This window comes from uncultured Bacteroides sp., assembly GCF_958445495.1.
In the GTDB taxonomy this organism is placed as follows: domain Bacteria; phylum Bacteroidota; class Bacteroidia; order Bacteroidales; family Bacteroidaceae; genus Bacteroides.
Window position 1 is genome coordinate 57,672 of sequence record NZ_CAUCSQ010000013.1, and the last position, 49,632, is coordinate 107,303.

A 49,632-nucleotide genomic window follows, 5' to 3' on the forward strand; every position below is an offset into this window, starting at 1 on the left:
CTTTCAGGCTGTCTGAAATCTTCAAGATTTCATTCTTATTATGGGCCAAATTGGCAAACACGGCTACCAGCCAGTCTTTATTTTGAAAAAGATTGCTTCTCAACTGAATTTCCACACCTTTATTCATGACTTCTCCGATATTGTCTTTATAGGTGGTAAAACCCGTAGAACTCGGCAAGGTGACATTGTTCACAAGGTCTTTTGTCTTTTTGCGATAATAAGAAAAATCCATCTGGATTAGTCCGTCCAGCATATCCACATCCAAACCGATATCCCAGTTGCCTGTCTTTTCCCATCCCAGGTTACGGTTGCCCAACGCCATTAAAGAAGCCCCGACACCGGTTTTATACCAATTATCATTTACAATCTTATACATGGTCTGTGCCTCATAAGGCGAGAAATCGACTTTACCTGTGACTCCATAGGTGGTACGTATTTTCAAGCGGTTCAGCCACTCTATTCTTTTCAGGGCTTCATAATTGTGAATGTTCAACCCCACACCGCCGGAGAAGAAAGGAGCGAAACGCTTATCTGCACCAAACTCGGAATTGCCGTCAAAGCGTACGGAAACATCTGTCAGGTAAATATTATCATACGAATAGTTAAACGTACCTAACATACCGATTAGACGGCTCTTCGAATCGGAAGCGGAAGGCATGCCGTGAATGGAATGCGCATATCCCGCCGATGACAAATTGCCTGAAGGAAATCCACGATACGAGATAGACAGGCCTGTTCCTGTGCTCGATGTAGCGTTCACACCTGCAAGGAAGTTCAGACTGTTTTTTTTGATATTGCGATTGTAGGATAAGGTCATCGTCGCATCCCAGGTAAGGCTGTTGCTGGTTGTAACATCCAACTCTCCCGATATTACGTTATTCAACCCCAATATATCCGAGTTCTTTTTTGAACGCGGGTCCAGAAAGTCATTCGCTTCCGAATTTGATTTTGTAATGCTAAATTGCCCTTTCAATAACCAATGCGGAGTAATGTTCCATAAAACTTCAATATTATCTATCAATTCCCATGACTTATCCCGGCTGTAGTTTCCTAAAGTCGCTTCATACAGAGGGTTCTCGCTCCCACTTGTTCCATTCCAGGCATAAGTGGTCTCCAAATATCTGCCATATTCATCTTTATATTCGTCATACGGCAATTTGGAGGTATAATCGGAAAAACTGCCGTAAGGAGAATCTGCCGAATTGGTATAGGTATAAGAGAAATAGTTACGCAGTTGAAGAGACCCTAAACGATATGTCAACGAAAGCCCGGCTGCCATACGGTCACGGAAAGATTCTTTCATCACTCCAGCATCTTTGTTATAAGACAGGTCAACTCCCCAACGCAGGTCTTCCGTACCTCCATCCAGATAAAGGCTGTGTTTATGATTGAAAACAGTGCGTAACGGCTTTGATAACCAATAGGTATTCACCCCACGAACTACGTTGTTCAGTTTTTTGTTATAAATCTCGTCCAACGAGTTTTGCTCACTAATATAATTTTCACTTTCCGGATCTGCTTTAAACAGTCCGGCAGCGACTTCTGTCTGCAGTTTTTCACGTGCATCCATCAAATTATAGTCTGTAAGATCAGGATATTCAAGCGTACCTGTAAAATTATAATTGATGTTGATTTTACCGGGCTTCGGGGCGACAGTCGTAATAACTACTACACCGTTTGCGGCACGTGAACCGTACATTGCCGTTGCAGCGGCATCTTTCAATATAGTAATGCTTTCAATACGGCTTGGGTCCATATCGTACAATTTCTGTACACTGATTTCAAATCCATCCATAATGAAAGTAGGAAGATTCGGATTGTTCTGTAAGGATGACTTAGACAAACTTTCCGCATCCAGCTCCGTCGTTCCGATACCGGAACGTCCACGGATATACAGTTCCGGCACATTGTTCGGATTTGAACCCGCCAAGTTGTTTTCCGCAATACGGAAAGACGGGTCAAAGGCTTGCAAGGCTCCCAACACATTGGTCTTTGACACGGACATCAACTGGTCTGCCGAAACGGTTACCGAAGTTCCCGTAAAGCTGTTCTTGCTAATTTTCGCATAACCGGTCACCACGACTTCATCCAATTGCTTGGTATCCGGTTTCAGTTGAAACGTATGTGTCTTATCCAGATTCAACTTCGCTGTATTAATCTCCAACGGTTCCATCCCCACAAAAGAAATACGTATCGTCACATTTTTGTCCGAAAGTCCTAAGGAAAATTGTCCTTCCGCATCTGTCATTGTACCGATATTCTTGCCTTTTCCCAGAATCAGCACTGTCACACCGGGAAGCTCGGCTCCTTGTTCATCCACTACTCTAGCAGTCAAAGTACGGGTTTTCTCCTCTTGCTTTTTAATAACCACGATGCCATCTTTGGTAGCATAGGTAAATCCTCTCGGTGTCAATACCCTGTCCAATAACGGTCCCCAAGCTTCATTGGTCGCTTTCACGGTCACAGATGATACTCCACGAAACATTTGTGAATTATAAAGCATATTAATCCCGGCTTTTTCTTTTACCGTGTTTAAAAATGTCTCCATTGACACGTCTTTCAAATCAAGGGTCACTTTATTCCCGTCAGGCGGAAGTGCCCATGCGCTCAGAATCATGCTTAACACAAGCAAGCATGACATGCAGAATCTTTTTTTCTTCATAATTTTAATTAAAACTCAATATTACTCATTCTCATATATCAAAATATTTCTTCCGTTTATCTGATAGTAGATGTCGCCGGTAATCTCTAAAGCATCAAGAAAAGTATTGATTGTACTATATCGTTTCAGATTTCCACTATATGTCAGGTTACGTAAAGCAGGGGTTTCATAATATACACAGACATCATACCAACGTTCAAAAGCTTGCATAATCTCTTCCAGAGTTTTGTTGTGGAATACGTATTCACCTTTTACCCAACCGATACATTCCTCTACATCGACAAACCGTTTTTCCAACCTGCCGTCAGCAAACACCGCTTGCTCGCCGGGTGATAATGTAACGGTTTTTTGCGAGGGGGTCAGGCAACTTACCTTTCCATTTACCAGAGTTGCATAACATGCTTTCGCATCATTATAAGCGTTTACATTGAACTCTGTCCCATGTACCATAATCTCACCGAAATTCGTTTTGACAATAAAAGGATGTTCTTTGTCTTCTTTCACCCGGAAATACCCTTCTCCTTCCAAAAGGACAACTCTGCGCTTCTCTGCAAAACGAACGGGGTAAGTCAACTTGGAACCGGCATTCAAGTGAACCAGAGTGCCATCTGCAAGCACAACCGTATTTTCACCTCCACGCGGTATCACAAGTACATTTGACTGCACGGCACTCTCATCCGTATTTTCTTCTTCCTCTTGTACCACTACAGTAGGCTGGTAAGATAGGATTCCTTTTTGGTATTTCACATGAACACCGTCCACCACCACATCCACATCTTTCTTATGTACGTCGATTACACTGCCGTCAGGCAAGGTTAACTGCGCCTGTTGAATTCCGGGTTGAATCAGGGTTCTCCCCTTTCCTTCTTCCACCGAATAATTGCTCAACAGATAAAATGAAAGGCCGACAGCCAAGACGACAATAGCCGCGGCAACAGACCACCCAATCCGGAAAAATGAAGATTTCTGTTCTGGTTTCTTTATTCGTCCGATTCTCTGAAGGAAGGATTGATAAGCGCTCTCCGACGAATAATACCTATATTCCCCGAACGCCTCTTTCAAGGTTCTGCCATCTTGTAGTTGTTCATACACTTTTTGTAAGTCCGGGCATTCCGCCAACCGTTTTTCAAGTTCATACCGCTCCGCTTCATTCGCTTCTCCCTGAAGGAATTTCCTCATCAAAACAGCATCTTGATACAGATTTTCGAACTTATTCATCTTATTATTTATTTTTTAATTAAATTGCAATTTCACCCTAGCTTCATATTAATTATACATAAACCATTAAAAAGGGTGACAAAAAGACGAAGTTTTTTCATAACAAAAGTATTTAAAGTAAGATTTATCAAAAAAGAAGATGACATTATGATAGCAAAATGCAGTTCAATTATTCCTTCTTCATAAAAAGAACAACTCCTAAGCTATCAATAAAGGGAGAAATAAATATCAAATTGATTCGATTCCTTTTTTAGAAAAATAAACAGAGAATTATGGTATAAGTCGAATCTCCCAACTTTTCACGTAGAAACTTATAGCTACGGCTTTTTTGAGTTTTAACCGTATTAATGCTTATTTCCAAACGTTCTGCTATTTCTTCCCAAATATATCCCTCAATCCTCAATAGAATGATTCGGCGCTGTTCAGCAGGCAGCGCTTCAATATAAAAATATAACTGACGGATGATTTCCTCTTTTACCGTCAATGCATAAACCATATCTTCGTCTTGTGCATCATCTTCGGCAAGGGAACTTAATATACTATCATGGATTTGATTATTGCGAATGTATAATAAAGCGTTATTATAACAAGCGCGATAGAGGTAATTAGTTAGTTCTTTTATATCGGAGAAAGTACGCTTACCTTCCCAAACGGATATAAAAACTTCCTGTACCAAATCTTCCACTGCATCCGGAAGCGGCAATATCTTGGAGACATAAACACATAGAGCAGCATAAAAACGACCGTAGAAATCGCCCCATATCCTTTCATCCTTTCGGTTGACTCCTGCTACTATGACGTCAATCTTATCACTCATATTGTCACTTATTCATCAAATAAAGAAACAGAACTCGCAAAAAACGTTATAATCACTTACTATACCGATATTTACGAATGCAAATATATCGTTTTTTTCAGAAACCGCAGCCCTGCTCCCTACAAAAAAGAAAATAAATAAAGCCGTATGCTCAAGATTTGATTTTCCCGCCACTCCTCATACGATGATATCAATTCCGGCACATTAAACCAGGAACATTTTCATCCCTATAAAGTTCAAATGATATTCATTCACAATAAGGGAAAGAAAAAATGCTCAGTTACCATACGTTTTCTTCAGGAACCGATATAAAAGCAAAAAAAATGGAAAAACAGCCGCCCGTATAAAAAGTATTCCAGATATGCCCAAAGACAATACCGTAACCAAACCAATCCTTTACAGCCGATTATTTATTCAATACGGAAAAAGAACCTCATCCAGGCAAGTAAAATATTCGCTTTATTGAAAACAAAACCACATATCATATCACCTCTAACGAAATGAACAAAAAGAAATCTGCCGGGGAATAAAAAAGGATATAAAAAAAGAGCGAATCATTCCGCTCCATCTTAAAGAATCCCCATAAATGGGATTCTTCTTTTTCATCTTTCATTTACTTGTTTCCTGAAAACTAACTTTTTACTAATACCTAAATAAAACAATCTTTTTCCTAAAAACTAACCTTAAAATCTAAATACCTTCAATTTTATAAACTAATACCTTTTAATTATTACCTTTTTCTAATACCTAAAAAACTTAAGCAGTTTCACAACTACGCTGCAAAGTTATAGCTGTTTTGAAATATGACAATAGTTATTATGCTAAAAAACATATTTTAGCCTATTTTTTTGACTTACATCAAGAAAAGGAAAACAATTCTGGCTGCAAATCTGTATTTCAGCTTGAATTGTTTTCCTCACAGACTAAATCTGCCTTTTCACTTCTATTTCACCGAAAGACCCGTTGATTTTCAAACTTACAAAAAGAAAGTATATTTATAATTAAGCATTCAAAACGGAATATTTGACAAGGAAATAAACAAATAATAGAACATAAATATCAACATCATAAACAATTTGCAGATTACCAACCGGAAAATTCTGCAATTTTTTAAAACTATCCGAATTTCCGTCCGGATTTTCAGAAGCAAGAATAGTCAAGAGATACAACTCTCATAACTTTTCCGTAACTTTGCACCGTTTGATAATAAATAAGATAGGAATGGATTTTAAGTATGACGTTATCGTAATCGGTGCCGGCCATGCAGGTTGTGAAGCGGCAGCCGCAGCAGCAAATTTAGGTTCCAAAACTTGTCTCATCACAATGGATATGAACAAGATTGGGCAAATGAGTTGTAATCCTGCCGTAGGAGGAATTGCCAAAGGGCAGATAGTACGTGAGATAGATGCATTAGGCGGGCAAATGGGACTGATAACAGATGAAACGGCAATCCAGTTTCGAATCTTAAACCGGTCAAAAGGTCCTGCCATGTGGAGTCCCCGCGCCCAATGCGACCGCGCCAAATTTATCTGGGCATGGCGCGAAAAACTTGAAAACACTCCCAATCTTCACATCTGGCAAGATACCGTATGTAAACTTCTTGTGGAAAACGGAGAAGTAATCGGACTTGTTACCATCTGGGGAGTTACTTTTAAAGCAAAATGTATCATCTTAACAACAGGAACTTTCCTCAATGGACTAATGCACATAGGACGCCATCAATTACCGGGAGGAAGAATAGCGGAACCGGCATCTTACCAATTAACCGAATCCATCGCCCGACACGGGATTACTTACGGACGGATGAAAACCGGAACCCCGGTACGGATTGATGCGCGCAGCGTTCATTTCGATCAAATGGAGATACAGGACGGAGAATGCGATTTTCATAAATTCTCCTTCATGGATACGAGTGTGCGCCACTTGAAGCAACTTCAATGCTGGACATGTTATACCAACGAAGAAGTCCATCGAATTTTACGTGAAGGATTACCGGACTCTCCACTTTTCAACGGGCAAATCCAAAGTATCGGACCACGATACTGCCCTAGTATAGAAACCAAGATTGTAACCTTCCCCGACAAAGACCAGCACCAACTATTTCTGGAGCCGGAAGGAGAAACGACTCAAGAGTTATATCTTAATGGATTTTCGTCCTCATTACCTATGGATATACAGATTGCCGCTCTTAAAAAGATACCGGCTTTCAAAGATTTGGTTATATACCGCCCAGGATATGCAATCGAATATGATTATTTCGACCCAACACAATTGAAACATACGTTGGAATCGAAGATTATTAAGAATCTATTCTTTGCCGGACAGGTAAACGGCACTACCGGTTACGAGGAAGCTGGAGGACAAGGGATAGTTGCCGGCATCAACGCTCATATCAACTGCCACGGCGGAGAATCGTTCACTCTAGCACGTAACGAAGCATATATCGGCGTATTAATCGATGATTTAGTAACCAAAGGTGTTGACGAGCCTTATCGTATGTTTACCTCACGCGCCGAATACAGAATCTTGCTCCGCATGGACGATGCAGACATGAGACTCACAGAACGGGCATACAAACTAGGACTTGCCAAGGAAGAACGTTTCCAATTGATGAAAAGTAAAAAAGAAGCTATTGCCCAGATTATATCTTTCGCAAAGAATTATTCGATGAAACCGTCATTAATTAATGATACACTCGAAAAAATCGGAACAACTCCCCTACGCCAAGGCTGCAAATTGATAGAAATCCTAAATCGTCCGCAAGTTACAATAGAGAATATAATAGGCTACATTCCTGCTTTCCGGCGTGAATCGGAAAAAGTAACTTCTACAAGCCAGAATCGAAAAGAAGAAATTATTGAAGCTGCCGAGATATTAATAAAATATCAAGGTTACATCGACAGGGAACGGATGATAGCGGAAAAATTAGCACGTCTGGAAAGTATTAAAATAAAAGGTAAATTTGATTATGCTTCCATCCAATCATTGTCTACGGAAGCCCGCCAAAAGCTGATAAAAATAGACCCTGAGACCATTGCGCAAGCAAGTCGGATTCCCGGAGTATCGCCCAGCGACATCAATGTACTATTGGTACTTTCCGGTCGATAAGTAACGACGTTTCACGTGAAACAAAACATTTAAAGAAACGATATAATTCAATGATTATGAGCAAAGAAACATTAATCAAAAGCATTCGAGAAATTCCAGATTTTCCAATACCCGGTATTCTGTTTTACGATGTTACGACTCTATTCAAAGACCCGTGGTGTCTACAGGAATTATCAGACATCATGTTTGAAATGTATAAGGATAAAGGAATTACTAAAGTAGTAGGAATAGAATCAAGAGGTTTTATCATGGGACCTATCTTAGCCACCCGATTGAATGCCGGCTTCGTCCCCATCCGTAAACCCGGCAAACTTCCAGCAGAGACAATCGAAGAAAGCTATGATAAAGAATACGGGAAAGATACCGTACAAATACATAAAGATGCACTAGACGAAAATGACATTGTGCTTCTGCATGATGACTTGCTGGCTACAGGGGGAACCATGAAAGCGGCTTGTGAATTGGTAAAGAAATTAAAGCCGAAGAAAGTATATGTCAACTTTATCATTGAGTTGAAAGATCTGAATGGTAAATCCGTATTCGGAGATAATACAGAAGTGGCATCTGTATTGGAGCTATAAAACCCCGTTTTACAAATCAACTTTAACAAGAAGGTTTTAAAACGGATTCATAAGTCTGTTTCATAAATTCATTTATAACAGACATTTGTATTTCTGGCAGTATAAACGGCCCTTTTGTGATAAAGAAAGCAGGTTTCTCTATTCGGAAAACATATAAATCAATATTTATATGTAAGTTTGCAAAGGATATTGCACAAGCAAAGCTTGTCTTATTGACTTGTCACCTGTAGCAAAACGCCATGAAGAATTTATCTTTTACCGTTATAAAAAAGGAAGAGATTCTTCATGGTATTTTAGACAATGACCGGACAGATTTATGGAATTACAACAATATCTCTTTTTCATTTCAGCCATTTCATTCTAAAGATTATGAATACAGAAACGGGAAGTAAAACGAATGAATACTTAAAAGGAATTGTAGCCAACCTTCCGGAAAAGCCAGGTATCTACCAATATCTGAACACGGAAGGGACAATTATATATGTTGGAAAGGCTAAAAATCTAAAAAAAAGAGTATATTCCTATTTCAGTAAGGAACATGAGCCTGGAAAAACACGAGTATTAGTCAGTAAAATTGCCGATATACGGTATATCGTGGTTAATACGGAAGAAGATGCGTTGCTGCTGGAAAACAACCTGATAAAAAAATATAAACCGCGCTACAATGTCCTGTTGAAGGATGACAAGACTTATCCTTCCATCTGCGTACAGAACGAATATTTTCCAAGAGTATTCAAAACTCGAAAAATCATCAGAAACGGGTCTTCCTACTATGGTCCATACAGCCACATTCCTTCGATGTATGCCGTATTGGACCTAATAAAACATCTCTACCCTTTGCGTACCTGCCCTCTGAACCTCAGCCCGGAAAATATACGGGCAGGAAAATTCAATGTATGCCTGGAATATCATATAAAGAACTGTGCAGGTCCTTGCATCGGGCTCCAATCGCAGGAAGAATACTTAAGAAATATAGACGAAATCAAGGAAATCCTAAAAGGAAATACACAAGAAATCAGCCGTATGCTATTAGAAAAGATGCAAGGGTTGGCTGCTGAAATGAAATTTGAAGAAGCGCAAAAGATTAAAGAGAAGTATATCTTAATAGAGAACTACCGTTCAAAATCAGAGGTAGTAAGTGCAGTTTTGCATAATATCGATGTCTTTTCAATCGAAGAAGATGATACAAATTCCGCTTTCATCAACTATCTGCACATTACAAACGGAGCCATCAACCAAGCGTTCACATTCGAATACAAGAAGAAACTGAACGAATCTAAAGAGGAATTGCTGACACTCGGCATTATAGAAATGCGGGAACGCTACAAGAGCCGGTCAAGAGAGATTATCGTTCCTTTCGAGCTGGATATGGAGCTAAACAATGTCGTTTTCACCGTGCCCCAACGAGGAGATAAAAAGAAATTGCTAGAACTTTCCATCCTAAACGTAAAACAGTATAAGGCCGACCGCCTGAAACAAGCGGAAAAACTGAATCCGGAACAAAGAAACATGCGCCTGATGAAAGAGATACAGCAGGAACTCCATCTGGAAAAACCGCCTCTGCAAATCGAATGTTTTGATAACTCCAACATACAGGGTTCCGATGCCGTAGCAGCCTGTGTAGTATTCAAAAAGGCCAAGCCGTCGAAAAAAGATTACCGGAAATACAATATAAAAACAGTAGTGGGTCCTGATGATTATGCTTCCATGAAAGAGGTTGTCAGGAGGCGTTATCAACGCGCGATTGAAGAAGCCTCTCCTCTACCCGATCTGATTATCACTGACGGCGGAAAAGGACAAATGGAAGTCGTCAGAGAGGTGATTGAGGACGAATTACAACTGAATATACCCATTGCCGGATTGGCTAAAGACAACCGCCACCGCACATCAGAGCTGTTATTCGGTTTTCCTCCGCAAACTATCGGTATCAAACAACATAGTCCGCTGTTTCGCCTGTTAACACAGATACAAGATGAAGTACACCGTTTTGCCATCAGTTTCCACCGTGATAAGCGCAGTAAACGGCAGGTTGCGTCAGCATTGGATAATATCAAGGGAATTGGAGAAAAGACCAAAACTGCTCTTTTAAAAGAATTCAAGAGTGTAAAGCGAATCAGAGAAGCATCTGCGGAAAACATCGCAGCCGTTATCGGAGAAGCAAAAGCCAGAATCGTGAAAGAAGGGCTGGCTGACAACTAACAGATGACGGTACAAAAAGTCAAAGGCCGCTACCGGCGACAACAGTATCAAACCTGACACGAGCGAATAGCCATACCCGATGACACCTGCGGATTCTGCAAAACAGCAAACAAGTTTCAGGACGATACTTATAATATTTTCCGGTAAATTCATCGCTTTCTCTATTGATTTTTGTAAATTTGCCTTGCATAACCATAAATAAATTATATAATAACGAGATTATATAACAATGCGAGTAGTCATACAACGGGTAAGCCGTGCATCAGTTACCATCGGAGGGCATTATAAGTCTTCCATCGGAAAAGGAATGATGATACTGGTCGGCATTGAAGAAGCCGACGGACAAGAGGACATTGATTGGCTCTGTAAAAAGATTGTAAATTTGCGCATTTTCGATGATGAAAACGGCGTAATGAACAAGTCCGTTTTAGAAGACGGAGGCGAAATCCTGGTAGTCAGCCAATTCACTTTACATGCTTCTACCAAAAAAGGGAATCGGCCTTCCTACATCAAGGCTGCCAAACCGGAAATATCAGTTCCGCTTTACGAACGATTCTGCAAAGATTTGAGCAGTACATTAGGCAAAGAAATCGGTACCGGAACCTTCGGAGCAGACATGAAGGTAGAACTTTTGAACGATGGTCCTGTTACTATACTTATAGATACGAAAAATAAAGAATAACCTTTTAACCTCATATATACATTATGACTCTGGAAGAAGCTCAGAAACAGGTAGATAAATGGGTAAAGACATACGGTGTCCGCTACTTCAGCGAATTAACCAATATGGCTGTCCTGACGGAAGAGGTCGGGGAATTAGCACGTATCATGGCCCGTAAATACGGCGATCAATCTTTTAAAGAAGGCGAAAAGGATAACCTGGAAGAAGAAATAGCCGATGTCCTATGGGTACTCCTGTGCATTGCCAACCAGACAGGTGTAGATGTCACTAGCGCCCTTCAAAAAAGCATGGAGAAGAAAACGAAACGAGATAACAAAAGACATATCAATAACCCAAAATTGAATAATCATGAAGGAGAATAACTCACTGTCTAACAAGTATAACGCCGCATTGGCAAAGTACGATACCAATCTGAGTGATGCCGATATCCAAGCCCGCGTAGCCAGTCTGATTGAAAAGAAAGTACCGGAAAACAATACGGAAGAAGTCAAAAAATTCCTATTCAATTGCATTGACCTGACTACCCTGAACAGTACGGATAACGACGAAAGCGTAATGCGGTTCACAGAAAAGGTAAACCGGTTCGACGATGAATTTCCCGACTTGAAAAACGTAGCGGCTATCTGTGTATATCCGAATTTTGCCGCCATTGTCAAGAACACACTAGAAGTGGATGGTGTCAATATAGCCTGTGTATCAGGAGGATTCCCTTCATCCCAGACATTCATTGAAGTAAAAGTAGCAGAAACCGCACTGGCTATTGCAGAAGGCGCAGACGAAATAGATATGGTTATTTCAGCAGGCAAATTCTTGAACGGCGATTATGAGACTATGTGTGAAGAAATACAAGAACTAAAAGAAGTCTGTAAAGAACGCCACTTAAAGGTAATCCTCGAAACAGGTGCATTAAAGAGTGCTTCCAACATCAAGAAAGCCTCTATTCTATCCATGTATTCCGGTGCGGATTTCATTAAAACATCTACCGGAAAGCAACAACCCGCCGCTACTCCGGAAGCCGCTTATGTAATGTGCGAAGCTATCAAAGAGTACTATCAGAAGACAGGCAACAAGACCGGTTTCAAGCCGGCAGGAGGAATCAATACTGTCAATGACGCCATTATCTACTACACCATTGTAAAAGAAATATTAGGCGAAGAATGGTTGGACAACCGGCTATTCCGCCTCGGCACAAGCCGCCTGGCAAACCTGCTTCTCTCCGACATCAAAGGAGAGGAAATAAAGTTCTTCTAACAAGGCTCACAAGCAATCAAATATGCCTTACCGCACAGCTCCCGCATCTACGGGAACTGATGCGGTATTTTTTATTCAAGAAAAACAAAAATAGCTACACAAGCTTTCACAAAATAACTATCTTTGCCAGAAATATAGCTATATAAGTGTAGCTAAGCAATTGTATCAGAGAACGTTTCATTTATTACCAAATCCTGGAATTCGGCAAAATTCAAAGTTATGAATGGTAATAAGCAAACGGGACTCACGCACTTTCATGTATATACTGTTGTTATATATATCGAATGGAACGTGAGACTGTTGCTTGTATTTTCATAACGGCTTGCCGAAGCCTCAGGAAAGATATATGGCAACAGTTCTCACGCTTTTCGATGATTTTAACCAGAGTATAAAGATGGACATACAAACTCAAGTCTTACGATTCAACCACAACCCCCTAGCTCTTGTTCTCAGAACTAAAAGAAGACGGGGATTGCGTATCGGTTACATGGAAGCCATATTAAAAGGATTTTATCTTAATTCCATAGAAACAGGCGTCCATTCTCAGAAACTGGCAGACCTGTTATCGGAAGAGTTCCATTGTACAGATACGGAGTCCGTCACCGGATTACTACAATTCCTGTTGACTGAGGGAGACAGGATTCCCTATCAAACCATCCTCCCCTGCCTGCTCTCGGCAAACAATATCCGTGAATTCGACACCATCATCCACGAACGTTTCTTTGGAGTGGAACGTTTCATACAGCTAGGAAACAACTTATACAGATTTGTAAAATATACGGAAGAAAGAAGAGATCCGATTATATGGATAAATGATTTGGAAAGAGGAGTTGCCGCATGGGATATGGGCGTACTCATCAGCCTCTCCCGCGCCGCCCATGAAAGTGGATACATAAATAAAAAACAGGCTTGGGAATACATCGAACAAGCAGAAACAATATGTTCCGGAATTTTCCGTTCAACAGAAGAAATAGACAAAAGTTTCCTTCTGGGAAAAGCTATGCAATCGGAAAGAATAGAAGACTGGGACTACTTATTGGCATGCTATTCACTTCTAGGCAAACACCGGAAACGAATTCATTTCTCACGGTCAACAACATAATCCAGATAAGAACGGAGAGCTACACATACATCGGAATCCGGCAAAGCAGCCAAGAGTTCAAAAGCCTTCTGTTTATACACATTCATCATCCGGACAGCATATTCAATCCCACCCTTTTCTTTGGTAAATGCGATTAAATAGGCTATTTCATCGAAAGTAGCCGTCCCGTCTTTCACTTTAATCGCAATCTCCGTGGCCCGACTATTACCCGCTTCATTCAACACATGCAAGGCAGGTAATGTCAACTTGCCTTCAAGCATATCGTTCCCCGTCGGCTTACCGATTTCCTTATTATCGAAATAATCGAATATATCGTCTTTAATCTGAAAACAGATACCGATGTATTCACCCAATAACCGGGCAAAACGGACTTCTTCTTCATTCACTCCGACCGAATAAGCTGCCGCTTCCGTACAAGCAGCAAAAAGAGCGGCCGTTTTTTTACGAATCACATCAAAATAAATCGTCTCCGAAAAACTATGATTACTTACATTTGAAAGCTGGAGCAATTCGCCGTCAGCAAGGTCCTGCCCCAAAGAAGATACCAGCCGGATAATCTGAAGGCTATCTGTCAGCTCGGCATGTACAAGGCTCGTCGCCAACAAATAATCTCCTGTCAATACGGCAACCTTATTATTAAAAATGGCATTCACAGACAATTGCCCTCGACGCTCGGTACTTTCATCCACCACGTCATCGTGCACCAAACTGGCATTATGAAGGAGTTCCAGGGAAACTGCCGCATGAAGGGTGGCAGGGCATACCGCCCCGTAAAGACGAGCCACCAACAAGACGAGAATAGGACGCATCATCTTCCCACTACGTTGGCGTATATGGGTTACTACGCTATCAAGCAGTGAATTCGAACTGGAAAGAGAACTGTCATAAAGTTTTTTAAAAGCCTCCAATTCCGTTTCAATCGGTGTTCTAATAATAGAAATGCTGTCCATTCATGCACAATTTGAGCACAAAAGTAATAATAAAACGCTTAATACGGTATTTTTTTGTACTTTTACCATGAAAAATTAATAAAATCTATGGAGTCAGACAATAAATTATTTCTTTTAGACGCTTACGCATTAATATACCGGGCTTACTATGCCTTTATCAAGAATCCCAGAATCAATTCCAAAGGGTTCAACACTTCAGCTATCTTAGGGTTCGTCAACACTCTTGAAGAAGTGCTGAAAAAAGAAAATCCGACACATATAGGGGTCGCCTTCGACCCTTCCGGACCGACTTTCCGGCACGAAGCATTCGAGCAGTATAAAGCGCAACGTGAAGAGACTCCGGAAGTAATCCGTCTTTCCGTACCTATCATAAAAGATATTATCCGGGCTTATCGCATCCCTATTCTAGAAGTTGCCGGCTATGAAGCCGATGATGTGATAGGCACTCTCGCCACCGAAGCGGGACGCAGGGGAATCACTACTTACATGATGACTCCCGATAAGGATTACGGGCAACTGGTAAGCGAAAAGGTATTTATGTACCGTCCCAAACACACAGGAGGATTTGAGATTATGGGTATTGAAGAAGTAAAAGCCAAATTCGATATTGAGTCTCCTGTACAAGTAATAGACATGCTCGGTTTGATGGGTGACTCTTCCGACAATATCCCCGGTTGCCCCGGAGTAGGAGAAAAAACAGCCCAGAAGCTAATTGCCGAATTCGGAAGTATCGAAAATCTGTTGGCACACACCGACCGTCTTAAAGGAGCGCTGAAAACAAAAGTGGAAACAAACCGTGAACAGATTACTTTCTCGAAATTCCTTGCCACTATCAAAATCGACGTGCCCATCCAGCTTGAAATGGACCTGCTCGTCCGTGAACAGGCGGATGAAGAATCACTCCGGCAGATTTTCGAAGAACTGGAATTCCGGACGCTTATCGACCGTGTACTCAAAAAGGAGAATTCCGGCAACGGGACAGGAACTGCCAACAAAACTGCCACCGAAAAAAAAGACCTCCCTCCTCTCCCGCTTTTTTCCGGGGAAAGTGAAGCCGTACAAGGCGATTTATTTGCAAATTTTACGGACGATGGGCCGGGCGAAAACAAAAATTCAAATCTAGAGACGTTAGATTCGCTCCTTTATGACTACCAACTCATTGATACAGAAGAAAAAAGAACCGAAATTATTCAAAAGTTACTTACATCGAAAATTCTCTCGTTAGACACGGAGACTACCGGAACAGAACCGATGGATGCTGAATTGGTAGGAATGAGTTTTTCCATCGCCGAAAATCAAGCTTTTTACGTACCGGTCCCGGCCAATCGGGATGAAGCCTCAAAAATCGTTCATGAATTTCGTCCGGTATTCGAAAATGAGACAACGTTAAAAATCGGACAGAATATCAAATACGACATGATTATCCTCCAAAATTACGGCGTAACAGTTAAAGGCCCGCTTTTCGATACGATGATTGCCCACTATGTTCTCCAACCGGAACTCCGCCACGGAATGGATTATCTTGCCGAAATCTATTTGCACTACCGTACCATCCATATCGATGAATTGATAGGGCCGAAAGGAAAAAATCAGAAAAACATGCGAGACCTGGACCCGAAAGACGTTTATCTCTACGCTTGTGAGGATGCGGATGTAACGTTGAAACTAAAAAATATCCTGGAAAAAGAATTAAAGGAAAATGATGCCGAACGCCTGTTCTACGATATAGAGATGCCGCTCGTCCCGGTACTGGTCAACATAGAACGGAACGGTGTCCTGCTGGATACGGAGGCATTAAAACAATCTTCCGCCCATTTTACGGCACAGATGGAAAACATTGAAAAAGAAATTTACCAACTGGCAGGAGAAACTTTTAATATCGCTTCACCCAAACAAGTCGGAGAAGTATTATTCGACAAACTGAAAATCGTAGAAAAAGCGAAAAAAACCAAAACCGGACAGTATGTCACTTCGGAAGAAGTACTTGAAAGTCTCCGCCACAAACATCCCGTAGTAGAAAAAATCCTGGAACACCGGGGATTGAAAAAGCTACTGGGAACTTACATCGATGCACTCCCCCAACTTATCAACCCGCGTACGGGGCGGGTACACACTTCTTTCAACCAGACCGTCACTGCAACCGGACGCCTAAGTTCAAGCAATCCGAACTTACAAAACATCCCTATCCGTGACGAAAACGGAAAAGAAATCCGCAAAGCATTCATCCCCGATGAAGGATGCCTTTTCTTCTCCGCCGACTATTCACAAATCGAACTGCGCATTATGGCACACCTGAGTGAAGATAAAAACATGATTGACGCATTCCTCAGCAACCATGATATCCATGCCGCCACGGCCTCCAAAATTTATAAAACCGAATTAAAAGAAGTAGATGCAGACATGCGCCGTAAAGCCAAAACAGCAAACTTCGGCATCATCTACGGTATATCCGTATTCGGCCTTGCCGAACGGATGAATGTAGAGCGGAAAGAAGCAAAAGAGCTTATCGACGGTTATTTTGCAACTTATCCGGGAGTAAAGGCATACATGGACAAAAGTATCCAAGTAGCACAGGAAAAAGGCTATGTAGAAACGATTTTCCACCGGAAACGTTTCCTGCCCGATATCAATTCACGAAATGCCGTTGTACGCGGATATGCAGAACGGAATGCCATCAATGCGCCGATACAGGGAAGTGCGGCAGATATCATTAAAGTGGCTATGGCACGCATCTATCAACGTTTCCAGGCAGAAGGGATACAAGCCAAAATGATTTTACAGGTACATGACGAATTGAATTTCAGCGTCCCCATCGACGAAAAAGAACGTGTAGAAGAAATCGTAATCGAAGAAATGGAACATGCATATCGTATGCATGTCCCCTTGAAAGCAGATTGCGGATGGGGGAAAAATTGGCTTGAAGCTCACTAACATTATTTAACTCACTATCCAGAAAGCAAGAAAAAAGTTTTCTTTTTAAACGAAATGATTCATTCTATATCCGGCGGACTGACTGCCGGATATTTTTTTATCACTAACATTACCAAAAAGCAAGGCAATACAACGGCTTGTACCTGACATTTTGATAATATCCATTATTAAATATGCATAAATATAAAATTAATATGTAATTTTGCGGAGTAAAAACAAGATACCAGCAGATAAACGAAAGTACAATTAAAAAAACAAATAACCATGAAAACAAAAGTAACTCTAAAGATATTCGCCCTAACTGCCATTCTTCTCTTTGTATCTTTCACTGTTTCCGCACGTAATTCCTACGATGGACAATTGATTTACAATCCGATAGAAAAAGATGGGGTAACAATAGGCCAGACCGTCTATAAAATGAATGGAAACGCACTTGCCAATTATATGAAATACAACTATAAATATGACGACAGCAAACGCATGACCGAAAGCGAAACCCTGAAATGGGACAGTCGGAAAGACGAATGGATAAAGGACATACGCATCACCTATACTTATGAAGGTAAAACCGTCACCACCACTTATTATAAATGGAATTCTAAGAAACATGCCTATGTACTGGTTCCTGAAATGACCATTACAATAGACAAAACAACCATGTAACAAAACTCTCTCTCATTCTAATATTCTAACAAAAGAAAAGCGCTGCCCCTGATGAAGAAGTAGCGCTTTCATTTTACAGGATGATATACATATTACAAGACAAAAAAGCGTTCCTGCAGCTCCTTGAGAAAACTCCTGGAAATTATCAAATCAGCCTTATCATGGAAAGGAGGATACATCTGGCAACATTTTCCATCAATCATAGCAAGATAATTAACATTTACAATAGCAGACTGGCTAATTTGCACAAAAGCCTGTGAATAACTAATAATATCCTCAGCTTTCGTATTTCGTTTCAGGTTCAGCCGAGTCTGATTAAACAAAACGACCTGCCACTGCCGCTTCTCTTTGAGATACTCAAAAAAACCGATTTCTTCCAGCCGCAACAGTTTAAAACCTGTCACCGTACTAATCATAAACATACCCTGCTGGGGCATCAACGCAGTGATAGAAGAAGCAAAAGAAGGAGGTGAAAGCAATGCTGTGGTGACAGTTTTCCGATAACGTTCTATGATTACCTTCAAATCTTCCGCTTCAAAAGGTTTCAACAAAAAGTCAAATGCCGACTCCCGTAAAGCTTGAAGCAGATATTTATCATAGGACGTGTAAAACACCACTTTCATATCCCACAATATCTCATTCCTCAGCTCGCTCAGCAAGTTAAGCCCCAATATATCCGGTAGCTCTACGTCAAGAAACAGCAAATCCGGACGTAACTCCATAATCATTCTTTTCCCTTTTGCACCATTACCCGCAACCCCTCTTACCTCAAACTCACGATAAGATTCCAATTCCTGCCGCAGAGTATCGATTGCAGAGCGTTCGTCATCAACAATGACTACCTTATACTTAGCTTCTGTCTCCATCATAAATCATAAGAAAAACGAAACGGGACATACACCGACACGAACGTACCGGTTTGCCCATCGTTTCTGTTAGCTATATCAAAACGTATCTTATCACTTTTATTTTTCGTATTCAACAGTTGAATAGTCCGATAAAGAACCTTCAACCCGGTACCCGTCCCCCGTGCTGTCGAAGTAGCTTGCGGAAAATAGCCGTATCCATTGTCCCGGACCGTGATACAGACCCCATTTTCTTCTCGGAAAACACGCACCGTCAACTCCTTTTCTCCATCCCTTCCCGCCAATCCGTGCTTGATTGCATTTTCCACGGGGATTTGTACAATCATGGAAGGAACCATAACCCGTCCTGTATCCACTCCGTCCTCTACCGTGACCGTTACAGTGAATCCTTCGCCGACCCGTTCTCTTTCAAGGTTGATATATGAACACACAAAGTCCAGTTCATCCTGCAAGGAAACACTCAGCTTTTCCGTCAGTTCAAGGCTCCGCCGCAAATACTTCACCAATTCCATCAAATGGTTCTTAGCCTCCTCCGAACCTCTAAACTGATTGATTTCACGCCCCAGTACATTGAAAGTGAAATGAGGAGAAATCCTGCTCCTTAAATTTTCCATACGGACACGGTTAATCTGCCTGAAGAATCGTTCACGGAGAAATTCCCTTTTTTTCCGCATATACCAAATGACACCTCCTGTCCCGGCAAGGAGCAACACACAGACAAGCACCCAGATATATACACTCAACTTCAACGCCTTCATCTCTCCCGCCTGTCGCTGAATCTGCATCTCCTTACGCAGCACAATAGTATCCTGCCGGTAACGCATATCCAGTTCCGCCACACGTGTCCGTACCCGCTCGCTGCGAATCGAATCATTCAAATGCCAATCCCGCTTCAAGTACTCATAGGCACGGCGGTAATCACCGGTGCGTTCAAAATAATGCTGGAGATACTGGTTACGTATAGTCAGCATATTAGCATCGAGATGCCCCACAGGGATAGTCTTTTCTATCATCTTGTGTGCATGAGACAGATCTCCTTTCTTCAAGGCCAGTTCAATCATTTGAGTTTCGATATAATACACAGCGGAATTATGCCGTATTTTAGAAAAGAAACGATAACTATCATCCAGGCAAATCTGTGCGGAATCCAAATTATCGGTCAGCAAATACAACTCTCCCAGATTCACCTTGACAAAGTTTTGTTCAAATACCATTTGGGGATGGGCAGACACCAATGCATTGGCCCGACGCATATAATCCAGAGCTTTCCAATAGTCTTTCCGGTAATAATAATGGTTTCCGCGGTTATTGAGATAGGTCCACCGTTCACCCACATTCATTTCATCAAAAAATTTTCCAGCCATTTCATAATAACGGTTAGACAAATCAAAGTCACGTAAATCCATATAAGTTTGCCCCAATCCGTAATAAATAGGAAACTTAGTATGTTCCGACAATTTCAACGAATCACAGAGGAACAAAGCACGCCGGTAATACGAAGCAGTATGTATCAAATCCCCGCGATGCAAATAAGCGTCTGCCGTATTGATACAAATATCGGGGAGAAGATGCAACTTCTTTCCCTTCAAGCGGTATGCATAAGCTTTCCCGTAATCAATGATTGCAGAATCAGGATGATTCAACTGCATCCATATATTTCCTTCCACGTTATAAACATCCGAAAGCACGTCGTTCCATTCCGGATATCCGAGGACATTACGGGAAAATTCTTTCACTTTACGGTTATAATAAAGAATCGAATCGAAATCGGAAGAGACAAAAAAAGTCTTCCCATACATTGCGAGCAGACGGTAATAGACTTGTGAATCCTGTGCCTGTACCAATGCATCACGTAACAACGAACGGGAATAAAGCACATTGGAAAATAGAGAATCTTGTACGCGGACTTCCACAGAATCAACAAATTCCTGCCCATAAAAAGCCGTGTGACGATGTTTGTCGGCACATCCGCAATACAATAACAGCAAAAAAACAAGTAAACCAAATAGCTTCATAGTAGTCTCCCAATTCATCAGCCCCTTATTCTTGTATGTTTTGAATGTGACAAAAATACATTTATTTATCCTGAATCCCAACGAATTTTATTATTTTTTTAATACCTTTGTCCCCATATAAATATGAGCAAATGACCTAATGAGTCCACTGAACTTCACCCACATTTTGACACAGGCAGTCGATGAGCTATCGGAAAGCGAATCTTACAAAGGGCTGTTTCATCAACATAAAGATGGCGAACCGCTGCCATCCGCTAAAGTCTTATACGAAATTATCGAGCTTTCGCGCTCTATCCTCTTTCCCGGATATTACGGTAATTCAACCATCAACAGCCGGACAATTAACTACCACATCGGCGTAAACATTGAAAAATTATTCAACCTGCTCTCCGAGCAGATTCTCGCCGGGTTATGTTTCGGAATCGGCGTGGAAGGAAGATGCAACACGTGTTCCGATTCCGAAAGGGAAAAAGCCGCCCGCCTTGCCGCCAAATTCATCAGCAAGCTGCCGGCTATGCGGAAAATTCTGGCAACCGATGTAGAGGCCGCTTATAACGGTGATCCGGCTGCCGAAAGCTACGGAGAAGTAATTTTCTGCTACCCGGCCATCAAAGCCATCAGCAACTACCGTATTGCACACGAACTGCTGGAACTGGGTGTTCCCCTGATTCCCCGTATCATTACGGAAATGGCACACAGCGAAACGGGCATCGACATTCATCCGGGCGCAAAAATAGGCAGCCATTTCACTATCGACCATGGAACAGGTGTCGTAATCGGTGCAACAAGTATCATCGGCAACAATGTCAAACTATACCAGGGAGTCACCCTGGGAGCAAAAAGTTTCCCGCTGGATGCCGACGGGAAACCTATCAAAGGCATTCCCCGCCACCCGATATTGGAAGACAATGTCATCGTTTACTCCAACGCTACCATCCTGGGAAGAATCACTATCGGGCATGATGCAACAGTAGGAGGTAACATCTGGGTAACGGAAAACGTGCCGGCAGGAGCCAAAATAGTACAAACCAAAGCAAAAAAATAAAACCAATAACTATATATGAGCGAACAATTCGAGATGATAGCCAAGACCTTCCAGGGATTGGAAGAAGTACTTGCAGAAGAACTGACGGCGTTAGGAGCCAACGATATCCAAATAGGCCGGCGAATGGTTGCATTCACAGGAGACAAACGCATGATGTATAAGGCCAACTTCTGCCTTCGCACTGCCATCCGTATCTTGAAACCAATCAAAACATTCACAGCCAAGGATGCCGACGAAGTTTACAACGAAATACAGGCAATTCCTTGGGAGGAATATCTCGATGTAAACAAGACATTCGCGGTAGATGCAGTAATATTCAGTGAAGAGTTCCGCCATTCGAAATTCGTGTCATACAAGGTAAAAGACGCGATTGCCGACTATTTCCGTGAAAAGACGGGAAAACGCCCGTCAGTGCGTATCAGCAAGCCGGACGTATTGCTGAATATCCACATCGCACAGACTACCTGCACACTATCTTTGGATTCTTCAGGCGAATCGCTCCACCGCCGCGGCTATCGCCAGGAAGCCGTGGAAGCCCCCTTGAATGAAGTTTTAGCCGCCGGTATGATTCTGATGACCGGATGGCGTGGAGAATGTGACCTGATTGACCCGATGTGCGGTTCGGGCACTATCCCCATCGAAGCGGCATTGATAGCAAGAAATATCGCTCCGGGAGTGTTCCGTAAAGAATTCGCATTTGAGAAATGGGTAGATTTCGATGCGGACATGTTTGACGAAATATATAATGACGACAGCCAGGAACGCACATTCGCCCATAAAATTTACGGATACGACAACAGTCCGAAAGCAAATGAAATCGCAACCCATAATATAAAGGCGGCAGGCGTCTCGAAAGATGTAGTGCTGAAACTGCAACCATTCCAGCAGTTCGAACAGCCGAAGGAAAAATCAATCATCATTACCAATCCGCCTTACGGAGAACGTATCTCCACCAGTGATTTGCTCGGACTATACCAGATGATTGGTGAGCGCCTGAAACACGCATTTGCAGGAAATGAAGCATGGGTACTCTCGTACCGGGAAGAATGTTTCGACCAAATCGGCCTGAAACCCAGCCAGAAGACACCCTTGTTCAATGGTGCCTTGGAATGCGAATTCCGTAAATACGAAATTTTCGACGGAAAATACAAAGAATTCAAAAGTCAGGAAGGAGAAAACGGAAAAGAAGGCGAAGAGGAGAAGCCTGACGGATTCAGGGAAAGAAAAGAATACAGGCCCCGGCGAGAAGGGAATTTCAGTCCCCGCAAAGAGAAAGAACACAAGCCTCGGCGGGAAGAGAGAACCTTCAACCGGGAAGGAAGCAAAGACAGGAAACAGCAGGGAGAATTCCGCAGCAGGAAAGAACCGGGCATATTGAGAGAGTTCAGAGGAAACCGGGAACCGAGAATTCCGAAAAAGAAAGAAGAATAAACGAACTCCCGGTTCCCCGATAGGGGTAAAAACTTCTCCGGACAAACGAAAGACAGAAAAACTAAAAACAAATAATTAAAGAAAAGAACAATGAGTAGAATTGGAAAAAGAGCCATCTTATTATTGTTGGCAATCCCAATCGTAATCAATGTTATGGCACAAGAAACTAAAAAGCTGACGCTGGAAGAGCTGATTCCCGGCGGCGAAAGCTACCTTTACGCAGAAAACCTGTACGGACTGCAATGGTGGGGAGATGAGTGCATCAAACCCGGCATAGACACCGTTTATTCGATTCGCCCTCAAACGGGAAAAGAAACGGTACTCGTCACCCGCGAACAAATCAACAAAGTACTTGCGGAAAACAACGCAGGAAAACTGCCACACCTGTATTCCGTCCGTTTCCTATGGGCGGACAAACCGCAAATGTTACTGAACACAGCAGGCAAATACATCGTATATGACTTCAAAGACAACCGGATTATCAGCACCCTGCAACCGAAAGCCAAAACAGCCAACGAAGATTATTGCGCAGCCAACGGAAAAATAGCCTATACGATAGGCAACAACCTATATGTCAACGAACAGGCAGTAACCGACGAACCGGAAGGCATCGTCTGTGGCCAGACCGTACACCGCAACGAATTCGGCATCAACAAAGGCACATTCTGGAGCCCGAAAGGAAACCTGCTGGCTTTCTACCGCATGGATGAAAGAATGGTGACACAGTACCCGCTCGTAGACATTACCGCACGTATAGGAGAAGTCAACAATGTCCGTTATCCGATGGCGGGAATGACAAGCCATCAGGTAACAGTAGGCATTTACAACCCCATGACCCAAAAAAGCATCTACCTGGACGCAGGCGACCCTACCGACCGTTATTTTACAAACATCAGTTGGGCGCCGGATGAAAAAAGCATCTACCTGATTGAAGTAAACCGGGACCAGAACCATGCTAAACTTTGCCAGTATGATACAGAAACAGGCAAACTGCTGCAAATCCTGTATGAAGAAACACACCCGAAATACGTAGAACCCCAGAATCCCATCCTTTTTCTGCCTTGGGACGCCGCCAAATTCGTTTATCAAAGCCAACGGGACGGTTACAATCACCTCTATCTTTTCGATACCCGCACGAAAACAGAGCCGGAAAGCCATCCTTCCGCCGCGGGAGGCACTTACCGCCAATATTGCAAGGTAAAACAACTAACCAAAGGAAATTGGCTGGTTAGCGAAATCCTAGGATTCAATGCAAAAAAGAAAGAAATCATCTTTACTGCCAGAGAAGGCTTAAAGAGCGGGCATTTTGCAGTCAACGCAAACAGTGGAAAAATGAACCGTCCGTTCAGCGAATGCAAAGAAAGTGAACACGGCGGAACGCTTAACGCTTCCGGAACATACCTCATTGACCGGTATTCCACCAAAGACCAACCGCGTGTCATCAACTTGACAGACACAAAGAATTTTAAAGAGAGCGCCAACCTGTTGACTGCAGAAAGCCCCTACAAAAATTACCGAATGCCAAGCATTGAAACGGGCACCATCAAAGCAGCCGACGGAACCACCAGCCTCCATTACCGCCTGATGAAACCGGCAGACTTCGACCCGAATAAAAAATATCCGGCCATTGTCTACGTTTACGGAGGCCCTCATGCCCAATGTGTCACCGGAGGATGGCTGAACGGCGCCCGCGGATGGGATACTTACATGGCAAACAAAGGCTACATCATGTTCACAATCGACAATCGCGGAAGCAGTAACCGCGGACTGGAATTTGAAAACGTCACCTTCCGGCATCTGGGTATTGAAGAAGGCAAAGACCAGGTGAAAGGCGTCGAATTTCTGAAATCGCTTCCCTATATAGACAGTGAACGAATCGGCGTACACGGATGGAGCTTCGGAGGACACATGACTACAGCCCTGTTGCTCCGTTATCCGGAAATATTCAAGGTCGGCGTAGCCGGAGGTCCCGTTATCGACTGGAAATACTACGAGGTAATGTACGGCGAACGTTACATGGATACGCCGGAAACCAATCCGGAAGGCTACAAAGAATGCGACCTGAAAAATCTGGCCGGACAACTGAAAGGACACCTGCTTATCATCCATGACGACCATGACGACACTTGCGTACCCCAACATACCCTATCGTTCATGAAAGCCTGTATAGATGCCCGCACCTATCCCGACCTGTTCATCTACCCGTGCCACAAGCACAATGTATCAGGCCGCGACCGCGTACACCTGCATGAGAAAATCACCCGGTATTTCGAGCAGAACCTATAAAAAACATCTTCATACAGGAAGTGAGAGACAACATAGAATAATTGTGCATGAATACGTAACAGTATAATTTATAACAGTATAAAGATGAAAATTTTATTGCTAGGCTCGGGCGGCCGCGAACATGCACTGGCATGGAAAATTGCCCAAAGTCCAAAAGTAGAAAAACTGTATATCGCTCCGGGAAATGCCGGAACGGCCGCCACAGGTGAAAATGTCAACATCAAGGCAACCGATTTCGATGCCATCGGCGCATTCGCCCTGAAAGAAAATATCGACATGATAGTAGTAGGTCCCGAAGACCCGCTGGTAAAAGGAATCTACGACTATTTCCAGAACCGCACGGAACTCAAACACATTGCCGTTATCGGTCCCTCCGCTCAAGGAGCGCAACTGGAAGGAAGCAAGGAGTTTGCGAAAGGATTCATGATGCGTCACCACATTCCGACAGCCCGTTATAAAAGCATCACTTCCGACAATCTTGAAGAGGGGCTTGCATTTCTGGAAACGCTGGAAGCCCCTTACGTATTGAAAGCCGACGGCCTCTGTGCCGGGAAAGGCGTACTAATCCTTCCTACCCTGGACGAAGCCAAAACAGAGTTGAAAGAGATGCTCGGCGGCATGTTCGGCTCAGCATCATCAACAGTCGTCATTGAAGAATTTCTAAGCGGCATCGAATGCTCCGTATTTGTCCTGACCGACGGAGAAAATTACAAAGTCCTTCCTGTAGCCAAAGACTACAAACGTATCGGAGAAGGAGACAAAGGGTTGAATACCGGCGGTATGGGCAGTGTGACCCCCGTCCCGTTTGCTGACGAAGCATTCATGGAAAAAGTCCGTACCCGTATCATCGAACCTACCATCAACGGATTGAAAAAAGAAAACATCGTATATAAAGGCTTCATCTTCCTGGGGCTAATCAGCGTGAAAGGAGAACCGATGGTAATCGAGTACAACGTCCGCATGGGTGACCCGGAAACCGAAAGCGTCATGCTCCGCATACAGAGCGACCTCGTAGAACTGCTAGAAGGCACAGCCGCAGGAAATCTGAATGAGAAGCTCCTGGTAACAGACCCACGTTCGGCAGGTTGTGTCATCCTCGTCAGCGGCGGCTATCCGGAAACCTACGAAAAAGGATTCCCCATCAACGGTTTGAAACAAGCAGCCGCAACGGAAAGCATCATCTTCCATGCCGGGACAGCCATGAAAGACGGACAGGTAGTCACAAACGGCGGGCGTGTCATTGCCGTCTGTTCTTACGGAGCCACTAAGGAAGAAGCATTGGCACAAAGCTACAAAGTAGCGGAGATGATCGACTTCGACAAGAAATACTTCCGCCGTGACATCGGTTTTGACCTATAAGAATTCCGGACAAGCATACCGCAAAGTAGAAAATAACCGCCGGCCGAGAACGAAGACAAATGAGAAATAAAGGATTGCAAAACCAAATAACGACAGGCAGATGGACCCTGCCTGTCATTATCCTTATCTGTACCCTTTGCTGGGTACTGACTTCTTTTCTGTTGCCCGGCCCCCCCGCGTCTTCCGCCGGAGAAAGCAGCCTTTCCCTTTGGCAGTCTACCCGCAGCCTACTACTCCCCCCGTGGACCGAACGGATTGTCAGCTACCTGATTTATGCCATTATCGGTTACATCCTGATAGAGTTGAACAACCGGTTCGCCATCATCCGCACGCGGGCCTCCATGCAGACAGCTATTTACTTTCTGCTTGTCACCGTCTGTCCGGCAATGCATCTGTTATATGCGGGAGATATCGCCTCTCTCGCTTTTCTTTTCTCGGTCTATTTCCTATTCAAGAGTTACCAACAGGCACAGGCAGCCGGCTACCTGTTCTATTCCTTCCTCTTTATCGGAGCGGGAAGCCTTCTTTTTCCACAGCTCACCTTCCTTTCGGTACTCTGGATATTCGAAGCCTACCGTTTCCAGTCACTCAAATTCCGTAGCTTCTGCGGCGCACTGTTAGGCTGGACATTACCCTACTGGTTTTTATTCGGGCATGCGTTCTTTTACGGACAAATGGAGTTGTTCTACCGTCCGTTCACCGAATTGGCCACCTTCGGCAAGATATTCGACATAGAAATCCTCCAACCCTGGGAGCTGGCCATCATCGGTTATCTGCTCGTACTGTTCATTGTCAGCGCCGCCCACTGTATCATTGCAGGATTCGAGGACAAAATACGTACCCGCGCCTACCTGCAATTCCTTATCGATCTGAATATCTTCCTTTTTCTGCTCATAGCCCTTCAACCGGCATATTGCACCAATCTATTGCCATTGCTCATAATCGGCAACAGCATCCTGGTCGGACACTTTTTCGTACTGACCGGCAGTAAGGCATCCAACCTGTTTTTCATCATCTCGCTGGCCGGTCTCATCCTCTTATTCGGTTTTAACATATGGACGCTTTTATAGATTCAACCGTACAGCTCCTCATCGAATGGGGATTGCCGGGATTATTCATCTCGGCCTTACTTGCAGGAAGCATAATACCTTTCAGCTCCGAACTCGTTTTGGTAGCGCTGATAAAGCTGGGACTTCCCCCCACCGCTTGCCTGTTATCCGCAGTTTTGGGAAATACGGTCGGCGGAATGACCTGCTATTATATGGGACGTCTGGGGAAAGTAAGCTGGATAGAAAAATATTTCAAAGTAAAAAAAGAGAAAGTAGACAAAATGATTGCCTTCCTGCAAGGGAAAGGAGCGCTTATGGCATTTTTCACGTTCCTTCCGGCCATCGGAGAAGTAATCGCCATTGCATTGGGATTCATGCGAAGCAATACACTGCTCACGGTAACCTCCATGTTCACCGGAAAACTGATACGCTACATCCTTCTCCTATATGTACTGGAAAATGCATGGAACATCGTAGCAGGATAGAATGTTTACACAACAAGTATGAAAGTTAATTATCAGAGATTGCATGATGAAAAGGATTATTGAAAAAACCGATGACGGAAGCGCCACTTTATTCGTACCAGAATTGAATGAACACTATCATTCAACCAAAGGAGCGCGTACAGAATCCCGGCACATTTTCATCAACATGGGCCTGAAAGCCTCCGCCCTCTCCCATCTCCACATCCTGGAAATCGGTTTCGGAACCGGACTGAATGCCTGGCTCACCTTTGAAGAGGCAGAAAAAAGTAAACGGAACGTCCATTACACCGGACTGGAACTCTACCCGCTAACCTGGGAAACAGTCGAACAACTGGAATACATTTCCGCCGATAAATCATTCACTATCGACGGCAAGCCACAACCGGCTACCGAACTATTCAAACGATTCCATACCTCACCATGGGAAGAAGAGACAACAATCACCCCGTACTTCATCCTGCGGAAAATACAGGCAGACGCCAATGAATGGGTGAAAAATACCGGCTATGCGCCGGACATCATCTACTTCGACGCATTCGCCCCGGAAAAGCAACCGGAAATGTGGTCGCAAGAACTATTCAACCGCCTTTACGTTTTATTAAACAACAACGGAATCCTGACTACCTACTGTGCCAAAGGCATCGTCCGGCGGATGTTGCAAACAGCGGGATTCATCGTAGAACGCCTTCCCGGACCACCGGGCGGAAAACGGGAAATCCTGCGGGCAAGAAAACCGGAATAAAAAACAAAAGAAAAACCGGAAAACAGAAAAATTAAAAATCAAAAGACAAGAACAAGAAATTAAGAACCCGAAGTAAAAACGAAATAAATCAGAAAACCCGAAATATAAAGAAGTCATGAAAAAACAACTGCAAAATATGAAGAAACTAATCCTGTTCAGCTCCTGCCTCCTATTGGCAGCCTGTACCGGACGTTTGTCCAAAAGCAATGAGCCCGAAAGAGAAAAGCCGGTCATTACCGTCACACTGGAACCCCAGCGTTACCTCACGGAAGCCATTGCCGGCGACAAATTCACGGTAATCAGCATGGTTCCCAAAGGTTCCAGCCCGGAAACCTACGACCCGGTCCCGCAACAACTCATATCCCTCGGAAACAGCAAGGCATATTTCCGCATCGGCTACATAGGATTCGAACAAACATGGATGGACAAGCTGATGAGCAACACCCCTCATATCCAAGTATTCGATACCTCCAAAGGCATAGACCTGATTCTGAACAGCAGCAGCCACAGCCGTGACGGTCATATCCATGCCGTAGAACCGCATATATGGAACTCGACAGACAACGCATTAATCCTTGCCGGCAACACCTACAAAGCACTTTGCACGCTCGACAAGGCCAACCAACCGTATTACAGACACCGTTACGACTCGCTCTGCCACCGCATTCAGCAAACAGACAGCCTGATTCGCCGCCAACTCTCGGCTCCGGATGCCGCCAAATCCTTTATGATTTACCACCCGGCGCTCTCCTATTTCGCACGCGATTACGGACTACACCAGATATCTATCGAAGAAGACGGCAAAGAACCCTCACCCGCCCACCTGAAAAGACTGATAGATTTGTGTAAAGAAGAAAATGTACAAGTCATCTTCGTACAACCGGAATTCGACAAACGCAATGCAGAAACCATCGCACAGCAGACCGGAACCAAAGTCGTCCCCATCAATCCGCTCAGTTACGATTGGGAAACGGAAATGCTGAATGTAGCGGAAGCCCTCGCTCCCGGCGAACCGGAAGAAGAGACAATCCGGCGATAACATAAAAAACAGAAGAAACAAAACTTGAAAAGTTCCGTTCCATGAATCCGATTATCGAAATAAAGAATCTTTCTGCCGGGTATGACGGCCGCAATGTCCTACACGATATCCATCTCTCCGTCTACGAACGGGATTTCCTAGGAATTATCGGTCCCAACGGAGGCGGAAAGACAACACTCGTCAAGTGTATCCTCGGCTTGTTGAAACCCACTGGAGGAGAAATTATCTACCACTGCAAGCCTTTACTCGGTTACTTACCCCAGTATAGCACTATCGACCGGAAATTTCCCATTTCCGTTGAAGAAGTTATCCTGTCCGGACTAAGTATCCAGAAACCGCTCACATCCCGGTTCACACCCGAAGAAAAGGCAAAAGGCAAACAAATTATCTCCCGTATGGGGCTCGAAGGGCTGGAACACCGGTCTATCGGCCGGCTAAGCGGCGGCCAGCTACAACGCGCCCTTCTCGGACGGGCCATCATCTCCGACCCCTCGGTCCTCATACTAGACGAACCCAGCACCTACATCGACAAACGTTTCGAAGCGCGTCTCTACGAACTACTGGCAGAAATCAACAAAGAATGCGCCATCATCCTTGTCAGCCATGACATCGGTACAGTGCTGCAACAAGTAAAATCCATCGCCTGCGTCAATGAAACCCTGGATTACCATCCGGATACAGGCATCACAACCGAATGGCTGGAAAAGAATTTCAACTGCCCTATCGAACTGCTGGGGCACGGAACATTACCGCACCGTATTCTGGGAGAACATCACCACCACTAAATCCCCCTTCCACCTGCCCTTTACCCGCAAATTCACCTCTCCCCCCGGTATTTTCAAATCTACCAACCGGCATGCCCCTCTGCACGGCCGCGGCAGACATCCGCCATGCCGGCCGCAAGTTCTTTACAAACCGTTCCCCGTCTTTCAGAAAAGAAATTATCCTTCCCGCAAAGCCAATTCCGCCTCTCCCATCGTCCGAAGAGTTTATAAATCATCTCTCCGTTACTTAATATTTCTTACTTTCTGCCTCATTATCCTTACAAATCACTATCTTTGCGACCGCATCATTTGTTTTTAACGAATAAACTACGATAGTGCTAATGAAACAGTACAGGACCGTAAACAACCTTATAGGTTGGCTTACATTCATTATTGCGGCAACGGTTTATTGCCTGACAATAGAGCCGACTGCAAGTTTCTGGGATTGCCCTGAGTTTATAACCACCGGCTACAAACTGGAAGTCGGCCATCCGCCCGGCGCCCCGTTCTTCATGCTGATGGCGAACCTGTTCACCCAATTTGCATCCGATGTCACCACTGTGGCAAAAATGGTAAACTACATGAGCGCCCTTATGAGCGGTGCATGTATCCTGTTCCTTTTCTGGAGCATCACCCACCTGGTTCGCAAACTGGTTATCACCGACGAAAACAACATCACCAAAGGACAGCTTATCACAATTATGGGCAGCGGACTGGTCGGAGCGCTGGCTTATACCTTCAGCGATACATTCTGGTTTTCTGCCGTAGAAGGTGAAGTATATGCTTTCTCCTCCCTGTTTACCGCCATCGTTTTCTGGCTGATTCTCAAGTGGGAAGACGTAGCCGACCAGCCTCACAGCGACCGGTGGATTATCCTGATTGCTTATTTGACAGGATTAAGTATCGGCGTCCACCTGCTGAATCTGCTTTGTTTGCCCGCTATCGTACTGGTATATTATTACAAAAAGACCCCGAACGCCACAGCGAAAGGTTCCTTGCTCGCCCTTTTCGGTTCGATGGTTCTTGTAGCGGCCGTACTCTATGGCATCGTTCCGGGCATTGTGAAAGTAGGCGGCTGGTTCGAGCTCCTATTTGTCAACGGGCTGGGAATGCCGTTCAATACAGGCGTAGTCGTCTATATCGGTTTACTGGCAGCAGCTCTTATCTGGGGAGTCTATGAAAGCTACACCCGGAAAAGCAAAATGCGTATGGCCGTATCCTTTATTCTTACCATAGCCCTGCTGGGAATTCCATTTTACGGACACGGTGCCAGCAGCATCCTCATCGGCATCATAGTCATTGCAATACTGGCTTTCTACCTGGCCCCGGCAATGCAAGCCCGGATGAAAGAAAAATGGCGTATTTCAGCACGCACAATGAATACGGCGCTCCTCTGTACGATGATGATTGTCATCGGTTATTCGTCGTATGCGCTTATCGTCATACGTTCCACCGCCAATACTCCGATGGACCAGAATTCCCCGGAAGACATCTTCACGCTGGGCGAATACCTCGGTCGCGAACAATACGGTACACGTCCCCTGTTCTACGGCCCTGCATTCTCCTCCAAAGTGGCGCTCGATGTCAAAGACGGCTATTGCATCCCCCGCCAGTCACAAACGGGAAGCAAATATATCCGCAAGGAAAAAACCTCCCCGGACGAGAAAGACTCATACATCGAACTCCCCGGACGCATTGAATACGAATACGCACAAAACATGCTGTTCCCGCGCATGTACAGTTCGTCACACGCCCCACTCTACAAACAATGGGTCGATATAAAGGGATATGACGTACCTTACGACCAGTGCGGAGAAATGATAATGGTAAATATGCCTACCCAGTGGGAGAATATCAAGTTCTTCTTCTCCTACCAACTGAACTTCATGTACTGGCGCTATTTCATGTGGAATTTCGCCGGACGCCAGAATGATATTCAGGGAAGCGGAGAGATAGAACACGGCAACTGGATTACCGGTATTCCTTTTATCGACAATCTGCTTGTCGGCAATCAGGAATTACTTCCGCAAGACCTTAAAGACAATAAAGGGCACAACGTATTTTATTGCCTCCCCTTGTTGCTCGGCCTCATCGGCCTCTTCTGGCAAGCCTACCACAGCCAGCGCGGCATCCAACAATTCTGGGTGGTATTCTTCCTGTTCTTTATGACGGGTATCGCCATCGTGCTCTATCTCAATCAGACACCTGCACAACCGCGCGAACGCGACTATGCGTATGCCGGTTCATTCTACGCCTTCGCCATCTGGATAGGTATGGGTGTAGCGGGTATTATCAAGTTATTGCAGAATTACTGCAAGATGCAGGAAACCCCTGCCGCCGCCCTGGCTTCCGTCCTCTGCCTGTTCGTCCCCATCCAGATGGCAGGACAGACCTGGGACGACCATGACCGTAGCGGACGTTTCGTAGCGCGCGACTTCGGGCAAAACTATCTGATGACCCTGCAAGAAAAGGGAAATCCGATTATTTACACCAACGGCGATAATGACACCTTCCCTCTGTGGTACAATCAGGAGACCGAAGGCTTCCGCACCGATGCACGTACCTGCAACCTAAGCTACCTGCAGACCGATTGGTACATCGACCAGATGAAGCGTCCGGCCTATGACTCTCCGTCCCTTCCCATCACATGGGACCGCGTGGAATACGTAGAAGGACAGAACGAGTACATCTCTATCCGTCCGGAAATGAAAAACCTTATCGACAGTTATTTCAAGCAAGCGAAAGAGCTGGCATCAAAAGGAGATACCACCGTCTTGTCACTCGTCCATTCCATCTTCGGAGAGAATCCTTATGAGTTGAAAGAAATCATTAACCGCTGGATGCTCGGCAAGAACGACCAGCTAAAGGAACTTCTCAAAAAGAGCGGGCAGAATATCGAACTTCCTCTCATTCCGACAGACAGCATCATAATGAAAATAGATGCGGAAGCCGTACGCCGTTCCGGCATGAAAATACCGGAGGCATTGAGAGACTCCATTCCCGAATATATGACAATCTCGCTAAAAGACGCCAACGGCAATCCGAAACGCGCCCTTTACAAAAATGAGCTGATGATGCTCGAAATGCTTGCCAACGCCAATTGGGAACGTCCTATCTATATGGCAATCACCGTAGGCAGCGAAAACCATCTCGGTATGGACAACCACTTCATCCAGGAAGGTCTCGCCTATCGTTTCACCCCATTTGACACGGATAAGCTGAACTGTAAAATCGACACGGAAAAGATGTACGACAACCTGATGAATAAGTTCAAGTTCGGCGGCATCGACAAGCCCGATATCTATATCGACGAAAATACAATGCGCATGTGTTATACACACCGCCGCATTTTCACGCAGCTTGTAGGCCAGCTTATCAAAGAAGGTAAAAAAGATAAGGCCCTTGCCGCCCTCGACTATGCCGAAAAGATGATTCCTTCCTACAATGTTCCGTACGACTGGGCAAACGGTGCTTTCCAGATGGCAGAAGCCTATTACCAATTGGAAGAAAATGAGAAAGCGAACAAGATTATCGACGAACTAGCCAACAAATCAATCGAATACATGGTTTGGTATCTCAGCCTGACGGACTACCAGCTTTCCATCGCCAGTGAGAACTTCATGTATAACGCCGGATTGCTGGATGCCGAAGTCCGTCTGATGGAAAAATATAAATCAACAGAACTGGCAACACACTACTCCGAACAGCTCGACCAACTGTATAACGAGTATGTCACGAGAATGAAAGGGAAATAACAGGAGGACATGCGCCGGGAAATAGGGGTAAAGTTTCCCGGCCCCTCCCCTACAAAACTTTGAAAAAGCATGTTTATAGAACAGCCACCTTGGTTTTTCCGGGCGTTGTATCCGCAAGCTATCTTCCGAATGAATCCGGATGAACGGGCCGTTTACCTGACTTTTGACGACGGTCCTATTCCCGAAGTCACTCCCTGGGTATTGGAGTTACTGGAAAAACACAATATCAAAGCTACCTTTTTCATGGTAGGAGACAATATCAGAAAACATCCGGACGAGTACCGAATGGTGGTAGAACACGGACACCGCATCGGCAACCATACGTTCAATCACATCCGCGGATTCGAGTATTCTAACCCCGATTACCTGGCAAACGCAAAAAAAGTAGACGAAATCATCCATTCCGACCTGTTCCGTCCTCCGCACGGGCACATGGGATTCCGCCAGTACTACACCCTGCGACATCATTACCGCATCATCATGTGGGACCTCGTGACCCGTGACTATAGTAAACGAATGCGTCCGGAACAGGTATTGGACAACGTAAAACGTTATGCGCGCAACGGCTCTATCATCACCTTCCACGACTCTCTGAAATCTTGGAACAACGGCAACCTTCAATATGCGCTTCCCCGTGCCATCGAATTCCTGAAAGCGGAAGGATATGAATTTAAAATGCTGTGAAAACCGTTGCGATACCCCATGCGTTGTCCGGTCACTTGCCCGGCGGAGATAACAGAGAGCTTTTTTCGGCTCAATTTCGCAAAATATATCTCCTGCCTTACCGTTGAATACCGAGAAAGGTTTTCGTCCGTCATAGGGCAAAAAACAGGCAAAATAATATCAAACTACGGTAAATGTCAACGGCTGGTCTGAAAAACGGTTCCGCAACTCCTTTAAAAATAAAAAACACTCCCTTCCTTCACCCGTTCGCCGGACATACAGGAAAAGAATTCGCCTCCCTCGAAAGAACAACAAAAAAGCATTATCCGGGAAGAGTGCCGCATAAAGAGCAAAAAGCCCGTAACTTATAAGAAATATCAGATTCAAGGAGAAACAACCCCGGCAGGTCCCCGTATAAAGAAAGAATAGCCGTTTTATCACAAAACAGCTATTCCGGTTTAATGTAAAGCCAAATCTTCCTTCAAGAGATTTATGACTTAACTTGTTTAAGCGCGCTCGCTTCTATATTCAAAACATATTCTTATTTACAAAACAAATCACTGGTTCCGACCCGTGTAACACTACTGTCATTGAGCCTCATCACAGAACCTCTCGTCATTCCCGTCTCCACTTTAGTCATAACCGGTTTCCTCATAAACGGACTGTCTACGTTAAAACCGAGCATACTGCCGTCTACCTGGGATTTAATATAGTACCTTGCGCCAATGACTTCATATTCCGCCCCGCCTTGAAGAGTTACCGTACCATTCATCCATTGCACGCTTCCGTCACGCTGCAACATGCCTATATAACAAATATATCCCTTACCGGTCACATAAGCCTCCCTTCCGCTCTCCACGACAAGTCCGTAAAACATCACATCATAGTTTATGTTATCGGTATTCGTGTACACTGCTATATTAGGTTGGGCCGTAATATAAATAAGCCCGCTGGCTTCATCAAAATTAGCCTGTATGGCATACTTGCTGTCAGTAGCGACGACAGACTTTCCCCAACCCGTCACTTTATAAGTCGAGTTATCGGTATCCCGCACGATAGAAAGGGCATATTCAAACGAAGTGTCCCCATCCATACCGACCAATGTCCAGTTCCCCAGATAATCAGTATAAACAGGCCCCCTTTGAACAACATCAATCGTAGCAGTCAGATTTTCCGAGACCAGTGTGACAGTTGCCGTACGTTCGGGATTCCCCGTATTATCTCCAGCCTTCAAAGTAACAGATTCGTCATCGAATGAAACAGTCAGCCATTCTTCATCGGATTCCGCCGTAAATGCCCGCGTACTGTTAACCTTGACAGTAACTTCATCCCCCGCATTATACATAAGCAGACTCCTTTTTTCAGGAACCAGCACAATCCCGTTCTGTACCACCAATATGGAAGATTCCAATTTGCCGCTCACCAGTTTCACTGTAGTGGATAAAGCATTGTCAGTATAATTATTCCGGGTGGTAAATACCACACTACTCCCCACGACCTCTGCATCCAGCCAGGTCACATCGTCATCAATCCGGACTTGAAAAGGCGCAAAATGATCGACAGCTACCGTTCGGGTAGTCGCATCAGCGTCCAGCAAAAGTTCCTTAACCTCAGGAACAGGCACTTTATTACTCGGTTGGGTGACAGGAAAAACAATCTCATCCTCTCCCCCTTTCACTGTAATTATAGCTGTACGTCCTTCGATACTCGTATTAGCCTCCAAAGTTAAAGTCACCACCTTTCCGGAAATGGCGGCTGTACACCAAGGCTGATCCGATTCAACCTCCTCCCCCTCCACGGATAAGTTGATAACCACATTTCCCCCGGCGGCCGTAATATCCGCCTCTCGCCCGGTAATGGAAAGTTTCGGGCCCGCATTGTCTTTTGAATCGTCCTCACAAGAAGCAATGCAAATGCAAAACAACAGTAAAAATATATCTATAATTTTTTTCATAACAGTCTTTTTTAAAACCTAATTATCATATCTCATATATCTCCGTCATTTCTTAGTCATATAAAAATAACCGGCAAACTGATACTCTCCCCATCCTTTATAAGCACCGACATAACTGGTTCCTTTCATCTCCCATAATATCAGCGAATTAGCTTCGTGGTCTCCCCAAACTCCATTGTCTACCCAACTAACTCTAAGATTCGGAGAGCCGGCCTGCTTACTGCTGACCATTCCAATCGTACTATTCGCAAACAATGTCCCTGTATTCGCATCCCATGCGCACAGCCACACGGCATTCCCGTTAGGAAGCGAGCTAACCGATTGGGAAAGAAGCTGGAGCGTCCCGGTATTTACATCATACTGCAAAGTCACGTCAAAATGAGAGTTAAAACCTTCCATCAAAATAACCTGGTTCTTTACCGACTCCACTAAATTGACCTCCACCGCATTTCCGGAATAAGAAAGCATCCATTTGCCCAGGAATTCCTCAAATCTGATATAACTGTCCGGCAACGGATTCGCTGTCAGCACCACATCCTCCGCATTTGCATCAACGCAAGTCATAGTTTTGGCCGTATTATCCCATACAAAGTTCTCCATCGTTTTTCCGATAACCGTAACCGGACTATACAGTTTCATCCCTTCCGGTGTAATCACAAACGGGGCGGCAATCTCCTTGCCTCCGTCCGGCGTGAAAACCAACTTATGGTCGGTAAGCTTGACCGTCAAGTCCTGCCCGCCGATATTCGTACGGTAACTGATAGTAAACATCTCCTGTCCAATCGATATAACCTTTTCCAGATATTCCTCTCCCGGAACATCAAGGCGTGTCATACGTATCAGATTCTTCGTCTTTTTCCCTTTCAAAAGCACCGTATTGTCAGTCGCCTCCTGAAAAACAAACTCATAATCGCCTTCAAATCCCTTGCCGATACCGGCTCCCCCGGCATTGTCCGGGTCAGAAAAATAGTGCAGAATCTGATTATAAGTATCAAAATTCAGCGTAGGACCCATATCAGACTTCAAGGAATACAGACTTGTCGCCGTCTCGGTAGGGCTTCCGGTAATTTCCGACGACATCGTGACTTTATCCTCATCAAATTTCATAATGATGACATATCCCCCATACTCCTGAATATCGGAAGGATAATATTCCATTACCCAGCCATTCGCAGAACCGCAAAGCAATTCGCGGTACTCTATCAATGCCCGATTAATCCGTTCCGACGCTGAAGCGTCGAATACATCGTCCACCTCTTGCACGCAAGACTGGCATAATCCCGCCAACAAACACAATACACCAATTATAATCTTATTTTTCATACGATTCATTTTTAATTGTTGAAACCTTTAATGAGTCAAATCCTCCAAATCCATATCTTGAAGTTCTTCACCGCGGCGATTAATAATCTCACGCAACTCATCAATATCGATATTATAATTCTCCTTCATATACTTCTTTACAATATCAATTTTCTGCAGGATAATGCTCCAACCCTCTTCTCCGGCACCTTCCTCCAATGCTTCCCATTCGGCATCCGTCCACGTCAGGTAACGCGCGGTAACTTCCGCTATATCCTCTCCCGGCTCGCTGCTCGCATAATTAGTGACAAATCCGAACGGAGCATATTCCGCCATCGTCTTCCTGTTAGACCATCCGGTCGGAGAATAATGCCCCTCACTAAGCGTATTGTACTCTACCGGATAATCAATACTTTGATGCAGGATATGGGCAAACTCATGATGCATAGTACCGAAATAATAATTGTTCAGTTCAGGGACATTAGTAGGGTCCAACCAGTTACCCAGATACAAAGTAACCTTCAATCCCCCTTCTGCAGTTCCTAACGTAAATGTCCCCTTATTCCAGGCAGCCGACCCGACCAGATGAATGACTTTCGGCGCATATTTACGGGTAAAATCGATTCCGCCGGCTTCGTCATAAGCCTCAAACCACATGTGCTTCACTATCTTGGCAAGCTTCACGCTCAAATGATAATCGGCCGGCACCAGATTATATGACAAGTCCGATTCTATATCCTCCATCCGGTACTTGAAATCGACATTATACGGATAAAGATAATTCCTGTCCAGCCAATAGTCAAACTCATTCTTCTCCATCTCCACGCCGTCGTCAAAGATACTCTTACTATCCAGCTCATCTTCCTGGCATGAAACGGTGCAGAAAGCCACCAGCAGGAACAACCAATAACAAGCATATTTACAGTGTATCATAATTCTTTGTTTTTATCGTTAATATCTATTTTACCAATCTCCCGTTATCTCGGATTAGGCGTCATCTCGCCGGGCGCCGCCAATACATCCACAGGTATCTGGACAGCCTTACGCAAGTCATAAGGTTTCAACGTCATCGTTTCACCGTGATAAACCGCATGTTGTATCTCAATGCCGAAACGCTTGATATCCTGCCAACGTATGCCTTCCCCAAGCCCCTCCACACGGCGGGCGTGAAGAACCGCCTGGAGCATATTGGTTTGCATTCCCGCTTCAATCCCGAATTTAGGATTCAAAGGCTTGCAGATAGTCGCAGTATTGCCGGCAGCATAAAAATCATTGATTTGTTGTGCGGAAGCAGCCGAAGCCCCCTTGATAACGTACCAATAAGAAAGGTCGGCAGCGGCAAGGTCATATTCGTGTTTCATTATATAAGCTTCAGCACGGCACAACAAAGCTTCGTCGGTGGTAAAGGCGGGAAGTACCACATGCGGTTGCCCGGTTTGCGCTATCTGGTCGGTAATTTCAAAGATTTCCACCATTTTGGGAATATACAACATCTGGTCATTACCGAATATCGTACTGTACACTTGCAAGCTCCCTCCGGGAAACTCAGACCAGAACAATTCCTGGGATGCAATCTGGCGCGTCGTCCCATAACGTTCATTGAGCGAGCGGCCGAACATCGACCTATTAGCGATAAGCAGCAGATTCGCCGGTTCGTCATCATTGATATAACCATACGTCCACTCTTTCGGAGTCGTAAACTTGGTATAACCGTTCAAATCCCTCAATACCGTAGCCGGATTAGAACCGACAGCTTCCGTAGCATACGCAATCACCTTATCGAAATCCTTGCCGTAATACAGATTGAAACGCGCAGCAAAAGCATAAGCCGCCTTCTTATTAAAATGATATATCTGGACATCATGCTCCGCCCCGTCAATAATAGGCAAAGCTTCTTCAATGTCGCTGTCAATCTTCTCATACACCTGTGCAAGCGTCCCCCGTTCATAAACGACACCCACCTGTTTTTCAGGAGACGTTATGTAAGGAATCCCCAAATCGGTATCGGCAGAGGTCTCGCTATACGCCATACAAAACGTATTCGCCAGTATGAAATGACAATATGCGCGGCACAGTAAAGCTTCCCCCTTATAACCAAGGCAATCCTCCGGCGTACCCAGTTTCTCAATATCCTCCAAAACCTGGTTGGCTGTGGCTATCGCTTTATAACAAGCATCCCACACCTCCTGCGGAGAATCCCAATCGGTTTCCACAGGGTCCTCCCAATAATACGCTTCTGCGACCAGATTCATCGGACTACCGTAAATATCACCGTTGTCCGTATAATTATCCGACATATATTCCGCTATAATCATAGGATGTAAAGTAGGATAAGCCGACACCAGCAAATCACGGACTTTAGTAGCATTCGTTATTTCAGTACGTTGGTCCGGCATCGTATCCAGAAAGCTGCACGACATTACGGCGCCTGTCAACACGATTAAAAGAAACAGTCTAATTAATCTTTTCATATTCATAATCTTTTTCTCCATTAGTTAAAAACCTGCTCTTAAAGTAAATGTAAACTGCTGGGGCACAGGTGCAGAAACACCTCCCGCACGGAAAAATTCCGGGTCCTGCCCGTTCAGTTTGGAATCCGCATAGATAAGGAACAGATTAGTTGCCTGAACCTTTAACGAAAGACTGCTAATCAATTTCAGATTAGCCAGCATTGACTTGGGAAAATCATAATTCAAAGAAATCTCTTTCATACGAATAAACCCGCCGTCTGCAATCCGCACCGTTGAATAATTGTAAGCGTTATAAGCCAAATTCAGATTACTATATTTCTTATCGTCACGTACGCTCGGTATAACAGGTATCGTAGCTATTTTTTCATCTCCCGGCATAACCCAACGATTCCTCAAATCTTTCGGATTCGCATCAAGGTCAGTATATTTTTTCTTGAATGTAGGGTCAAGACGCAATTTGTTTCCCGCCGAATAAGTAATAAATACGTTTAAACGGAAATTCTTATACGTGAACGTATTTCCAAAACTTCCGGTAATATTCGGATCTTCCGGTCCCTCATATTTCAGGAAATCAATATTCTCAATCTGCTGGAAATTAATATCCTTATAATTCTTTTTGGTAATCAACTGGTTGTCCGCCCAGCGAAACATCGGGAATCCGTCTTCATCCAAGCCCTCAAAAGGAATGGAGAAGAGTGCTCCCCAGGCATAGCCCTCCTTCTGCCCGCCGCTGTTCGAACGTACAAGGTCAAAAACATTCGTTCTGGACTTTAAGTCGGTAATTTCAGTCTTGCTGTAACCGAAGATAAAATCCGTAGTCCATTGAAAATTCTTAGTCACCACATTGCGCGTCGACAGAGAGACTTCCACCCCGTGAGACTCCATAGAAGCCATATTAGCCTTACGGCGTGTCTCGCCTCCTACCCCTTGAGTCAGAATATCGCCAATCAAATCGTAATTATTACGTTTATACCAGGCAAGCTCAAGATTAATCCGATTGTCGAGGAACCCCATATCCGCGCCGATATTCAATTCATGCTTTTTCTCATAAGTCAAATCACTGTTTTCCAGTTCCACAATCTGCAGGCCGGATTCCCCCTGCGAAGCAAAAGGCCGCCACGGAGTAAAACTATTGATATTGACCCTGGAGTTAGTGACATCCGTAGGACCGGCATCCCCCGTCAAGCTGTATGAGGCGCGGAATGTAAGGTGAGAGAGGACATTTCTCATCGATTCAAAAAAGTTCTCCTCGTGCACATTCCATGCGCCGCCGACATTCCACGTAGGCAACCAACGCGCCGAACGCGCTTTTCCCAACCGGTTGGTCCCTTCATAACGGATAGTCCCGTTCAAACTATAACGTCCCTTATAAGAGTAAGTTGCAGTTGCAAAATAAGCGAGCATGCGCCTCCGGGTATTGGTAAGCGAATAATAATCGGAATTCGACTCGCGCATTTTCTTAAAAGCATAATAATCAAAATAAGGAATTTCCCCGTTATCGTACTGCATTCCCCAACCTTGGAAAGAATTGTTCGAGCGGTCTTGCGCATTAGCTTCCATACCGGCATAAACATTAATCAGGTGAACCCCGTTAAAATCTTTATTCCAGGTCACATCAGCACGAAAATCATAACTATACATCCGATAATCCGTCTTATTATAAAATCCGCCTTTAGGCAGAACGCTAAACGGTAACGAATTCAATACGTCAGGGTCCGTATAAAGCCACGTATTAGCTTTCCGGATAGTTGCGTCATCCATAGCGCGATACGCTTCCGCCTGGTTGGAATTCTCACGAATCATATGTTCCTGCGATGAAGAATTATATTTCAAAGCTCCCATCACTCCCACTTCCAGACCGCGAAAAATCTTCCATTTCAATTCCCCTTGAAATTTAAGGTCCACCACATTCAATGCGATATTGTTAGATTCCAATTCATTAAAGATATTGAAGTCAGCATAATTACGCTTATAATATTCGGTAGGCGACAATGTACGCGACGTATTTAACGCATAAGAATAGGGATTAATGTCAAAACCGCGAGAAACATTTCCCGATACGGCATCCAATGTCTGTCCAATCGTCCCCGGCGCTTTCTGCTTGCGATAAGCTCCCGTCGCCCTTACAGCCAGCGATAATTTGTTGGAAATATTGTAAGTAGTATTCATGTTGGCCGTAAAACGTTGCACTTCCGTCTGCTTCATCCAACCCGGGTCAGTCATCGCACTCACTGAAATGTAAGAAGTAGACTTTTCCGTCCCGCCGGAGAAGCTGACAGAGTGATTCATCATCAAAGCATTGCTGAACAGAATATCAAACCAATCCGTATTACGGAATTCCGCCTCACGCAGATATGCGTTACGGGACGCCTTATTGTTGAGCAATGCATACATTCCCGTCACGGGGTCATACGTATTGAGCAATTCATACATCTTACCGTACACACCGCTATTAGCAGCCCTGTAAGTACTGGCAAAATTAAGCCACCCCTTATTTTGCAGCTCCTTATAAACCCCCATCTGGTCTTGAGAATTCATAATATTGAAGTTACGGTAATGCGGTTTCATACGAGTGGTAAATTCGCCGGTATAACTCAACCGGTTAGTCCCCACCTTTCCTTTTTTCGTAGTTACCACAATCACGCCCGCCATTGCGCGCGCGCCGTAAATAGACGTCGCCGAACCATCCTTCAAAATCTGGAAGCTTTCGATATCATCCGCATTCAGGCCGGCAATAGCGGAACTAATCAGCGTTGTCGCATCTCCCGAAGACAAATCATTGGCGCCTATATCAATCACATCGTCCATGATAACCCCGTCCACTACCCACAACGGTTTGGAATTACCGTAAATCGACGTTGCTCCGCGTACCCGGATTTTAGGCGCCGTACCAAACGTACCCGATACATTCTGTACAGACACACCTGCCGAACGTCCCTCCAAACCGCGGCTAATGTCTGCCAAACCGTCCAGCTTTACTTCTGCTGCCGTCAACCTGTCCGAAGCACCGGTAAAAAGCCGCTTATCAACTTTCGTCATACCTGTCACAACCACTTCCTCCAGCACCTCCGAATCCGATACCATCGACACCTTCATAATACCTGATTTGATGGCAACCTCCTGCGTCTTCATTCCGATGAAGCTAATTTTCAAAGTTCTAGCAGAACTTAATATTAAATGTCATTAGTTTTACATCTCCGAAAACAATTATAAACATTTATTCTTGCCCCCTAGCCAGTAGGATATTGCATGATATTCCCTTCCTGGCAACACCCTGAAACATTGAAATTATCGTAATATAATCCGAAGAACAGCAAGCCACCCGAATAAATATGACAGCTTTTTATTTTCGTTCACGCATTAAATAGAAATTAAGTTTTTAAAAGAATGCAAATTTTCAATATTATTAAACCGCATATCTTCATGAGCCGCGATAAACAGAGGTTTAAAATACTATCATATAACCCCGATAATATGACAATATATTATTTATACTTTGAAAAATCATCCATTCATTTACCTATTTCATCGCATAGCTTTCTATTTTAACTTGCAATTAATTTCCTATTTTTTTCTGTTTTTATTTTGTTTTTAATAAATAGTGCTTATTTTTGTAAAAAACAAATGGCTGCAAAATTAACAACTATTATATTAACCAAATATTAGGGAGCGTATGAAAAGAAGATTTGTGTTGTTATTGACCTGTTTATTGACAGGAATCAGTCTGGCAATTGCCCAAACACCTAAAAAAGTTACCGGTGTTGTCATTTCAGAAGAAGACAACCAACCTGTTGTGGGGGCGTCTGTATTAGTGAAAGGTACATCCATAGGGACAACTACAGATTTGGACGGAAGGTTTACCATTGAAAATGTACCAAGTTCTGCTAGAACTTAATCACCCCTCCCACAGCAGCACATCCCATCCATCATGCAATAAATCTCATCAATCAGAGAATATTATCAAGCGTTTATTTCTACTAAAAAATAAAGGGAATCCCCATATATAACTACAGGAATCCCCATTTTTCTCCATATTTCAGACCTTAAAATAGCTACTAATATGCTACCGTCAAAGGAGCACGTAATTTTTGTGCATATTCAGACATATATTTATTCCATACATCCACCGTCTTGATAGCAGCCTTATCCCATGCAAAACCCCAATAGTAAGTATATTCAGAACCCGGTTCATATTCACTGACAGCCAGCACGTGGCCGTCAGCCCCGCCGCGTTCCTTCTTCTCCTTCTCAGAGAAAAGCACCACCTTCGCATCCTTCACTTGTGCAGGAAATGCGGCGCCGACGAATATCTTTCCATTTCCTCCACTCCGGTCCGTCGTAGGGTCCACGTAAGTTATATAGCCGTTTGCAGCATCCGCAGCAACCTTTCCGTCCGGTTCACGAAGGACGATTCCGGTAGTTACAGGCATCGTCTCCTTCAAGTTAGTATATGAAATCACCGTTTTATTCAGATACGAACCGGCATCCAACGTGATGACACGTGTTTCCACGACATTAGAATCCCCACGTACCGTCAACGGGTTAAATTCCAGTTTCACGGTGAAACGCAACGGGCCATTATCAAGGATTTCCTGCGTACGATAGCAATAAGGATAAATAATCGTATCGCCCGCCATCAAAGCAGCCGTACCAGCACCGAGCGTAGGCCCCACGGCATAACAATCCATCCCGTAACCGTGGTCAATGTGATAAGAAATAGCATTCTGCAACTCGGCAGCCGCCTTAGGGTCCGTCTTTCTCAATTCAGCAATCCGGGCCCGCTTTTCCTTATTCAACTCTTCGGCATACATGCCTTCAAGTACCGGCTCCGAAGTATTATACTTCGTAAAAAGGTCATAGCCAAACCCCCGTTCCCCTCTTGCCTGCAAAGCAGGACCGTAAGCGCGATAACCGCCAAGGTCGTTTTCCCAAGCAACATCATCCAGGCGTTCCGGATAATATTTTCCGCACGCAATGACATCAAAAGGCTCCGGCGTACCCGGCTGAATCGTATAAGTAGCCGTACCGTTCGCTTTTACGGTAACGGGAAAAACCATCTTCTCATCATACGTCACCTGATACGGCACTTGTTGTCCGTCTACGTCAAGCACTACGACTTGTGCCGTATCCGCCAGTTTCAGTCTGGCGGCCACATCACCCATCGGCACTTCAACAATCTCCCCCACGCGCTCCAAAGCCAGAGGATTAGTCACCGTAACCGTCATTGACTGCTTACCGTCGGTACAGGAAGCAAAACCTGCCAGGAAGGCAGCAAACAGAATAAATATCTTTTTCATGATTGATTTATATTTGAATCTATACAGAATAAGAAACAGAGTCCCCTTTTTTCAAGATTCTCCATTTCCCGTCTCCAACATAAAGTACACTGAATAAAAATAAGGTGACAGATGAAAAGAGTATTCTCTTTACCATTCTATCACCTTACCGGATAACCGTTTACCCTACATTATTTCGGTTGTTTTCCGATGTATGCAAGGATACCGCCGTCTACATAAAGAATATGTCCGTTGACAGCGTTAGAAGCTTCAGAAGCAAGGAATACGGCCGGACCGGTCAGTTCTTCCGGTTGCAGCCAGCGGCCGGCCGGAGTCTTAGCGCAAATGAACGAATCGAACGGGTGACGGCTTCCGTCAGCTTGTTTCTCACGAAGAGGAGCAGTCTGCGGAGTAGCGATATAACCCGGGCCGATACCATTACATTGAATGTTGTATTCGCCGTATTCAGAACAGATATTACGAGTCAACATCTTCAAACCACCCTTAGCGGCAGCATAAGCAGACACAGTCTCACGACCCAGTTCAGACATCATCGAACAGATATTGATAATCTTACCATGCCCCTTTTCCATCATTGCAGGCAATACAGCCTTAGAAACGATAAACGGAGCATTCAGGTCGATATCGATTACTTTGCGGAAATCGGCAGCTTCCATTTCGTGCATAGGAACACGGCGGATAATACCGGCATTATTTACAAGAATATCAATAGTGCCTATTTCTTTTGCAATAGTAGCCACCATAGCCTGAACAGCCGGTTCGTCCGTCACGTCGCACACATAACCGTGAGCTTTGATGCCTTTTGCAGCATAAGCGGCCATACCTTTGTCTACCAATTCCTGATTAATGTCATTAAAACAAATTGTAGCACCCTGTTCTGCAAAGGCAGAAGCGATAGCAAAACCGATACCGTAAGAAGCACCTGTAACGAGAGCTACTTTACCTTCCAAAGAAAAATTCAAATACTGATTCATAATTTTTTGTTATTAAATTAAGAAAATATTGTAGTTGTCCTATTATTTCAAGTCCGTAATCAATGAGAAGTCCTGGTCTCCGTAGTCAAGATTCTCGCCTCCCATTCCCCAGATAAAAGTATAATTATGAGTGGCGGCAGCCGAGTGGATAGACCATTCGGGAGAGAGAACCGCCTGCTCGCCCTTCATCCAGATGTGGCGTGTCTCGTCCACCTCACCCATGAAATGGCAGATAGCGTGGTCATCGGGAATTTCGAAATAGAAATAAGCCTCCATGCGGCGACTGTGTACATGAGCAGGCATCGTGTTCCACACACTGCCCGGGGCAAGCTCCGTCATACCCATCTGCAACTGGCAGGTAGGCAATACCTGGTTGACCAGCATCTTATTGATGTTGCGATGGTTAGAACCCTCCAAAGACCCCATTTCAGCCACCACGGCATCCGCTTTCGTCACCTTGCGGTCGGGATAACTGCGATGTGCGGTCACCGAATTGAAATAGAACTTGGCAGGACGTGAAGCATCCTTACTCTCAAACGTCACCTCGCGGTCGCCCGACCCCAAATAAAGAGCCTCTTTATAATCGAGTTCAAAAACAGCATTACCGGCCTTTACGACACCCGGACCGCCTACGTTATAAATCCCCATCTCGCGGCGAGTCAGGAAAAACGGGGCTTTCAGCGGGTCAATCGCCTCAAGCGCCAGCACCTCACCCACCGGGAAGGCGCCGCCTACCACCATGCGGTCATACATGGAATATACCATATTCACTTCATTGGGGACAAATATCTTTTCGATTAAGAAATCTCTGCGGATTCTTGCAGTATCATAGCTTTTCGCATCTTCCGGATGCGCAGCATAGCGAATTTCATAGTTCGTTTTCATACCTTATTTATTTATAGTTATTGAATAAGTTCTCTATTCTACGTGCACTTCGTTTACGTACACGATGCAAAAATAGCAAAAGAAAACGGGTTTACCTTGCAATTTTGTTCTAATTATCCACCAAAAATGTCCAGAAACCTTGCAATGTATATCTTTTTAACGAACTATAATACGATTCAAAAAAGTTTTTCACTTAATGGCAAAGAAAAAGCACGAACCTTGATTACCGCTTAAAATAATCGTTGCAGATTCCATTTCACCCGTTTCTTATCGAAAGACAACAGAAGTCCTTGGGCAATAATGACTTCGGGCTCATAAAGAAAATACCGTTGAAAATAACGATGCTTCCGAACCGACCCTGTTCATTCCTCCTGAGAAGGAATAAAGCGTTTTTACGTTACCCCCAGAAACATTCAATGCGAAAATAAAACCGTTTAGAACACAACCCAGAGGCCTTTTTTTCTTATATAGGTTAACGAAAATAGATGCATAGCCCCCAAGGTTTTACGTTAACCCCGCAGTATCTATCTGCTGTATAAAAAAGAGTCATTATGGACTGAATCCCAGCGCATACGTGCCGGTATCCTGTTCAGGGAATATCCTGACCTGAAGAAGGCATACTATCTTTCCATGAGGCTCGGATTACTCTATCACCAGTGCAAGCACAAGGACACCGCTCTGACAAGACTTGCCGGATGGTATGACGAAGTTGAAAAGTCCGGCTTTCTTGCGTTCGGAAGGGTGGTACGTTCCATACAGACACATTATCTGGAAATCGTCAACTTTTTCGACAGGCGTTCCACCAATGCAGCTTCCGAATCGTTCAATACCAAAATCAAGGAGTTCAGAACACAGTTCAGAGGAATAAAGAACAGGGATTTCTTTCTATTCAGGCTGACAAATATTTATGCTTAATCTATGAATCCCTCAGGTTTTTACGTTGACCCCTATTTTTCGAAAAAAGAACCGTTTCGATGCAAAAAACCCGCAAAAACAGTTTTTGCGGGTTTTTGTCTGTATAAGACCGGGAATTTGTTGGACTACCAAGATTCGAACTTGGACAAACAGAACCAAAACCTGTTGTGC

The 49,632-nt window shown here is 44.3% G+C and carries 36 protein-coding genes and 1 pseudogene (1 of these 37 cut by a window edge); 22 read left to right on the forward strand and 15 right to left on the reverse strand.

The genetic code is table 11. The annotated features are described in order from the left end of the window. From Q5076_RS06480 to Q5076_RS06490, 3 genes are all read right to left on the reverse strand, one after another. A protein-coding gene (locus tag Q5076_RS06480) for a SusC/RagA family TonB-linked outer membrane protein (RefSeq protein WP_303011831.1) crosses the window boundary here: on the reverse strand, positions 1 to 2,662 show its 5' portion. It extends 698 nt beyond the left edge of the window; 2,662 of the gene's 3,360 nt are visible here — the first part of the coding sequence; it begins with the start codon at positions 2,660 to 2,662; its stop codon lies off the left edge, out of view. Positions 2,663 to 2,683: 21 nt separating this feature from the next. Continuing rightward, positions 2,684 to 3,880 carry a FecR domain-containing protein gene (locus Q5076_RS06485; RefSeq protein ID WP_303011832.1) on the reverse strand — a complete coding sequence of 399 codons (1,197 nt, stop codon included), beginning with the start codon at positions 3,878 to 3,880 and terminating at the stop codon, positions 2,684 to 2,686. A 250-nt stretch (positions 3,881 to 4,130) separates the two neighbouring features. Next, a complete protein-coding gene (locus Q5076_RS06490) occupies positions 4,131 to 4,697 on the reverse strand; it encodes an RNA polymerase sigma-70 factor (protein WP_303011833.1) in 567 nt (188 codons plus the stop codon). Between the two features lie 1,221 nt (positions 4,698 to 5,918). On the opposite strand from Q5076_RS06490, the gene mnmG reads away from it, so the two are divergent. The 7 genes from mnmG (at position 5,919) to Q5076_RS06525 (ending at position 13,620) form a co-directional block, all read left to right on the forward strand. Beyond that, positions 5,919 to 7,805: a tRNA uridine-5-carboxymethylaminomethyl(34) synthesis enzyme MnmG gene (gene mnmG, locus Q5076_RS06495; protein WP_303011835.1), complete on the forward strand. Its 1,887-nt coding sequence runs from the start codon at positions 5,919 to 5,921 to the stop codon at positions 7,803 to 7,805. A 50-nt stretch (positions 7,806 to 7,855) separates the two neighbouring features. Continuing rightward, on the forward strand, positions 7,856 to 8,386 hold the full coding sequence (locus Q5076_RS06500) for an adenine phosphoribosyltransferase (protein WP_303011837.1): 531 nt from the start codon (positions 7,856 to 7,858) through the stop codon (positions 8,384 to 8,386). A 369-nt stretch (positions 8,387 to 8,755) separates the two neighbouring features. Continuing rightward, positions 8,756 to 10,585: an excinuclease ABC subunit UvrC gene (uvrC, locus tag Q5076_RS06505; protein WP_303011838.1), complete on the forward strand. Its 1,830-nt coding sequence runs from the start codon at positions 8,756 to 8,758 to the stop codon at positions 10,583 to 10,585. Positions 10,586 to 10,814: 229 nt separating this feature from the next. Further along, positions 10,815 to 11,267 carry a D-aminoacyl-tRNA deacylase gene (gene dtd, locus Q5076_RS06510; RefSeq protein WP_303011839.1) on the forward strand — a complete coding sequence of 151 codons (453 nt, stop codon included), beginning with the start codon at positions 10,815 to 10,817 and terminating at the stop codon, positions 11,265 to 11,267. Between the two features lie 23 nt (positions 11,268 to 11,290). Then, entirely contained in the window at positions 11,291 to 11,629 is a 339-nt protein-coding gene (locus Q5076_RS06515; protein ID WP_303011840.1) for a nucleotide pyrophosphohydrolase, read from the forward strand. Beyond that, positions 11,616 to 12,518, forward strand: coding sequence for a deoxyribose-phosphate aldolase (deoC, locus tag Q5076_RS06520; RefSeq protein ID WP_303011841.1), 903 nt, complete (start codon positions 11,616 to 11,618; stop codon positions 12,516 to 12,518). The genes Q5076_RS06515 and deoC overlap by 14 nt, the downstream gene beginning before the upstream one ends. Before the next feature lie 394 nt (positions 12,519 to 12,912). Then, a complete protein-coding gene (locus Q5076_RS06525) occupies positions 12,913 to 13,620 on the forward strand; it encodes a DUF1266 domain-containing protein (protein ID WP_303011879.1) in 708 nt (235 codons plus the stop codon). On the opposite strand, the gene Q5076_RS06530 is transcribed toward Q5076_RS06525, so the two are convergent. Next, complete coding sequence (locus Q5076_RS06530) at positions 13,596 to 14,570, reverse strand: polyprenyl synthetase family protein (RefSeq protein WP_303011843.1); 975 nt, start codon at positions 14,568 to 14,570, stop codon at positions 13,596 to 13,598. The genes Q5076_RS06525 and Q5076_RS06530 overlap by 25 nt on opposite strands. An 87-nt stretch (positions 14,571 to 14,657) precedes the next feature. On the opposite strand from Q5076_RS06530, the gene polA reads away from it, so the two are divergent. Together polA and Q5076_RS06540 are read left to right on the forward strand one after the other, a co-directional pair. Beyond that, positions 14,658 to 17,501 (forward strand): DNA polymerase I, encoded by a 2,844-nt coding sequence (polA, locus tag Q5076_RS06535; RefSeq protein ID WP_303011845.1) that lies wholly within the window; start codon positions 14,658 to 14,660, stop codon positions 17,499 to 17,501. Between the two features lie 264 nt (positions 17,502 to 17,765). Then, the gene (locus Q5076_RS06540) at positions 17,766 to 18,164 is read left to right on the forward strand and encodes a DUF3836 domain-containing protein (RefSeq protein ID WP_303011846.1); all 399 of its coding nucleotides are present in this window, start codon (positions 17,766 to 17,768) and stop codon (positions 18,162 to 18,164) included. Positions 18,165 to 18,256: 92 nt separating this feature from the next. Here the strand turns inward: Q5076_RS06540 and Q5076_RS06545 are convergent, their stop codons facing one another. Both Q5076_RS06545 and Q5076_RS06550 read right to left on the reverse strand, forming a co-directional pair. Then, positions 18,257 to 19,033, reverse strand: coding sequence for a LytTR family DNA-binding domain-containing protein (locus Q5076_RS06545; protein WP_303011847.1), 777 nt, complete (start codon positions 19,031 to 19,033; stop codon positions 18,257 to 18,259). Further along, positions 19,030 to 21,063: a histidine kinase gene (locus Q5076_RS06550; protein ID WP_303011849.1), complete on the reverse strand. Its 2,034-nt coding sequence runs from the start codon at positions 21,061 to 21,063 to the stop codon at positions 19,030 to 19,032. Before Q5076_RS06550 ends, Q5076_RS06545 begins: the two co-directional genes overlap by 4 nt. Before the next feature lie 121 nt (positions 21,064 to 21,184). Between Q5076_RS06550 and epsC the strand changes: the two genes are divergently transcribed. The 9 genes from epsC (at position 21,185) to Q5076_RS06595 (ending at position 31,266) form a co-directional block, all read left to right on the forward strand. Beyond that, positions 21,185 to 22,090, forward strand: a complete 906-nt coding sequence (gene epsC / locus Q5076_RS06555; protein ID WP_303011850.1) for a serine O-acetyltransferase EpsC — start codon at positions 21,185 to 21,187, stop codon at positions 22,088 to 22,090. 15 nt (positions 22,091 to 22,105) lie between these two features. Further along, positions 22,106 to 23,521: a class I SAM-dependent RNA methyltransferase gene (locus Q5076_RS06560; protein ID WP_303011852.1), complete on the forward strand. Its 1,416-nt coding sequence runs from the start codon at positions 22,106 to 22,108 to the stop codon at positions 23,519 to 23,521. Positions 23,522 to 23,611: 90 nt separating this feature from the next. Continuing rightward, complete coding sequence (locus Q5076_RS06565) at positions 23,612 to 25,807, forward strand: DPP IV N-terminal domain-containing protein (protein WP_303011853.1); 2,196 nt, start codon at positions 23,612 to 23,614, stop codon at positions 25,805 to 25,807. Between the two features lie 84 nt (positions 25,808 to 25,891). Next, positions 25,892 to 27,166, forward strand: coding sequence for a phosphoribosylamine--glycine ligase (gene purD / locus Q5076_RS06570; protein WP_303011854.1), 1,275 nt, complete (start codon positions 25,892 to 25,894; stop codon positions 27,164 to 27,166). Between the two features lie 59 nt (positions 27,167 to 27,225). Continuing rightward, complete coding sequence (locus Q5076_RS06575) at positions 27,226 to 28,236, forward strand: hypothetical protein (protein WP_303011855.1); 1,011 nt, start codon at positions 27,226 to 27,228, stop codon at positions 28,234 to 28,236. Further along, positions 28,221 to 28,700 carry a YqaA family protein gene (locus Q5076_RS06580; RefSeq protein ID WP_303011857.1) on the forward strand — a complete coding sequence of 160 codons (480 nt, stop codon included), beginning with the start codon at positions 28,221 to 28,223 and terminating at the stop codon, positions 28,698 to 28,700. Before Q5076_RS06575 ends, Q5076_RS06580 begins: the two co-directional genes overlap by 16 nt. A gap of 46 nt (positions 28,701 to 28,746) precedes the next feature. Then, on the forward strand, positions 28,747 to 29,442 hold the full coding sequence (mnmD, locus tag Q5076_RS06585) for a tRNA (5-methylaminomethyl-2-thiouridine)(34)-methyltransferase MnmD (RefSeq protein WP_303011881.1): 696 nt from the start codon (positions 28,747 to 28,749) through the stop codon (positions 29,440 to 29,442). 115 nt (positions 29,443 to 29,557) lie between these two features. Next, entirely contained in the window at positions 29,558 to 30,481 is a 924-nt protein-coding gene (locus Q5076_RS06590) for a metal ABC transporter solute-binding protein, Zn/Mn family (protein WP_303011858.1), read from the forward strand. 41 nt (positions 30,482 to 30,522) lie between these two features. After that, positions 30,523 to 31,266, forward strand: a complete 744-nt coding sequence (locus tag Q5076_RS06595) for a metal ABC transporter ATP-binding protein (protein WP_303011859.1) — start codon at positions 30,523 to 30,525, stop codon at positions 31,264 to 31,266. 59 nt (positions 31,267 to 31,325) lie between these two features. Here Q5076_RS06595 and Q5076_RS06600 read toward each other — a convergent pair whose 3' ends face one another. Beyond that, the gene (locus Q5076_RS06600) at positions 31,326 to 31,481 is read right to left on the reverse strand and encodes a hypothetical protein (protein WP_303011860.1); all 156 of its coding nucleotides are present in this window, start codon (positions 31,479 to 31,481) and stop codon (positions 31,326 to 31,328) included. 105 nt (positions 31,482 to 31,586) lie between these two features. On the opposite strand from Q5076_RS06600, the gene Q5076_RS06605 reads away from it, so the two are divergent. Both Q5076_RS06605 and Q5076_RS06610 read left to right on the forward strand, forming a co-directional pair. After that, positions 31,587 to 35,000 (forward strand): DUF2723 domain-containing protein, encoded by a 3,414-nt coding sequence (locus Q5076_RS06605; protein WP_303011862.1) that lies wholly within the window; start codon positions 31,587 to 31,589, stop codon positions 34,998 to 35,000. A 69-nt stretch (positions 35,001 to 35,069) separates the two neighbouring features. Then, complete coding sequence (locus tag Q5076_RS06610; protein WP_303011865.1) at positions 35,070 to 35,684, forward strand: polysaccharide deacetylase family protein; 615 nt, start codon at positions 35,070 to 35,072, stop codon at positions 35,682 to 35,684. A gap of 520 nt (positions 35,685 to 36,204) precedes the next feature. On the opposite strand, the gene Q5076_RS06615 is transcribed toward Q5076_RS06610, so the two are convergent. Genes Q5076_RS06615 through Q5076_RS06635 form a run of 5 tightly spaced genes read right to left on the reverse strand, consistent with a single transcriptional unit; the run spans position 36,205 to position 44,543 of the window. Then, positions 36,205 to 37,617, reverse strand: a complete 1,413-nt coding sequence (locus Q5076_RS06615) for a BACON domain-containing protein (protein WP_303011867.1) — start codon at positions 37,615 to 37,617, stop codon at positions 36,205 to 36,207. Between the two features lie 45 nt (positions 37,618 to 37,662). Beyond that, entirely contained in the window at positions 37,663 to 38,940 is a 1,278-nt protein-coding gene (locus tag Q5076_RS06620) for a DUF4302 domain-containing protein (protein ID WP_303011868.1), read from the reverse strand. Between the two features lie 27 nt (positions 38,941 to 38,967). After that, complete coding sequence (locus Q5076_RS06625) at positions 38,968 to 39,852, reverse strand: putative zinc-binding metallopeptidase (RefSeq protein WP_303011869.1); 885 nt, start codon at positions 39,850 to 39,852, stop codon at positions 38,968 to 38,970. 44 nt (positions 39,853 to 39,896) lie between these two features. Next, positions 39,897 to 41,390 (reverse strand): RagB/SusD family nutrient uptake outer membrane protein, encoded by a 1,494-nt coding sequence (locus Q5076_RS06630; RefSeq protein ID WP_303011871.1) that lies wholly within the window; start codon positions 41,388 to 41,390, stop codon positions 39,897 to 39,899. Between the two features lie 24 nt (positions 41,391 to 41,414). Then, positions 41,415 to 44,543, reverse strand: a complete 3,129-nt coding sequence (locus Q5076_RS06635) for a SusC/RagA family TonB-linked outer membrane protein (RefSeq protein WP_303011872.1) — start codon at positions 44,541 to 44,543, stop codon at positions 41,415 to 41,417. 520 nt (positions 44,544 to 45,063) lie between these two features. Here Q5076_RS06635 and Q5076_RS06640 point away from each other — a divergent pair. Next, positions 45,064 to 45,285 (forward strand): carboxypeptidase-like regulatory domain-containing protein, encoded by a 222-nt coding sequence (locus tag Q5076_RS06640; protein WP_303011873.1) that lies wholly within the window; start codon positions 45,064 to 45,066, stop codon positions 45,283 to 45,285. Positions 45,286 to 45,445: 160 nt separating this feature from the next. Here the strand turns inward: Q5076_RS06640 and Q5076_RS06645 are convergent, their stop codons facing one another. The 3 genes from Q5076_RS06645 to kduI form a co-directional block, all read right to left on the reverse strand. Continuing rightward, positions 45,446 to 46,687, reverse strand: a complete 1,242-nt coding sequence (locus Q5076_RS06645) for a DUF4861 domain-containing protein (protein ID WP_303011874.1) — start codon at positions 46,685 to 46,687, stop codon at positions 45,446 to 45,448. Positions 46,688 to 46,857: 170 nt separating this feature from the next. Further along, positions 46,858 to 47,661 carry a gluconate 5-dehydrogenase gene (locus Q5076_RS06650; RefSeq protein WP_303011875.1) on the reverse strand — a complete coding sequence of 268 codons (804 nt, stop codon included), beginning with the start codon at positions 47,659 to 47,661 and terminating at the stop codon, positions 46,858 to 46,860. Positions 47,662 to 47,703: 42 nt separating this feature from the next. Then, positions 47,704 to 48,546, reverse strand: coding sequence for a 5-dehydro-4-deoxy-D-glucuronate isomerase (kduI, locus tag Q5076_RS06655; protein ID WP_303011877.1), 843 nt, complete (start codon positions 48,544 to 48,546; stop codon positions 47,704 to 47,706). A gap of 516 nt (positions 48,547 to 49,062) precedes the next feature. Here kduI and Q5076_RS06660 point away from each other — a divergent pair. After that, a pseudogene (locus Q5076_RS06660) lies at positions 49,063 to 49,461 on the forward strand (transposase); the annotation flags it as partial. Between the last annotated feature and the right edge of the window lie 171 nt (positions 49,462 to 49,632).

Coding starts and splice junctions, on each gene's coding strand:
- Q5076_RS06485 (WP_303011832.1), bottom strand. CDS start 3,880: ATGAATAAGTTCGAAAATCTGTATCAAGATGCTGTTTTGATGAGGAAA.
- Q5076_RS06490 (WP_303011833.1), bottom strand. CDS start 4,697: ATGAGTGATAAGATTGACGTCATAGTAGCAGGAGTCAACCGAAAGGAT.
- mnmG (WP_303011835.1), top strand. CDS start 5,919: ATGGATTTTAAGTATGACGTTATCGTAATCGGTGCCGGCCATGCAGGT.
- Q5076_RS06500 (WP_303011837.1), top strand. CDS start 7,856: ATGATTATGAGCAAAGAAACATTAATCAAAAGCATTCGAGAAATTCCA.
- uvrC (WP_303011838.1), top strand. CDS start 8,756: ATGAATACAGAAACGGGAAGTAAAACGAATGAATACTTAAAAGGAATT.
- dtd (WP_303011839.1), top strand. CDS start 10,815: ATGCGAGTAGTCATACAACGGGTAAGCCGTGCATCAGTTACCATCGGA.
- Q5076_RS06515 (WP_303011840.1), top strand. CDS start 11,291: ATGACTCTGGAAGAAGCTCAGAAACAGGTAGATAAATGGGTAAAGACA.
- deoC (WP_303011841.1), top strand. CDS start 11,616: ATGAAGGAGAATAACTCACTGTCTAACAAGTATAACGCCGCATTGGCA.
- Q5076_RS06525 (WP_303011879.1), top strand. CDS start 12,913: ATGGACATACAAACTCAAGTCTTACGATTCAACCACAACCCCCTAGCT.
- Q5076_RS06530 (WP_303011843.1), bottom strand. CDS start 14,570: ATGGACAGCATTTCTATTATTAGAACACCGATTGAAACGGAATTGGAG.
- polA (WP_303011845.1), top strand. CDS start 14,658: ATGGAGTCAGACAATAAATTATTTCTTTTAGACGCTTACGCATTAATA.
- Q5076_RS06540 (WP_303011846.1), top strand. CDS start 17,766: ATGAAAACAAAAGTAACTCTAAAGATATTCGCCCTAACTGCCATTCTT.
- Q5076_RS06545 (WP_303011847.1), bottom strand. CDS start 19,033: ATGATGGAGACAGAAGCTAAGTATAAGGTAGTCATTGTTGATGACGAA.
- Q5076_RS06550 (WP_303011849.1), bottom strand. CDS start 21,063: ATGAATTGGGAGACTACTATGAAGCTATTTGGTTTACTTGTTTTTTTG.
- epsC (WP_303011850.1), top strand. CDS start 21,185: ATGAGTCCACTGAACTTCACCCACATTTTGACACAGGCAGTCGATGAG.
- Q5076_RS06560 (WP_303011852.1), top strand. CDS start 22,106: ATGAGCGAACAATTCGAGATGATAGCCAAGACCTTCCAGGGATTGGAA.
- Q5076_RS06565 (WP_303011853.1), top strand. CDS start 23,612: ATGAGTAGAATTGGAAAAAGAGCCATCTTATTATTGTTGGCAATCCCA.
- purD (WP_303011854.1), top strand. CDS start 25,892: ATGAAAATTTTATTGCTAGGCTCGGGCGGCCGCGAACATGCACTGGCA.
- Q5076_RS06575 (WP_303011855.1), top strand. CDS start 27,226: ATGAGAAATAAAGGATTGCAAAACCAAATAACGACAGGCAGATGGACC.
- Q5076_RS06580 (WP_303011857.1), top strand. CDS start 28,221: ATGGACGCTTTTATAGATTCAACCGTACAGCTCCTCATCGAATGGGGA.
- mnmD (WP_303011881.1), top strand. CDS start 28,747: ATGAAAAGGATTATTGAAAAAACCGATGACGGAAGCGCCACTTTATTC.
- Q5076_RS06590 (WP_303011858.1), top strand. CDS start 29,558: ATGAAAAAACAACTGCAAAATATGAAGAAACTAATCCTGTTCAGCTCC.
- Q5076_RS06595 (WP_303011859.1), top strand. CDS start 30,523: ATGAATCCGATTATCGAAATAAAGAATCTTTCTGCCGGGTATGACGGC.
- Q5076_RS06600 (WP_303011860.1), bottom strand. CDS start 31,481: ATGATTTATAAACTCTTCGGACGATGGGAGAGGCGGAATTGGCTTTGC.
- Q5076_RS06605 (WP_303011862.1), top strand. CDS start 31,587: ATGAAACAGTACAGGACCGTAAACAACCTTATAGGTTGGCTTACATTC.
- Q5076_RS06610 (WP_303011865.1), top strand. CDS start 35,070: ATGTTTATAGAACAGCCACCTTGGTTTTTCCGGGCGTTGTATCCGCAA.
- Q5076_RS06615 (WP_303011867.1), bottom strand. CDS start 37,617: ATGAAAAAAATTATAGATATATTTTTACTGTTGTTTTGCATTTGCATT.
- Q5076_RS06620 (WP_303011868.1), bottom strand. CDS start 38,940: ATGAAAAATAAGATTATAATTGGTGTATTGTGTTTGTTGGCGGGATTA.
- Q5076_RS06625 (WP_303011869.1), bottom strand. CDS start 39,852: ATGATACACTGTAAATATGCTTGTTATTGGTTGTTCCTGCTGGTGGCT.
- Q5076_RS06630 (WP_303011871.1), bottom strand. CDS start 41,390: ATGAAAAGATTAATTAGACTGTTTCTTTTAATCGTGTTGACAGGCGCC.
- Q5076_RS06640 (WP_303011873.1), top strand. CDS start 45,064: ATGAAAAGAAGATTTGTGTTGTTATTGACCTGTTTATTGACAGGAATC.
- Q5076_RS06645 (WP_303011874.1), bottom strand. CDS start 46,687: ATGAAAAAGATATTTATTCTGTTTGCTGCCTTCCTGGCAGGTTTTGCT.
- Q5076_RS06650 (WP_303011875.1), bottom strand. CDS start 47,661: ATGAATCAGTATTTGAATTTTTCTTTGGAAGGTAAAGTAGCTCTCGTT.
- kduI (WP_303011877.1), bottom strand. CDS start 48,546: ATGAAAACGAACTATGAAATTCGCTATGCTGCGCATCCGGAAGATGCG.